The organism is Tenacibaculum sp. IB213877 (assembly GCF_034043975.1).
GTDB lineage: Bacteria > Bacteroidota > Bacteroidia > Flavobacteriales > Flavobacteriaceae > Polaribacter.
Genome location: NZ_JAXCHH010000004.1, coordinates 115,343 through 173,013, shown reverse-complemented (window position 1 = coordinate 173,013; position 57,671 = coordinate 115,343). Strand labels below are relative to the sequence as shown.

At 30.9% G+C, this 57,671-nt stretch carries 49 protein-coding genes and 1 tRNA gene (1 of these 50 cut by a window edge); 27 read left to right on the top strand and 23 right to left on the bottom strand.

All coding sequences use genetic code 11. The features are described from left to right. Positions 1–104 precede the first annotated feature (104 nt). Positions 105–2,912 carry a M16 family metallopeptidase gene (locus tag SLH33_RS04100; protein WP_320417803.1) on the bottom strand — a complete coding sequence of 936 codons (2,808 nt, stop codon included), beginning with the start codon at positions 2,910–2,912 and terminating at the stop codon, positions 105–107. A gap of 289 nt (positions 2,913–3,201) precedes the next feature. On the opposite strand from SLH33_RS04100, the gene SLH33_RS04095 reads away from it, so the two are divergent. The 7 genes from SLH33_RS04095 to SLH33_RS04065 all read left to right on the top strand — a co-directional run bounded on the left by SLH33_RS04095 (position 3,202) and on the right by SLH33_RS04065 (position 14,685). Next, positions 3,202–3,750 (top strand): RNA polymerase sigma-70 factor, encoded by a 549-nt coding sequence (locus SLH33_RS04095; protein ID WP_320417802.1) that lies wholly within the window; start codon positions 3,202–3,204, stop codon positions 3,748–3,750. A 149-nt stretch (positions 3,751–3,899) separates the two neighbouring features. After that, positions 3,900–5,000, top strand: a complete 1,101-nt coding sequence (locus SLH33_RS04090; protein ID WP_320417801.1) for a FecR family protein — start codon at positions 3,900–3,902, stop codon at positions 4,998–5,000. Between the two features lie 156 nt (positions 5,001–5,156). Beyond that, positions 5,157–8,774, top strand: a complete 3,618-nt coding sequence (locus tag SLH33_RS04085) for a SusC/RagA family TonB-linked outer membrane protein (protein ID WP_320417800.1) — start codon at positions 5,157–5,159, stop codon at positions 8,772–8,774. 10 nt (positions 8,775–8,784) lie between these two features. Next, on the top strand, positions 8,785–10,206 hold the full coding sequence (locus SLH33_RS04080; RefSeq protein ID WP_320417799.1) for a RagB/SusD family nutrient uptake outer membrane protein: 1,422 nt from the start codon (positions 8,785–8,787) through the stop codon (positions 10,204–10,206). Between the two features lie 90 nt (positions 10,207–10,296). Beyond that, positions 10,297–11,328 carry a thioredoxin family protein gene (locus SLH33_RS04075; protein ID WP_320417798.1) on the top strand — a complete coding sequence of 344 codons (1,032 nt, stop codon included), beginning with the start codon at positions 10,297–10,299 and terminating at the stop codon, positions 11,326–11,328. A gap of 37 nt (positions 11,329–11,365) precedes the next feature. Beyond that, positions 11,366–12,514 carry a TlpA disulfide reductase family protein gene (locus SLH33_RS04070; RefSeq protein ID WP_320417797.1) on the top strand — a complete coding sequence of 383 codons (1,149 nt, stop codon included), beginning with the start codon at positions 11,366–11,368 and terminating at the stop codon, positions 12,512–12,514. A gap of 143 nt (positions 12,515–12,657) precedes the next feature. Further along, on the top strand, positions 12,658–14,685 hold the full coding sequence (locus SLH33_RS04065) for a protein-disulfide reductase DsbD family protein (RefSeq protein WP_320417796.1): 2,028 nt from the start codon (positions 12,658–12,660) through the stop codon (positions 14,683–14,685). A 261-nt stretch (positions 14,686–14,946) separates the two neighbouring features. Here SLH33_RS04065 and SLH33_RS04060 read toward each other — a convergent pair whose 3' ends face one another. Next, on the bottom strand, positions 14,947–15,135 hold the full coding sequence (locus tag SLH33_RS04060; RefSeq protein WP_320417795.1) for a hypothetical protein: 189 nt from the start codon (positions 15,133–15,135) through the stop codon (positions 14,947–14,949). 209 nt (positions 15,136–15,344) lie between these two features. On the opposite strand from SLH33_RS04060, the gene SLH33_RS04055 reads away from it, so the two are divergent. After that, entirely contained in the window at positions 15,345–16,094 is a 750-nt protein-coding gene (locus tag SLH33_RS04055) for a hypothetical protein (protein ID WP_320417794.1), read from the top strand. A gap of 278 nt (positions 16,095–16,372) precedes the next feature. Here the strand turns inward: SLH33_RS04055 and SLH33_RS04050 are convergent, their stop codons facing one another. The 9 genes from SLH33_RS04050 to SLH33_RS04010 all read right to left on the bottom strand — a co-directional run bounded on the left by SLH33_RS04050 (position 16,373) and on the right by SLH33_RS04010 (position 30,039). Further along, complete coding sequence (locus SLH33_RS04050; RefSeq protein WP_320417793.1) at positions 16,373–16,660, bottom strand: helix-turn-helix domain-containing protein; 288 nt, start codon at positions 16,658–16,660, stop codon at positions 16,373–16,375. A 312-nt stretch (positions 16,661–16,972) separates the two neighbouring features. Continuing rightward, on the bottom strand, positions 16,973–17,581 hold the full coding sequence (locus SLH33_RS04045; protein ID WP_320417792.1) for a hypothetical protein: 609 nt from the start codon (positions 17,579–17,581) through the stop codon (positions 16,973–16,975). 182 nt (positions 17,582–17,763) lie between these two features. Continuing rightward, positions 17,764–19,833 (bottom strand): AAA family ATPase, encoded by a 2,070-nt coding sequence (locus tag SLH33_RS04040; RefSeq protein WP_320417791.1) that lies wholly within the window; start codon positions 19,831–19,833, stop codon positions 17,764–17,766. After that, positions 19,833–23,432 carry an Eco57I restriction-modification methylase domain-containing protein gene (locus SLH33_RS04035; protein WP_320417790.1) on the bottom strand — a complete coding sequence of 1,200 codons (3,600 nt, stop codon included), beginning with the start codon at positions 23,430–23,432 and terminating at the stop codon, positions 19,833–19,835. Before SLH33_RS04035 ends, SLH33_RS04040 begins: the two co-directional genes overlap by 1 nt. Before the next feature lies 1 nt (position 23,433). Beyond that, a complete protein-coding gene (locus SLH33_RS04030; protein ID WP_320417789.1) occupies positions 23,434–26,772 on the bottom strand; it encodes a helicase-related protein in 3,339 nt (1,112 codons plus the stop codon). 127 nt (positions 26,773–26,899) lie between these two features. Beyond that, positions 26,900–27,973, bottom strand: a complete 1,074-nt coding sequence (locus SLH33_RS04025; protein ID WP_320417788.1) for a hypothetical protein — start codon at positions 27,971–27,973, stop codon at positions 26,900–26,902. A gap of 29 nt (positions 27,974–28,002) precedes the next feature. Next, positions 28,003–28,266 carry a helix-turn-helix domain-containing protein gene (locus SLH33_RS04020; RefSeq protein WP_042241164.1) on the bottom strand — a complete coding sequence of 88 codons (264 nt, stop codon included), beginning with the start codon at positions 28,264–28,266 and terminating at the stop codon, positions 28,003–28,005. 197 nt (positions 28,267–28,463) lie between these two features. Then, positions 28,464–29,714, bottom strand: a complete 1,251-nt coding sequence (locus tag SLH33_RS04015; protein ID WP_320417787.1) for a site-specific integrase — start codon at positions 29,712–29,714, stop codon at positions 28,464–28,466. 240 nt (positions 29,715–29,954) lie between these two features. Then, a tRNA-Ser gene (locus SLH33_RS04010) sits at positions 29,955–30,039 on the bottom strand. A 150-nt stretch (positions 30,040–30,189) separates the two neighbouring features. Between SLH33_RS04010 and SLH33_RS04005 the strand changes: the two genes are divergently transcribed. The 4 genes from SLH33_RS04005 to SLH33_RS03990 all read left to right on the top strand — a co-directional run bounded on the left by SLH33_RS04005 (position 30,190) and on the right by SLH33_RS03990 (position 34,374). Then, entirely contained in the window at positions 30,190–30,936 is a 747-nt protein-coding gene (locus SLH33_RS04005; protein WP_320417786.1) for a sulfite exporter TauE/SafE family protein, read from the top strand. Between the two features lie 65 nt (positions 30,937–31,001). After that, positions 31,002–32,069, top strand: a complete 1,068-nt coding sequence (aroC, locus tag SLH33_RS04000) for a chorismate synthase (protein WP_320417785.1) — start codon at positions 31,002–31,004, stop codon at positions 32,067–32,069. 13 nt (positions 32,070–32,082) lie between these two features. Next, a complete protein-coding gene (locus SLH33_RS03995) occupies positions 32,083–33,168 on the top strand; it encodes a hypothetical protein (RefSeq protein WP_320417784.1) in 1,086 nt (361 codons plus the stop codon). 141 nt (positions 33,169–33,309) lie between these two features. Then, positions 33,310–34,374: a PA0069 family radical SAM protein gene (locus SLH33_RS03990; RefSeq protein ID WP_320417783.1), complete on the top strand. Its 1,065-nt coding sequence runs from the start codon at positions 33,310–33,312 to the stop codon at positions 34,372–34,374. A gap of 51 nt (positions 34,375–34,425) precedes the next feature. Here SLH33_RS03990 and SLH33_RS03985 read toward each other — a convergent pair whose 3' ends face one another. From SLH33_RS03985 to SLH33_RS03950, 8 genes are all read right to left on the bottom strand, one after another. Then, positions 34,426–36,057 carry a pyruvate dehydrogenase complex dihydrolipoamide acetyltransferase gene (locus SLH33_RS03985; RefSeq protein WP_320417782.1) on the bottom strand — a complete coding sequence of 544 codons (1,632 nt, stop codon included), beginning with the start codon at positions 36,055–36,057 and terminating at the stop codon, positions 34,426–34,428. Positions 36,058–36,082: 25 nt separating this feature from the next. After that, a complete protein-coding gene (gene pdhA, locus SLH33_RS03980; RefSeq protein WP_320417781.1) occupies positions 36,083–37,072 on the bottom strand; it encodes a pyruvate dehydrogenase (acetyl-transferring) E1 component subunit alpha in 990 nt (329 codons plus the stop codon). 145 nt (positions 37,073–37,217) lie between these two features. Continuing rightward, entirely contained in the window at positions 37,218–37,829 is a 612-nt protein-coding gene (locus SLH33_RS03975) for a hypothetical protein (RefSeq protein WP_320417780.1), read from the bottom strand. Between the two features lie 125 nt (positions 37,830–37,954). Further along, complete coding sequence (locus SLH33_RS03970; RefSeq protein WP_320417779.1) at positions 37,955–38,623, bottom strand: M15 family metallopeptidase; 669 nt, start codon at positions 38,621–38,623, stop codon at positions 37,955–37,957. A 237-nt stretch (positions 38,624–38,860) separates the two neighbouring features. Next, a complete protein-coding gene (locus tag SLH33_RS03965; protein WP_320417778.1) occupies positions 38,861–39,364 on the bottom strand; it encodes a nuclear transport factor 2 family protein in 504 nt (167 codons plus the stop codon). 26 nt (positions 39,365–39,390) lie between these two features. Then, positions 39,391–41,367 (bottom strand): PspC domain-containing protein, encoded by a 1,977-nt coding sequence (locus tag SLH33_RS03960; protein WP_320417777.1) that lies wholly within the window; start codon positions 41,365–41,367, stop codon positions 39,391–39,393. After that, positions 41,360–41,704 carry a PadR family transcriptional regulator gene (locus tag SLH33_RS03955; protein WP_320417776.1) on the bottom strand — a complete coding sequence of 115 codons (345 nt, stop codon included), beginning with the start codon at positions 41,702–41,704 and terminating at the stop codon, positions 41,360–41,362. Before SLH33_RS03955 ends, SLH33_RS03960 begins: the two co-directional genes overlap by 8 nt. A gap of 10 nt (positions 41,705–41,714) precedes the next feature. Continuing rightward, a complete protein-coding gene (locus tag SLH33_RS03950; RefSeq protein WP_320417775.1) occupies positions 41,715–42,146 on the bottom strand; it encodes a DUF4870 domain-containing protein in 432 nt (143 codons plus the stop codon). A 153-nt stretch (positions 42,147–42,299) separates the two neighbouring features. Here SLH33_RS03950 and SLH33_RS03945 point away from each other — a divergent pair, with 153 nt between their 5' ends. Together SLH33_RS03945 and SLH33_RS03940 are read left to right on the top strand one after the other, a co-directional pair. Beyond that, positions 42,300–42,755: a DUF4442 domain-containing protein gene (locus tag SLH33_RS03945; protein WP_320417774.1), complete on the top strand. Its 456-nt coding sequence runs from the start codon at positions 42,300–42,302 to the stop codon at positions 42,753–42,755. Between the two features lie 43 nt (positions 42,756–42,798). Continuing rightward, positions 42,799–43,599 (top strand): TIGR00266 family protein, encoded by an 801-nt coding sequence (locus SLH33_RS03940; RefSeq protein ID WP_320417773.1) that lies wholly within the window; start codon positions 42,799–42,801, stop codon positions 43,597–43,599. A gap of 71 nt (positions 43,600–43,670) precedes the next feature. On the opposite strand, the gene SLH33_RS03935 is transcribed toward SLH33_RS03940, so the two are convergent. Continuing rightward, a complete protein-coding gene (locus tag SLH33_RS03935; protein ID WP_320417772.1) occupies positions 43,671–45,059 on the bottom strand; it encodes a TlpA disulfide reductase family protein in 1,389 nt (462 codons plus the stop codon). 140 nt (positions 45,060–45,199) lie between these two features. Between SLH33_RS03935 and hutH the strand changes: the two genes are divergently transcribed. The 5 genes from hutH (at position 45,200) to SLH33_RS03910 (ending at position 50,458) form a co-directional block, all read left to right on the top strand. Then, positions 45,200–46,702 carry a histidine ammonia-lyase gene (hutH, locus tag SLH33_RS03930; protein ID WP_320417771.1) on the top strand — a complete coding sequence of 501 codons (1,503 nt, stop codon included), beginning with the start codon at positions 45,200–45,202 and terminating at the stop codon, positions 46,700–46,702. A gap of 1 nt (position 46,703) precedes the next feature. Next, positions 46,704–47,507 carry an SDR family oxidoreductase gene (locus tag SLH33_RS03925; protein WP_320417770.1) on the top strand — a complete coding sequence of 268 codons (804 nt, stop codon included), beginning with the start codon at positions 46,704–46,706 and terminating at the stop codon, positions 47,505–47,507. Between the two features lie 125 nt (positions 47,508–47,632). Beyond that, complete coding sequence (gene fsa, locus SLH33_RS03920; RefSeq protein ID WP_320417769.1) at positions 47,633–48,286, top strand: fructose-6-phosphate aldolase; 654 nt, start codon at positions 47,633–47,635, stop codon at positions 48,284–48,286. Between the two features lie 67 nt (positions 48,287–48,353). Further along, a complete protein-coding gene (gene menD, locus SLH33_RS03915) occupies positions 48,354–50,045 on the top strand; it encodes a 2-succinyl-5-enolpyruvyl-6-hydroxy-3-cyclohexene-1-carboxylic-acid synthase (protein ID WP_320417768.1) in 1,692 nt (563 codons plus the stop codon). Beyond that, entirely contained in the window at positions 50,045–50,458 is a 414-nt protein-coding gene (locus SLH33_RS03910) for a DNA-binding protein (RefSeq protein WP_320417767.1), read from the top strand. Before menD ends, SLH33_RS03910 begins: the two co-directional genes overlap by 1 nt. A 1-nt stretch (position 50,459) precedes the next feature. Here SLH33_RS03910 and SLH33_RS03905 read toward each other — a convergent pair whose 3' ends face one another. Next, positions 50,460–51,701, bottom strand: coding sequence for an alpha/beta hydrolase (locus SLH33_RS03905; RefSeq protein ID WP_320417766.1), 1,242 nt, complete (start codon positions 51,699–51,701; stop codon positions 50,460–50,462). 91 nt (positions 51,702–51,792) lie between these two features. On the opposite strand from SLH33_RS03905, the gene SLH33_RS03900 reads away from it, so the two are divergent. The 7 genes from SLH33_RS03900 (at position 51,793) to ftsY (ending at position 56,597) form a co-directional block, all read left to right on the top strand. Next, positions 51,793–52,632 (top strand): 1,4-dihydroxy-2-naphthoyl-CoA synthase, encoded by an 840-nt coding sequence (locus SLH33_RS03900; protein WP_320417765.1) that lies wholly within the window; start codon positions 51,793–51,795, stop codon positions 52,630–52,632. Positions 52,633–52,710: 78 nt separating this feature from the next. Continuing rightward, positions 52,711–53,319 carry a fumarylacetoacetate hydrolase family protein gene (locus SLH33_RS03895; protein WP_320417764.1) on the top strand — a complete coding sequence of 203 codons (609 nt, stop codon included), beginning with the start codon at positions 52,711–52,713 and terminating at the stop codon, positions 53,317–53,319. Positions 53,320–53,406: 87 nt separating this feature from the next. Further along, on the top strand, positions 53,407–54,651 hold the full coding sequence (locus SLH33_RS03890) for a competence/damage-inducible protein A (RefSeq protein WP_320417763.1): 1,245 nt from the start codon (positions 53,407–53,409) through the stop codon (positions 54,649–54,651). Between the two features lie 81 nt (positions 54,652–54,732). Next, entirely contained in the window at positions 54,733–54,972 is a 240-nt protein-coding gene (rpmB, locus tag SLH33_RS03885; RefSeq protein WP_320417762.1) for a 50S ribosomal protein L28, read from the top strand. A 27-nt stretch (positions 54,973–54,999) separates the two neighbouring features. Further along, on the top strand, positions 55,000–55,182 hold the full coding sequence (gene rpmG, locus SLH33_RS03880; protein WP_154194477.1) for a 50S ribosomal protein L33: 183 nt from the start codon (positions 55,000–55,002) through the stop codon (positions 55,180–55,182). A gap of 39 nt (positions 55,183–55,221) precedes the next feature. Further along, complete coding sequence (locus SLH33_RS03875) at positions 55,222–55,374, top strand: DUF4295 domain-containing protein (RefSeq protein WP_320417761.1); 153 nt, start codon at positions 55,222–55,224, stop codon at positions 55,372–55,374. A gap of 269 nt (positions 55,375–55,643) precedes the next feature. Next, positions 55,644–56,597, top strand: coding sequence for a signal recognition particle-docking protein FtsY (gene ftsY, locus SLH33_RS03870; protein ID WP_320417760.1), 954 nt, complete (start codon positions 55,644–55,646; stop codon positions 56,595–56,597). Positions 56,598–56,674: 77 nt separating this feature from the next. Here the strand turns inward: ftsY and SLH33_RS03865 are convergent, their stop codons facing one another. Next, positions 56,675–57,067 (bottom strand): hypothetical protein, encoded by a 393-nt coding sequence (locus tag SLH33_RS03865; RefSeq protein WP_320417759.1) that lies wholly within the window; start codon positions 57,065–57,067, stop codon positions 56,675–56,677. A gap of 43 nt (positions 57,068–57,110) precedes the next feature. Then, positions 57,111–57,551 carry a hypothetical protein gene (locus SLH33_RS03860; RefSeq protein WP_320417758.1) on the bottom strand — a complete coding sequence of 147 codons (441 nt, stop codon included), beginning with the start codon at positions 57,549–57,551 and terminating at the stop codon, positions 57,111–57,113. Between the two features lie 79 nt (positions 57,552–57,630). On the opposite strand from SLH33_RS03860, the gene rimO reads away from it, so the two are divergent. Further along, positions 57,631–57,671: the 5' end (the start) of a 30S ribosomal protein S12 methylthiotransferase RimO gene (gene rimO / locus SLH33_RS03855; protein ID WP_320417757.1), read on the top strand. 1,321 nt of this gene lie beyond the right edge of the window; 41 of the gene's 1,362 nt are visible here — the first part of the coding sequence; its start codon is at positions 57,631–57,633; the stop codon falls past the right edge of the window.

The window sequence follows — 57,671 nt, the reverse complement described above, 5'->3', positions numbered from 1 at the left end:
ATAATCACGTAATAACGATTATTTATTGCGTATTCTTAAAAATAGTATTGAAAGAAAAAAATCCGAATTTTATAATTCGGATTTAATCTTTACTATGCCAAACATTACTCTGGTTTAAAAACTACCTTATAAGTTTTTGCGCCATTTAAAATTTGTTGGGTTAGTTCTTGAATATCTTGAAGTGAAATATTTTTAACAATAGATTCAAAATTTTTAGGATCATCTATATTATAGCCATATCTATAAAAGTTAGTTAACAAATACATTTGATAACTATTTCTGTCTTTAGATTGCTCCCTTTCCTTTAAAAAATTTGTTTTTATTTTTTTTAAATCATCATTACTTATTTTACCATCGGCTATTTTTTGTAACTCATTTCTTACGGCATTTGTTAACTTATCAACCAAATCAGGGTTACAATCAAAATTAAAGTTAATTCGGGCTATTGATTTAGGTTCTCTTGAAAATGTAGCGTATGCTTTAGGGCTATATGCTCCTCCAGCCTTTTCACGCACAGATTCTGTTACTCTAAGTTGTAAAATACTACCTAATGCATTGGTAAGAATAGTGTTTTTAATAGAGTAGGGCATTTCTTTTTGATACACAATATTTACAGAAGCTTTAGGATCTTCCATTTTTAAATAAATATCTTTATCAATATTGTCTGCTATCCAGTTAACGCTATTATCTTTATATTTTTCTGTAATTTGTTTGGTAGGAAGACTAGCTATGTATTTTTCTAATAAAGGTTTTAGCTCTTTTTTTTGTATATCTCCAACAATAAAAAATTCAAAATCAGAAGCGTCAGAAAATCTATCTTTATAAATAGCTTTTATTTTATCAAATGAAATATCATTTACATACTCTTGATTGAAAAGTCGTTTTGTAGGATGATTTTTTCCATATAAAGTAACAGTTAAACTGTCATTCATTTTTTCTCTTATATTTTGACTTCTTCTAGTTAAATAATTAGTTAAATTATTATTAAGTACCTCAAAAGCATTTTGGTCAAAGCGAGGTTTTGTAAAGTATAAATGAATTATTTGTAACATAGTTTCAACATCTTTTGTGTTAGATTCACCTATAAAACTTTCATAAATATCATTTAATTTAACTTCAACATTAGCTGTTTTTCCTGCCAGTACTTTTCTTAAATCGGTTGCAGAGTAGTTTGCTAAACCAGACATTTGAACTAAACCTGTAACCAGATTTGCAGAAGGAAGATCATCATTTTTTAAAAGTGATTTTCCTCCATAACTCAATGCATTTAAATCTACTTTATTTTTGTTTTTATTTGCATATTTGTAATGTACTTTTACTCCATTGCTAAGAGTAAAGGTTGTAGCATTAACATTTTTATTTTCTACTTCTTCTTGAATCTTACCTGCTTTGATTTGTACTCCAGATAGTAAAGTTTTTCCTTTTACAGTTTCTGAATATGCGCTTAATTTAGTGTTGTTTTCTACTTCTTTTATAATTTGTTCAGCTTGTTTTTTTGATATGTTTTTTTCTCCTTTTACACCAGTTATATTCAAAAATCTATTTTGTTTTGAGTATAATTTGTTAATGGTTAACTTTAATTCTTCTTGAGTTATAGTGCTTAATAATTGTTTAACTATTTCATATACCTTTTTAACATCTGTAATAGGCTTATTTTCTAAATAGTTTTTAAGTATTAATTGTTCAATTTTACCATGGCTTCTATCGTTTAATCTAGCTATTTGATTTTCATATGAATTTTGAATGTTAATAATCATTCTGTCAATTTCTGATTGATTATAACCAAATTTTACAGCTCTTACAATTTCAGTAAGAGTTTCTTTAAATGCTTCTTTTTGCTTATTTTTTTTAGGGTTTATTGAGAGTCCAAAAACATTATGTGTTCTTGAAAGATCTCCATAATAAACACGAGCACCTAAAAATGAAGATTCTGGATTTTGCGATAATTCAGAAATTCTTGAAGACAACATATTTAAGGCCATTGCTTCTAGTAACCTATCTTTCAAATATGCCACATTTTTTAATTCTGATGGTTTTTTATGTCTAATGCCAAAGCTTATAGATGAGGTTGAAACTTCAGGATCGGTAGCTAAACTGTACATTAAACCTTTATGGTTAGGAATAGATATAACTTCTCTTTTTCTAGGTTTTTTAACAGCAGGAATCTTAGAAAAATTTTCTATAATTTTAGCTTCAATTTCTTCAACATTAATATCTCCTATTATTGCAATGGCTTGTAAATCTGTTCTATACCAATCATGATAAAAATCTCTAAGTGTTTTATAATCAAAATTTTCTACAACAGACATTAATCCGATAGGCATTCTTTTTGCGTATTTTGAGTTATTGAAGGTAACAGGTGAAGATGCTTTGTATAAACGGGCTTGTCCGTTTTGACGAGTTCTCCATTCTTCTTTAATAACACCTCTTTCAGCATCAATTTCGTTATCAGTTAATAATAAATAATTAGACCAATCTTTTAAAATAGTTAAACAGGTGTCTACTAGTCCATCTTTCGTAGGTATGTTGTTAAGATTATATACAGTTTCATCAAAACTAGTGTAGGCATTGATATCTTTTCCAAACACAGCGCCATGTTTTTCAAGAGTATTCAAAATGCCTTTTCCAGGAAAACTTTGGGTTCCATTAAAAGCCATGTGTTCTAAAAAATGTGCTAATCCTTGTTGATCTTTATTTTCTAAAATTGATCCTACATTTTGAATAATGTAATAGCTAGCAGCTCCTTTTACTACATCAGTATTTTTAATATAATATGTTAGTCCGTTAGCTAACACACCTTTTTTAATAGTAGTATCTATAGGAAGTTTGCTGTTTAAATCTAAAGTTTGTGATTTTATAGTATTTATAAATACAGATACTACAGAAAGGGTAACGATTAAAATTTGTTTCATATTGAGTTGTACAATTACTATTCTAATTTTTATAGAATAAATTAATAATATGTTTGCTTATTTCTATGACGATTTTAATTCTTACCTAAGCCATTAAACTTTTGTTAAAATTTTTATTTAATGCTAAATCTGTTCGCTAAGTATTCAGGTAAAATACATTCTTGATTGTTGAGTTGGGAAGATTATTTTAAACAAAAGAAGTTTAATAGTGAAAAATTGAAATTAAATTGGTTTATTGTGGGATATTGATATATTTACGGTCTCTTAACCCATGAAATAAATAATATATTTGAATAATCCTGCATTTACATTAAAGGAGTTTAAACAAATTTTTGAAGCTTTATACCCGTCATTATGTCTTTTTGCAAATACGTATGTGAAAGATATAGCGGTAGCTAAAGATTTGGTTCAAGATGTGTTTATAAAAATTTGGGAAAGCAATATAAATCTTAAAGAAAAAAACTTAACTAAGGCATATTTATATACTTCTGTAAAAAATAAATGTATTGATTATTTAAAATCAAAAAGAGTAAGAGTGATTAATAAACAAGTTGAAGTAGAAGGATTAGATATTTTAGAGTCTGAAACACATTTCAACAGAGAGATAATTCTTATAGAAGCAAGTCAAATAATTCATGATGCTATTAATAGTTTGCCTCAAAAATATTCTCAAGTAGTACTGTTAAGCATGAAAAACTTAACAAATAAAGAGATAGCAGAAGTACTGTCTTTAAATATAAATACGGTTAAGGCACATAAAAAAATTGCATACCAAAAGCTACGACCATTATTAAAAGGCTATTATTATCTATTTATATTAATCTTTACAGAAATGTAATTTCATTACTTCCTTTTTTTTGCTGTTTTTGTATTAAAATTAGTAAAAAATTTAATTTTATTTTTACCCACCTTCAATATTTTATCGTTATAACAATAATAGGTTGATTTATGATGCATTTTAATAAAATTTTGGAACTAGCCAAAAAGATGTCAAGAGCAATATTGTATTCTGAGAATATAGATTACATTGAGTTCCTTCAAGAGAAAGAAAAAGAAGAAATTAAAAATAAGTTAGAACCAAATTCTTCTTATTGGCAAGAACGTGCTACTGTTTTGAGTAAAATAGATGTAGCAGAAGATTGGAAGAAAGTAGAACAGAAAATTAAGGTTCCTAAATCAAAAATTAAATATTTATTTAGGTACAGTGCAGCAGCAATAGTAATAGTAGGTCTAAGTTCTTTGTTTTTTATTTATCAAAGCCAGTTAATAAAGCCACCTGTTAAAATTACAGCTGGTACAGATAAAGCTATACTTATTTTGGAAAACGGTGAAAAAGTAGAATTAACCCATTCTACCAATTATATAGGAGCAAATGCAAGTATGATTAATAATCAATTAGAATATAAAAATAAAGTTCAAACCAATCAAGTAAACACAAGCATTAATACTTTAAATATTCCAAGAGGAGGTCAATTTGTAGTTCAATTATCTGACGGGACCAAAGTTTGGCTTAATTCAGAAAGTCAATTAAAATATCCAGTAAAATTTAACTCTGGAGAACCAAGAATGGTGGAGTTGTTGTATGGAGAAGCGTATTTTGATGTTACTCCTAGCTCTCAACATAGCGGAGACAGTTTTAAGGTAATTACCAAAAATCAAGAAATAGAAGTGCTGGGTACAGAGTTTAATGTTAGAGCTTATTCCGAAGAAAAAAACATATATACTTCTTTAATAGAAGGAAGTGTAAAAGTTAAGAAAGATAGGTTAGTAAAAGTGCTATCACCAGGTTTTCAGTCGGTGGTTGATTCAGAAACTTCAAGTATAGAAGTGAAAAAAGTAGACGTTACTAATGAAGCAGCATGGAAAAAAGGACTTTTTATATTTGAAAGAAAACCTTTAAAAGAAATGATGGACGAATTATCTAGGTGGTATGATGTAAAAATTGTTTTTGTAAATAAAGAAAAAGAAAAATTTATTTTTTCAGGCTCTCTAAACAGAGAAGGGAACATAAAAGATTTACTTGAAAATTTAGAAAAAACAAAAGAAGTTGAATTTGATATAAAAGATAAAAATATATATATAAAATAAAAAAAAGGAATTTCAGTATACACCTTCCACAGTATTCAACTAAAAATTCCTTTAAACTTTAATTAAACTAATGTCTAACTAATTCTATGCAAATTTATGAAAAATAATCGGAATTGTACTTGGGTTGTAATGAACCCTAAAATATACAATATACTTATGAGAACGTTCCTATTTCTGTTTTGTTCAACTGTTTTTAGCTTATCCCCAAATAATAGCTTTTCTCAGGATTTCCCTATTAAAATTGATAAAAATCAATACCTCTCATTAGAGGAAGTTTTTAACCTGATTAAATCTCAAACAGACTATCAGTTTGTTTATAAGTATGATGGTCTTAAACAAGCATCTAAAGTACATGTTAAAAAAGGGATAATAAAAACCTCAAAATTATTGTCAAAAACTCTTTATCCTTCTGGGTATACTTATAAGTTTAATAAAGACAATACAATTATTGTCTCTAAAATGACTAAGCTAAAGTCTAATAAAAAATCTACACAAGAAAATGTAACTGTTAAAGGTTTTGTTACAGATTCTCTTGGTACGGCTTTGTCAGGAGCAACTGTATTAATTAAAAATAGCTTAAAAGGTGTTTCAACTGATTTTGATGGGTCATTTACAATAAATAATGTAAAAATAGGCTCTAAAATTGTAGTTTCTTATATAGGTTTTTATGATGCAGAAGCCACGGTAACTGCAGAAAACTTTAATAATCTAGAAGTAATTTTAAAAGAAGATATTAGTACACTTGAAGAGGTTGTTTTAGTATCAACTGGTTATGAAACTATTTTAAAAGGTAGGGCAACAGGATCTTTTTCTAAACCAGATATGAATGTAGTTCAAACCAGAACAAGTAGTATGGATGTTACACAACGGTTAGAAGGTTTAGTACCCGGTTTAGTCATAAATCGTAGCCCAGGAGCTCAATTAGATCCTGTTTTAATTAGAGGAATGTCTAGTGTTAGCTTAACATCTACACCACTTTTTGTAGTTGATGGTTTACCCATTGAAAATATAGGGGTAAATGATATTGGTCTTCCTCAATCAGGTATTGTTAACATTAATCCTCAAGATATAGAAGATATTACAGTTCTAAGAGATGCAACAGCAGCTTCTATTTGGGGTGCAAGAGCTGCAAACGGAGTTATTGTAATAAACACTAAAAAGGGGTCTAAATCAGGAGACGTTCAAATTCAATATGATACCTTCACAACTATTGAGGGTAGACCAGATATGGGGTATGCTAATACACTTAATAGTAAAGATCTTGTACAAGCAGCCGAAGATATTTTTGACCCTGTACTTAACCCGTATGAAGAAGTTACTTCTTTTACTACAACAGGAAAAGGAATACCACCTCATGAACAAATTTTATATGATGAATACAGAGGAGTTATTAGTAGTGCTACAGCTAGAAGAAAACTAGATAGTTTAGGAAACATAAACAATAAATCTCAAATTGAAAATTTATGGTATCGTCCTTCTATTTTAACAACTCATACACTTTCTGTTTCAGCAGGAAAAAAAGGATATTCGGTGTATGGTTCAGGAAACTATACAGAAACACAAAGTAATCGTCCTGGAACCAAAGACAATAGGTATAAACTAAATTTAAGACAAAACTTTGATTTAGGTAAAAGAGTGAATGTTGACTTAATTACCGATCTTACCTATCAAAAAAAATATACGCCTAACAATATTTCAATAAACGGAAGCTATTTACCTTATCAGTTATTTAGAGATAAGAATGGAAAAAACATTGAAGTCTCTCATATGACAGAGTTAAATGATTCTATTCGTAACGTTTATGAAAATGCTAGTAGAATTGATTTGAGTTATACTCCGCTTGATGAAGTGGATGATAAGTATTCGGAAGATAGAAGAAAAAATATTAGAAATATTTTAGGAATTAACGTAGATCTAATAGAAGGATTAAAGTTTCAAGGAAAATACGGTTATACTTTTGGTTCATTAGATCGTGAAGATTATGAAGATCATTCAACAATTCGCTCTAGATTAGAAGCATTAGAATATACTGTTGTACCCTCACCAGGAGCAGATCCAACATATATAGTACCCGTAACCGGAGGTATTTATCAAACTTCAAATACTAATAGTGAAGCTTGGACCGTAAGAAATCAATTATCCTATTCCCTAAACTGGAATAATGATATGCATCATTTAAATGTAATTGCAGGTCAAGAAGCTCAAGAGCAATTTAGTTACACAAAAACAAGTAGAGTTAGAGGATATGATGAAAGATTACAAACTTTTGATGATAGAGAATATTCATCATTTGCAGATACAGGTACACTTATTTTTAACGTAGTAAAAGCTAATGCTTTACAACATCCTGCACTGGGTAATATAAGTAGCCTTGGAAGTCTTATTCAAGAACGTCAATTTGGAAGAAGTGAAACAACTACAAGATTTATGTCTTATTACGGAAATGCTTCATATACTCTTAATCAAAAATATTCTATTAGCGGAAGTATAAGAAATGATCAAAGTAACTTATTTGGGTTAGATAAATCTGCCCAAAACAAACCAGCATGGAGTACAGGTTTAAAATGGAATATTGGTAGAGAGAATTTTATGCTAAGAAATTGGTTAAATACCTTATCATTAAGAGCTACATATGGTATATCAGGAAATGCACCAAATCCTGGAACAGCAGCCTCTTTTGATATTTTACAAGCCACAGGGAGTTCTTTCTTTCAAGGTAACACGGGCTTGTTAATTGCTACACCTGGAAATAGTAAGTTGAGTTGGGAAAGTACAGCAACCGCAAACTTTGGAGTTGATTTCTCATTATTCGGGCGTATTTCTGGAGCTATTGATTACTATAATAGAAAAACAACAGATCTTTTAGGTAGAATACCAACAAACGGATTTACAGGATATAGTAGCGTTATTGGAAATCTTGGAGATTTAGAAAATAATGGTATTGAATTAAGTTTAACTACCAATAATTTAAATATAGGAGATTTCTCTTGGGTTTCTTCTTTAAATGCAGCCTACAATAAAAATACAATTACAAACCTAAATATATTAAATGAGGCAACAACGGGCGATGGAAGAGTTAATGATATGTATGTAGAAGGATATGCAGCTTATGCCGTATTTGCTTATGATTTTGCAGGACTTGATGAAAACGGAGACCCACAAATACGTTTGGCAGATGGTACGGTTACAAGTGAAGTAGATGTAGCAGAAATTGATGATATAAAGTTCATGGGTACTTCTCAACCTAAATGGACAGGAGGTTTAAGTAATACATTTAAGTATAAGGGGTTATCATTAAACTTTAACACTATATTCAATCTAGGGCATGTTATGCGTAGAGATGTGAACACTTTTTATTCAGAAGCAAGAATTCAAAGTTATGGTTTTAATTCGGGTAACATACATTCAGAGTTTTTAAACAGATGGCAGCAACCAGGAGATGAGCTTATTACCGATGTACCAAGACATATTAGTGTGCCTGATGGTACAAGAAATGTAAATTATTACATAATGGGAGATAACAACGTAATAAGTGGTTCTTATGTTAAAATAAGAGATATAAATCTTATTTACCAATTACCTTCTACTATATTAAGAAGTTATGGAATTAATCAAATAACCTTAAGAGGTCAACTATCTAACATTTTACTATGGGCAGCTAATGATTATGGTATTGATCCTGAATATCATTCTGGAAACGGAGTTAGCACAGGCGGAGTGAGAACAATACCTCAAGGAAAAGGAATAACATTTGGCTTAAACGTAAAATTTTAAAAATATACTTATGAAATTTACATATAAAATAATAGTTTTTTGTTTGAGCATAGTTATGTTAAATGCTTGCTCAGAAGATTTTATTGAAGTAATCCCAAAAGGTAAACTCATTGCTGAGTATACAGAAGATTATGATAAAATGTTTTTTAACTTAACCCTTATAAATTTGGGTAATACAGAGGGGCAAGTTCCTCTGGGAGATGAAGTAGTAGCTATAAACCCATATTTTGAAGGATCTGGTTTACTTACCCAAAGATTGTTTCGTTGGGAAGGAGATTTGTATGAAGAAGATCAAAATGCCGCAGAGCTTGAAGTTTTAATGGAACAAATTTATATATATAATAAAATTATAAATGAAGTTCCTACTTCTAAAGGCGGTAGCGAATCGCAAAAAATGGCTCTAAAAGCAGAAGCATTAGCTGGTAGAGCATGGAGTTATTTTCTTTTAATCAATTATTACGGCTTACCTTATAACGCATCCACATCTTCAACAGATTTAGGTTTTCCTATTATTGAGGAAGCAGATTTGGTAAGAACAGACTTTAAAAGAGCAACTGTAAAAGAAGTGTATGATTTTATAGTAAATGACTTAATAACAGCTATTCCTAATTTATCTAAAAATACATATCACAGAATGAGAATATCTCAGGATGGAGCTAAAGCTCTTTTGGGTAAGGTATATGTTTTTATGCATAAATTTAATGAGGCAAGCCCCTTATTACAAGAAGCATTAACACAAGTAAAAACAGGTAGTTTAGGAGGTATAGAAGTTGGTTTGTATAATTATAATGATGAATATACAGCCCCCTTATCTGTTGATGATATTGAAAATATGTATGCAAAGCAAATTGCTAATAATTGGGCAGATAGTTCTAGTGAATTAGTATTAAGCGAAGAAGCAGTTGCTTTATACAGCTCTACAGATTTAAGAGTAGATGAACTTTATACTACCACCCCTAGAGGTAATAGCGTTTCTTACCCTAATGGTTTTTTAAGAAGGTCTATTGGAAGTTCACAAAGTCAAATTGGTATTAGAGTTCCTGAACTTTATCTGCTAAATGCAGAAGTAAAATGCCGTCTTAATGATTTACCAGGAGCGGTTCAAGATTTGGAAGAATTAAGAGCGCATAGAATGTCCGATAATTCAGAGGTGTCAACCAGCATTGCAACCAATCAAGAAGCATTACTAGAGTTTATTTTTGAAGAACGTATTAGAGAGTTTGCTCTAATGGGATATCGATGGTTTGATATGAGAAGATTAACTGTAGATCCGTTAATACAAAAAGATATAAATAGCTTTAACAATCACAAAGTATATGACTTTGAAGATGGTTCAGAATTAGAGGCATTTACCTTAACTCAAAATCGTTTAGTATTTAAGTTTCCTCAAACGATTATGGAGCAGAATCCAAATTTAGAAAATAATCCCTAATCAATTTTAATCCAAAGCAGAGTAGTTTAATTAATAAATTTTACTGCTCTGTTTTTAAACAAAAACAAAGTGCAAAAAACAATATTATTAATGTTTTTTCTTCTTAATGCATGTATAGTATTAAGTCAAGGAATAGAGTTTAAAGAAGTAAGTGTAGACAAAGCAATTGAGTTGGCAAAAAAAGAAAATAAGTATGTTTTTGTTGATGTATATACAAATTGGTGCAGACCTTGTAAATTAATGGATAAGCAGGTTTTTACACAAAAAAAAGTTGGTGATTATTTCAATTCAAAATTCATAAACATAAAAATAAATGCTGAATATGGTGAAGAGGGACCAAAGTTTGCAAACAACTATAAAATAAATTCATACCCAACCTTTGTAATATTAGATTCTAATGGAAGTTTAGTACACCTTTTTGCAGGAGGAATTTTAGATGGAGAAGAATTTATAGGTAAAGTTAAAGAGTCCTATAATCCACAAAAAGCATTTGGTGTTTTACAGAAAAAATATAATTCAGGGATAAGAGATAGAGAAACAGTATCAGCATACTTACAAGCATTAATTAAAACCAATACTATTAGAGTTGATAAGTTAGTTGATGAATTTTATACAAGCTTAAATAAAGAGGAAAGAATAAGTGATGAAACCTTGTTTGTTTTTGAAAAATTCGCACCCTTAGGATCCGATAAATCAACATTCTTTGAAGCTAATATTGCTAATTTCAGACGTAAAGTAGGGAATGAAAAAGTAGATGCCATTTTGGTGAGTAACTATGAGTTGTATTTTGGGTTACTAGTAAAAAGTCCTAAAATAACTACCTCTATTGAAGAGATAAATAAAAAAGCAAATCAAGTTGAGTCATTAGGTATCAAAAATTTAAAAGCAATTCCAGCTTTCAAAGCTGCTGCATTATTAAAATTAGAGAATATTAAAAAGGAAGAGTTCTTTAAAGAACTTGATAGAACAAATAAAAATTTAACCAACAGAGAAAAAGATTTAATGCTTTTTATCATCATTCCAGGATTAAAAAATATTTTAACGGAAACAGAAAAACAAAAGTTGTTAAAATTGGTTACAGATGAGGGGGTAAAAGGGTATATAATAAGAGCTTCTAATTAAAATGTTTTGCCAAAAAACATTTCAACAATCATAAAAAATGGATAAACAAACAACATACTTTCTAGCATTTTGCAGCCTATTTTTCATTTTAATATCTTGTAAAAATAAAGAAGCTAACACCACTTTTTCTGAAGGTTTTGTTATTGAAGGAGAAATAGATTCTTTACCAGTTGGTAGTATTGCTATTCTTACATACCAACAACAAGAAAAGAATATAATAGATACCTGTGCAATTAAAAATGGAAAATTTATTTTCAAAGAAAAAACAGTACATCCATCAGATGCAACTATAACACTACGTCATGGAGAAAGTTTTCCGGAAGAAAATTGGAAAATAGATCGATTCAATTTTTTTCTTGATAACAGTGCTATAAAAATTTCATCTACAGATTTTATTAAAAATGCAACTATACAGGGGTCAATACTAACAAATCAATCTTTATCTATACAAGGAGAAATAAAACCTTTAACAGACAGAATAATTTCTTTACAAAACAAAATGTCAAACAAAAGTATAGATGAAAAAATTATAATTTATGATACAATAAAAGTTTATGTAGATAGCATTAAAAAAGTAGCTCATAAATTTATATTAGAACACCCTAATTCATATGTGGCATTAAAAAGATTTTTACGTCATGAGTTGCCTAAAAATTTTGATCCTGAAGTGGCAGAAAAAGATTTCAATAAATTTAATGAAATGCTAAAAAACACACCTACAGGAAAAATTATAGCGAATAAAATAGCTATAGGCAAAAAAACTTCAGTAGGTAAAAAAGCACTAGACTTTAATCAAATAGATATTAATGGAAATCCATTTACACTCAGTAATTTAAAAGGAAAATATGTGCTGTTAGATTTTTGGGCCAGTTGGTGTAAACCTTGTCGAGCCGAAAATCCATATGTAATAGAAGCATATCATAAATTTAAACAAAAGAACTTTGAAATAGTAGCAGTTTCTTTAGATGCTTCTCATGAGGCATGGGAATTAGCTGTAAAAGAAGATGGTTTGCCATGGATACATGTGAGTGATTTAAAAGGTTGGAAAAATGAAGTAGCTGTTAAATATGATGTTCAATCAGTACCAACAAATTATCTCATAGATCCAGAAGGAATTATTATAGCAAAAAACCTTAGAGGCAATAACTTAACGAAGCAATTAGATGAAGTTTTAAGAGATAATTAAAACTCTAAATATTCATATACACACAATTTTTTTAAGTTTTAAATTTTGTCTTCATATACTATCTTTTTTGAATTAATCAGTCAAAATTAATAAACTAAATAAAGGGCTATTAGCTAATAATAGCCCTTTTAAAATATTCTATTATGAAAAAAATAATATCATTATTTTTATTTTTAATAGGTACGATTATGTATTCTCAAATTTTCGAACCTGTTAATTGGTCCACTTCAACAAAAAAAATAGCAAAAAATCAATATGAGTTAATAGCTCAAGCTACCATTTCATCAGGGTGGCATTTATATTCTCAACAAGTACCTAAAGGAGGGCCACGTCCTACGGTCTTTTCTTATATTTTTCCTGAAGAAGAATTTAAGCTAATAGGCAAAACTGAAGAAGGAGAAGGACACACAATTGATGATCCCGTTTTTGAAATGGAAATTAAATTTTTTGATAACACAGCAACTTTTAAACAAAAAGTTGAGGTACAAGAAGGAGTAAAAGTTATAAAAGCCAATGTTGAATTTATGGTGTGTAACGAAATTAGATGTTTACCGCCAAAAGAAGTGGAGCTTGTGTTTAATTTAACAAACAATGTACAAAACTTAGCTAACAATTCCACAAAAAACTCAACAGTTGATAACAATCAAGCAAACAGTATGCTGTATGGAATATCAAAAAATGAGATGCTTACATTAAATAATTCTTGTAATGAAGAAGCTTCAAACACAGTTTCAATTGCTAACAAGAAAGGAAAATCTTTATGGAAAATTTTTGGATTAGGTTTTTTAGGAGGATTGCTAGCACTATTAACACCATGTGTTTTTCCCATGATACCTCTTACAGTAAGTTTTTTTACAAAAAAAGCAGGACAAACTAAATCCTCAGGTATATCAAAGGCTTTACTATATGGATTTTTTATTTTTGCGGTATATATTTGTTTGAGTATTCCATTTCATTTATTAGACTCAATAAATCCTGATATTTTAAATGAAATATCAACCAATGTTTGGCTGAACATAGTGTTTTTTATCATATTTCTTTTCTTTTCATTTTCATTTTTTGGATATTATGAATTAACACTTCCTGCAAGTTGGACAAACAAAACAACAAAAGCAGAAGGTACTAGTGGCTTAATAGGTGTTTTTTTTATGGCACTAACCTTAGCAATTGTTTCATTTTCATGTACTGGTCCAATATTAGGCTCTCTTTTAGCTAGTTCTTTAACTACAGATGGTGGTGCGTGGCAACTTACACTAGGTATGGCGGGCTTTGGAGTGTCATTAGGGTTGCCATTTGCATTATTTGCTATGTTCCCAAATATATTAAATGCCTTACCAAAATCTGGAGCATGGTTAAATACAACCAAAGTAATTTTAGGATTTTTAGAGCTTGCATTAGCATTTAAATTCTTGTCTAATGCCGATTTGGTTCAACATTGGGGAGTACTTAAAATTGAACCTTTTTTACTACTTTGGATTGTAATCTTTACAGGTTTAGCTTTATACTTGTTTGGAAAAATAAAATTTCCTCACGATTCTCCTTTAAAAAAAATATCGTTTTCTAGAATAATAGGAGGTGTTATAGTAAGTGCGTTTGTAATCTATTTAATTACAGGTTTTAAAGTTAATAATGAAACAAAAACATTTACATCACTTACTTTACTAAGCGGATTAGCACCTCCGGTAGGTTATAGTTTTTTATATCCTAATAATTGTCCTAACAATCTAACATGCTTTAAAGATTTAAAATCAGGTATAGAATATGCTAAAAAAGTAAACAAACCTATAATGTTAGACTTTACAGGATATGCTTGTGTAAATTGTAGGAAAATGGAAGAGCATGTTTGGTCTAAAAAAAATATAGATAATTATTTAAAAAAAGAGTATGTTTTGATATCCTTGTATGTTGATGATAAGAAAGAATTACCAGAAGAAGAGCAAATAACTATTAATAAATTAGATGGAGGCACAAGAAAGCTTAAGAATTATGGACATAAATGGGCACATTTTCAAACTCAATATTTTGCAACAAATTCGCAGCCTCATTACGTATTATTAAATTCAAATGCGACTAAAATTTTAAATGAGCCTGTAGGTTATACACCCAATGAAGACGAGTATGTAAAATTTTTAGAGTGCGGTTTACAAGTTTTTAAAAACAAAAAACAATAATTGAAATGTTATTTATAAGAAAATGTTAAATATATAGAAGATATATATTCTCAATTTAAAAACAAGAAAAGCTTACATTAATATGTAAGCTTTTCTTTTAATAATCCCCATAAAAAAACCGAAGCTTTCACTTCGGTTTTGCGGAGAAAGAGGTAAGTGAACCTCTTTCGTAGTGCCTTTATTTATTACTGTTTCAGTCCTGTACCATTATGAGGTCACCTAATAGGTCACCTTTAAAACCTTGTCTTAAAGATACGAAATTTACTTGATTAATCCTCGTACTTTACTGATTTCAAAGCCCATAAAGTCGCAAAATTCATCAATAGTAACTAATTGGTGAGCTTCTTTGTTTAGATGTTCTTTAATCTTGCTGATTATAGTTCTACCATAACGCTCACTTTTACCTGTTACTACTTGCACGTCTTTAGGGTAAATACAGATTCTGCTCATTGGCTCAAAATTTAAAATTAATACTCTAACTATACTTTAGCTATACCGTAGCTCTAAAGCTCTTATATACAATATACGACAATTATCGCAGTGAAAAAACTATCTATTTCGGAAGTTTTGGCAAGTTGTAAACAGTACGGAAGTGCTTATAAACATTGATGCTTTATAGCACGTATATTTGATTATTCATCATTAAAAAACGTATTGTTATGGCAAAGTTAAAAGGTATTATTAAACTCGAAGGAACGTTAGATAATTTGACGTTTTACAAGGGTAAAGAAGGCTATTTAGTAAAGACTAAAAGCGGTGTTTCAAAAGAGCGTATTCAAAACGATCCTGCTTTTGAGCGTACTCGTGAAAATGGTTCTGAATTTGGAAGTTCTGCATCATCTGGTAAGTTGTTGAGAACTTCTGCAAGAAACTTAATGATTAAAGCAAAAGATAATCGAGTTTCAAGTCGTGTTACGCAAGTAATGACAAAAATTAAGAACTTTGATACAAGCTCTATAAGAGGCGAAAGAAATGTAGCTACAGGATTAACAACACCAGAGGGTAAAGCAGCTTTAAAAGGCTTTGATTTCAACAATAGAGCTATTTTAAGTGCTGTTTTATTTGCTCCTTTTAGTGTTGATGGTTCTACAGGTGAAATTTCAATCCCAAATTTAACACCAACAAACGATATTGCTTATCCAAGTGGTGCGACTCACGTTAGTTTTACATCGGCTTATCTAAAAGTTGACTTCGATACTACAGATAATGCGATTGAGTACAGTCCGACTGTAAATATTGCAATTGATTCGACTTCTGCATCGCAAACACTAACTCCAGCAGGTGTGCCAACAGGTACAGGAAACGATATTTACTTGCTTTTGGTTGAGTTCTTTCAAGAGATTAACGGTGTTCAATATCCGCTTAAAAATGGCGCATATAACGTTTTAAACATCGTAGAAGTGGCATAAGTTTCATTCTGACCTTTGAAGCTGAAAGAGTCCTATGGTTTTGCATCATAGGGCTTTTTCTTTTCTATTAATTTTTTAAAAGAAAACAAAAAAAGAAAGCTGATGTTTTGGTAGCGTGGGTGATGCTGTCAAGGTTTTTGGATAAAAGTTTTTTATGCTAAAACCTTGATGTGTGTTTACCAATTTTGATTAAAAAGTTTTATTCAAAACCCAGAGGGCTTGACCTTTATAGCATTTAGCGTTGGCATAAGGTAGCTACCTATATTTGCTATCTTTTTTTATTTTATTTCTTTCTTCTCCAAAATATCCAATATATGTTGCTTTTTGAAATAAACCCTATTACCTAAATATATTGGTTTAATGATTTTATGATTTGACCAATGATGAATAGTTGTTAAGCTAACTCTTAAATAATCTGCTGTTTCTTGTCTTGTTAAAAGTGTATCGTTATCCTTTTTATTAAGTTGATTTAAGTAAACCTCTATTTTGGCTAAAAGTTTCTCTGCTACTTTATCAGCTAATTCATCAATGGTTACTTCTGTGATTTGTAATGTTTTTGTTATCATAATTTTCAATATTAACGTAAGTTGAGCGCAAAAGCAAAAGCGGATATTTTACATAATGACCGTTATAACGCTTCAGTTGTTATAACTACGCATTATGTAAACATAGCTTGGGTGAGTTTAGGGTTTTATGATAGAATAATAACAGAATAGCTTATTGCAGTTTGGTTTGATTTTATGAAAAACCAAAGCTGTAATATGCTATTACCTTAAAGACAAAAAAACGCTAAACTTGTAAGGGTGAGCGGAACAACACAAAAGACAGAGGGTTTTTGCCTTTTTGCAAAAAACTGGGTTTTGGGTTGTGGGGACTTATTACTTCAAACTAAAAACAAATTCAAAAAAAGACTTTTGTTCATCCGTAAATAAATCTGAATTAGAATATATCTTTTTGATGTGGTTTCTTATGATATTGTCCTTTTGCTTACTATTAGCTTTTAATAAATCATTTTTTAAATCGGTAACTAAACCTTCATATTTATCTTTTGTCATTAAAATAGCAAAACTACCTTTTGATAGTTTCCCTGTCAACCAAAGTAAATTATCTAACTTTTCATAGTTATTAATATTAGAAAGCGTATTTAGTTGCTTCATATAATCAAAGTAATTCTCTTCACCTATTACAACTTTAGTTTTTACGTGACCATTCTTTTTAAGTAGTTTGTATGCATCTATTGCCAAACTATCATAAATAGGAAAATTACCATCATTTAAAAAATAAAGATATTTAGATATTAAAGAGATTGACTTACCAAAAGGCTTACCAGATTTATCGATACCATATTCTTTTGAAAATAATGATTTTATCACCGTTTCTTTATCAGGATTATTAAGAAACTTATGTGATTCTGTTTTTAAAATATCATCTGAATATTGAGCAAGGTTATATGCTAATTCATCTATACCATATAAGCGTTTACTCATTTGGGTAGAGTAATAGCTATCTATAATGGTTATTCTATTTTTTACAACTCTTTCAAGGTTTGACGAATTATTACTCTTAAATAAAACTGAAATAATTTCTTTGTTAAATAAATACTGTGTTTCAGAATTTAGAATGCTATGTGCAAGTTCTGCGTAAAGATTGAGACTATAATACATAGATATTACAACTTCCTATAGGATATTTTGTTTGATATAAAATCATAATAAAATTGAATGTCATAAGCATTTAATAACTCTTGTAAGGTTAGATTACTTTCATTTATAAATGTGTTTTCTAAAAAAATATTGATAGACAAACCTAAATTTAAAATGAACACGTGTCGATTAATAATCTTAATTATCTTTTCCCTTATTGGATTTGTAATATCATAGGCTACTATTTTATTACTATCTAACCCTAAATATGGAATATTGTTCATTTGCCAAGTAACAACTTTACATTGAGGCAAGACAATATGATTAGTCGTACTTAAACTATTGAGTGAAAAATCTGAATCTATTTTAAACTCAAATGTATAGTTTAAAGTAGGATGTTTAAAAGTTAAGTCAATGCCTTTTGATAAAATAATTGTTGAATCGGGAATAGGAAATAATCTTTTTATATCATCAATTAGAGTAAAAACTTTCTTTAGTTCAATTGTATAAACAGGTTCGGATAAATTATGGTGTGCCTGTCTGTTTAAAATAAATGCCTTTGATTGTTCAAAGTCTTTATTCATCGTCGGACTAACTGAATCCATATCAATGGACAAAGCCTTAAAATGCTCTCTAAATAGTTTCCAATAGTGGGCAAGGTTATGAAACTCGCCTTCAACAGTCTTTGTGTATTCTTCAGGCAATCTATCTTTTACAACTTTTTCAAATTCTTTCCTTAAGTATAAGGAAGTAGCAACGTAGTCTTTTGATTTAAAATATTTTTTAGCCTTATCGTAATTAGTGTATTCAGAATTAATAATAACTGGTTTTTCACCTATTGCTTGTGGCTCATATATTTCTTGTATAGACCAATTATTTGTTTGACTATGTTGTTGTATTTTATACAAACAGAAATCATAAAAACTTTTTTCGTGAGTAAATAAATAGACTTTAAATCTGTTCGCATATTCGTTTAGAATTATATCCATTACTTTGTCACGATTACTCATATCTAAACTAATAAGTAAATCATCTAATGCTAAAAATTGACCATCAAAATTAGGTCTTATATTTGTGTGTAATAGGCTAAATCTAATTGCTAAAGCTATACTCGTTAGTTTAGCTTCATTAAGATATGATTGAGGTCTGCTAATAACTGTGTAACTACCATCATTATTTAAAGATTCAATTTTTAATGATATTACTGGCTCGTTTAAATCAGTAAGATTATACCACCTTTCATAATCATTTCCACCATAGTGATAGAATTGAGGACGAACTTTTGAAAAAACTAATGGTTGCTTATAGTCTAATGAAATTCTTATACCATCATTATAAAGAGGTTCAAAATGAGTTTGATAAAAGTCATTTACATAGGTGTTAATTTCACCCAACCAATAATTAACATCTTGATTAAAATCATTAATACTATTATTATATCTGTTCTGCCAATTACTACTTTTACTTAAAGTAAATGTATTATTAGGATATAACTTAAAAGGTTTAGTGCTATTTATCTCTTTAAGGTCTTGCGATAAAGTCCTAATGCCACTTCCTGCATTATTAAATAAAAAAGGAAAAATATCTCTCACAAAAACTTGCCAAAGATTAATTTCTTTAGAGTTACGATAATTGTAAAAATTGATTAATAATCTATTAGCTATAAAATCGCTATGTCTATTTAAGTTTTCTGTAAAAGTTAAATCTCTAAAGCCGCTTGGTGATGTACCACTTAATCCTGAAACATCTATTTTCTCCATTCTGCCATCACTAAAATAGGCTTCAACATAAGCGTTTTGACCTATAGATTGCGGTTCTTCAATTTCACCATTGACATCTAAAGAGAAACTTGGATGTGACTTTAAAAAATGAAGGTTGATTAAGTTTTCAGAATTGTTTGGTGTGAAATATTTAGCGATTTCAGTAGTACTTTTTGTAGATGCTTGTAATAATGTATATAAAGCCCAATAAATAGAACTTTTTCCACTTCCATTTTCACCATACAGTAATACATTCTTTTCTTCAAAATCAATTGTTGACTCCTCATTAGGGAAACCTTTAAAATTTCTTATTTTTAATTTAGAAATTGCAGGCATTAGCTTTGAAGTATTGGTTTTAAAATATCAGGGCTTTTAGCAACAAATAGGCGCATACGCTGTTGTACTTCACTATTTTTTAGGTTTTTATATAACTCCCAAATCTTTTGATTTTTAGTTTGTTCATCTAAATCATTAAAGTATTTATTGCCAAATACTTTATCTATTTCTTGCTGTACTGATGCTATTATGTTGATGCCTTTTTCAAGCATATGCTCTTTAAAGTATAATTCAAATACACATCCATCAATAACCTCTTCAAAAAAATGTGCTATGTGGTCGTTTTTTAAAGTTTCATTTAATTGAGGTACGGAATCTAAATGAGAATGTAATGTTATGTCTATTAAAAAATCGAGTAACTTTTCGTTTGATTCTTTAGTATTACAAATAGGAAACTTATTTATTTTATATTTTTTCCATCTATTAGTACCCATTCCTGATGTAGTTGTATAAGTAGAGAAATACCACTCACTTAATTTGGAATTTAATATTGAGAGAATATATTTCAATTTCTCTCCAGTTAGCATAAAAACCGTAGCTTCAACAATATTTTGTTCAATATCGTATGTGAATTTGGCTTTATCAGATAATTCTCCCCAAATAATTTTAGGCTTGTAAAAGTCATTAAGAAATCCCGTAGGAACGTTAGACCAATGAACACCTTTGCTTGGTCGTTTTTCTATATCAGGTTTAAATTCATTTAAGTACTCTAATAAAGTAGGGTAATCTCTAACAATGTCAATCGGAGAAATATTTTCTTTTCTACTACCATTATGAGAATAAATAACCCAACAATCTCCAAAATCAATTTTATATTTTGAAATATCTCTACCTCTTATTATTGGTTTAACAACTTCCTTATTTCTATTATCTTTTGTGATTAACTCTTTATATATTTTCTTATCAATTAAAAAAGCTTTATTCAATCCTGTTTTTATCCCAGAAATTATACTTGTTTCTAAATCTTCAATTTTGGTCGACTGATTTTCTATTGTAGACTTTATAAAATATTCCTTCTTTGTTAAAATAATCCATTCATCCTTATTTAATCCATTTACTTGTATTTTATGCTCTTTAAAGAAATCACCAAGTGAAATATTTTTTGAATAATTATTTTTGAGAACTAAAACTTCAGTTTCATCTTTGAATTTTGATTTTTGAGTTATTATAATATTTGATTCTACAGTAGCTGAAGGAAAAATTTGTGTGTCTTCAAAATTTATAATTTTTAATGGGTTAGTGTTATTAATGAAGTAATCCCTTAAACTCTCACCATATTTGGTTTTTAACCACGAATTTGATGTAATATAACATAGGACACCTTTATTAGTTAAAATCTTATTTCCTTTTTCATAAAACAAAGAATAAATATCGCCAGATCGAGTAAAAGATAAATAATTCTCTAATTGAAGCTTGTCAGCCTCTTTACCCATTTTTTGCAATTGTATATAAGGCGGATTTCCTATAACAATATCAAAACCACCATCTTCAAAAACATCTTTAAAAAATAAATGCCATAAAAAATAAGGGCGTGCAGATTTCTCTTCAAACTCTACTAATTTTTTACGTGCGTTTCCTTTACTGTTTAGAGTATCTTGTATTTGCTCAATTTCTTTAAGTATTGGTTGCGTTTTCTGTTTTAATTCTGTTTTACGCTTTAACGATTGTTTTGCACCTGCAAGCTCAATAAGTTTTTGGTTTTCAAACCCTTCTAAACATTTATCTATATAGTCAATAACTTTTTTATCGATAGCTTTATGAATAGCCTGTTTTTTTCTGTAGTTTTTAGGATTAAAATAATCATCCATCAATTTTTTAATATCATCACCTATGCCATAATCTACTTCTGGCTCTTCAAAAAGTGTGATATTTCTATCTGATGGTGCATTAAATAAATTTGTATTGTTTAAAGGAATCCCTTCAAAACTTTCCAACAAACTATTTCCTTGCATTATTTTATAATCCAAGTTTGGTAATGGTTTTGGTTTTTCTTCATCTACCACCAACGATAACCAAAAACGTAAACGTGCAATATCTACAGCGTCTTCCTCTAAATCTACACCATAAATAGAATTTTGAATAATGTTCTGTTTAATGTCAGCAGGATGCCATTCGCTTTGAGGTCTATCTAAAGCAAAATGTATAAAAGCTTTTAAGCTAAAGATTTCTTGTAACAAGCCCATAGGGAATGCACCAGAACCAATTGCAGGGTCGCAAACTTTTACATTATCAATTAATTTTTCGATTCTAATTAAGTCTGCATTTTCAATGTTATCCAAAACTTGATTTTTCACCAAGCTTTCCAATTGTTCTTTACTCAAATGGTTTAGATGTGTATTTAAATGCTCAATCAAACTTTCTTGAGTCATAAAATGTACAATCTCTTTTGGGGTATAAAAAGCCCCTTTGTCTTTATTGTCTTCCAATAAATTCTCGAAAATACTCCCTAACATTTCAGGGTCTACCGCTACAGTATGGTCTTCAGGACTGTTTTCGTATATGGTAAAATTATAGCCATTGAAGAATGTAAATAGCTCTTCAAATAAAAAGCCTGGGAATTTTAATGTTTTATGAGCCTTTGGCTCTTGGTGTTCTTCAAATAAACCACCATTTAAAAAAGGGATAGCTAATTGATTATTGTTTGGTTTTAAATAGTCACTTTCTTTTAAACTTCTATTAATAAAATATTGTTCAGGTAAATCAAAACCATCATTTTTTCTGTCTGGTGTATTTAGTGCTTTAAAGAATAATTTGCTTAACCAATTGGTGTAAAACTGTTCTTTATCTGCTTCAAAAAGATTAAACAGGAAATTGGTGTCGCCATCTGTATAACTGGTATCTGATGCACCCAACCAATGTTTCTTTTGTAAAAAATATAGAAACACAATACGTCCTAACAAACGTTTTACAAAGTTACGGATGTCTTTTTCTACATCTTCGGTGTTTTCAGCTTCAAAAACTTCTCTACATTGGTCATTAGAAGATAAATGACTTACAAAGTCTAAATAGAAGTTTTTATACTCTTTAAAGAAATTATTAGATACAGGTTCTACATTAAAGGCTTCAAAGAAATCTTCTAATCTAAAACGAGATTGCTCTAAATTATACAAGCGTTCTAATGCGGTACGATGTTCTTCTGGTGTTCCAAAAATATAGGTGTATTTTTTTGGATTGGTTTCAACATCTTCCACCTCATCAAAAAACTCACTACCACCAAACTTGCTTATAAATGAAAAACGCCATTCCGTTTTATCTTGATTAGCATAATGATAAGTTGCTATAGCTCCATTACCTGCATCTTTTAGAATGTATTCTTTGATTAATTGATTTACACCTACTTTGTTGTATTCAATTTTGATGTTATCCTGTAATTCAATTTCAAAAATAGGAAGTGTAACACCATCAGTTGTTTCGAGCGTTCCTAATTCAAAAAGATGTTTAACAATATTGGTTGCTTTTTGTGTAGTTAATACAATTTCTTTAGGCTCTAAACGAGGTTTTAACAGGTTTTTATTACCTGAAAGAAATGTGAGTACATTACGCCATTCGCCACGATTGTAATTACTTTGTAATATATCTTTTAATTTATCTCTCTTCATCTTATGCAAAAGTCTCGGTTAAGACTATTTTAGGGTCTTCAAATTGTCTGGTATTTTCTTTTTCTTCTTCCCAACGTAAGGCATCCATTCTTGCTATTTGCTTAATTGGATACTTGTTCATAATGGTATTTAATTCTGCAATGGTTTTAGCTAAAGTCATTTTACGCTTTTTCTGTTTTTGTCTTCGTGCTAATGCAGATATATCATTTCTAAATTTTCTAAATACACCCATATAAATAATTTTTAGAGAGGTGTTTAGTAAATCTTCAAATTCATCAGATACTTCGTTAGGGAAAGATTTTTTTAAGTCTATAATTGCTTTCAGGAACATTACCGAATTACGTTCTTGAACCGATAGGTTTGAGGTGTCGTATTCCTCAACACTAAACATTGTATTGTAGACTGTTTTAAAGTGTTTTATGGCATTGTTAACAGCATCGAAGTGATTATCTACTAACTTTACGGATTTCTCTTTTTTAAGTGCTTCAAAGAGTTTTACAGCTTGTATAAACGTAATTTCAACACATTGTTTTTCATTACTGATATAAAAACTCTCTTTCATTTTGTTGCGTAGGTAGCATAGTGAAGCATTTTCTAAAGTTTGCCCAATAACATCTTGTGCTATTTCAGCTTTAATTTCAGCAATTCTACCAACTCTACTTTTTATAGGTAGTTCTTTTAATCGTTTATATTCTCTTGTATTATCTAAATAGAGTTCTCTTACTATTTCAAGATACTGTAGACGTTCATCTATTTCTTCTTTAGGTTGTAAATCACCTAATGTGTTATTAATGATTTCCTCTTGTTCAGAATATATTTTACTGTCTTCACCAAAAGCAGAATGGAAGCCTTGTAATTTCTTTAAGGCTTTTTCATTTAGTTTAATTAACGAGTCTGATTGTGCAGTAGGATAAAAATTGTAAATCAGTATTTCTTTGGCTTTTGTACCAATACGGTTAACACGTCCGATACGTTGCATTAAACGTGTTGCATTCCAAGGAATATCGTAATTAAGAATTACGTTACTACGATGCAAGTTGATACCTTCTGCCAATACTTCGGTAGTAATAATGATATTATATTCATTTTCTTGTTTGCCAGGGTAATTAGCATCAAAGTTTTTACGGATGGTATTAAAACGCTTTTTGACGTTTGACGCACTAATAGCCATTATATCAGTACGACCAACTTTTTCTAATTCGTCTGCTAAATATTTTACGGTTTCTTTAGATTCTGAAAATATGACTAATTTTTTTTCAAGATTATCTTTATCAAAAAACACTTTATTTAAGTCACTAATAAACTTAACGATTTTAGGGTCTTCGTGAACTGCTTCCCATTTTACGAAAAGGTCATCAATAATTTCTTGGTCTCGCTTTAAGCCTTCTAATAATTCAGGTGAAAAATCTTCAGCTTTATAAATAGCATTATTAGGTGATTGCTCGTTTAGTTCATTAATTTTATCTTCAATTTCATCTTCTTTACCTTCATCATAAAATTTATTTAGGTCTAAATCTGGTGCAACAAAAATCTTGTCATTTTCAAACATTTCAATCATACGCTGATTGGAAGCGTGAAACCTCTTTAATGATTTTTTAAAGGCAAAGAAACTGCTCTCCAAACGTTTTACCATTTGGGTTTTCATAATCATTGCTAATTGCCTTGATATGAGTGTAGCGTTATCGTATATCTCTAAATACTCTTCATTAATAAACTCAATAGCACGGTAACGATAATAACCTACACCATCAATTAGATTGAATACTGTTTCGTAAAAAAGACTATTTAGATTTTCATTAAAAGTATATTCTACTTTTTGAGGTGTTCTAATATCTGGGAAAGACATTCCTTGAGCATCGACGTCTTTTTTATATCGCTTGATATTTTGAATATCTGCTCTTGTCCTACGAATTACCAATTCTGTAAAAATCTTATCTCTAATAGGTAGATAAATGTCTTTTACTTTTTGAACTAACTCCTTATGGTCTTTTACTTTATAAAGTTGTTTGTAGGCTTCAATCTTTTTTGAAAAAAAGGTTTGAAGATTTGGTACACCTTCAATAGTAGATTTTCGAGAGTCTTGAAATAGATATACTTGATTTGCTATATCATCAGGCTTATTGTTAAGTGGTGTTGCCGATATAAGCATTACCTTTTTCTTTCTGTTTATATCGTTACCGACCGAAATACGAGGTGTTTTACAAATTAACTCTAACAACCCATACATATTTGAAGTTCCAGATCTAAACTTATGCGATTCATCGACTACTATTAAATCATATTCTTCAGGATTATGATAGTTGATATTATCACCATCTATGATTTTATGTAAACTACCATTAGTTATAAATTGAACATAATTAGTAATACCAAAATCTTTAATCGTGTTTTTCCAGTTTGCTTCTAATGCATTAGGATATACAACTAATACTTTAGTATTATAACCATTTTTTTCAATGTATCTTTTAATTATTCTTGAAGCCACAACTGTTTTTCCTAAACCAACGACATCAGCAAGAATAAAACCGTTGTGCTTCATTAACTTATTAAATCCTTCAACCACTGCATCACCTTGGTATTGTAAGTTGGTATAGCCTTCAGGTAAATCTTTTCCAGAAAGTTGGTCTCGTATAACAGCATCACCGAAATACTCGATGAGCATTTTTATATAGAGTTCGTAAGGTGTTATATCCTCATTTAAATAGGTTTTCTTTTTTAAGCCTTTTATATCAACAGGCAATAATTCTGTAGATTCCTCCCAAAGCTCTTCAAACTCATTTGTGGCAAATACAACATCTTCGTAATCTTTAAGCAATACATTAAACTCGTAGTTAGATGATGCGTTTGAACCTAATCCTGCATCCGTTAAATTGGATGAGCCTGTAATTACACTTCCGTTAGTGTGTTCATTAAAAGGCTTTGGTCTAAAAATGTAAACTTTAGCGTGTAGATTTCTTTTACCGTGCGCTTTTATGGTTACCTTTTTTGTAATAATATCATCAATAAATTGAATGATACCTTTTTCAACGTCTTCACTGTATTCAGCTTTGGATATATCCTCCGAAACAAAGTTTATATACTCTTCTTTTGTATGGGTTGTATTTTCTAAATAAAGTTGCCCTTTTTTTTGAGCTTCGTTTATTAAGTCATCTACATTGATTCCTACTAATATTCTAATTTCAGGCACATTGTCAAGTAGAGGTCTAATTTTAAAATATCCTGATGCTCTAAAATACCCTACGAGTGCATCGAAACTATGTATTGATTGATTTTCAAATACACCCTTAAATTTATTTATTAAGTTGTTATTATTCTTATTAGTAAAAAACTTTGTTGACATTCAATAGTTGATATTATAAAACCATAAAAATATAAATCTTTTTTGTGGTAGTTGGTAATATTTCCAAGTAAATGTTAAAACCCAAAAAACCGAATGGGTTAATTGGGTTACCCTGACTTATGCAGGGTTAATTTTTATCATACCCATAGTGAATATTGTAGTAATCTAAATAGTTATCTATTATTTCATACTCATCATTTTTAAAGGCAAAGAAGTATGGCAATATCTTACTTATGGATATTTGTTCTTTTAAGATTTGATCTATATAAGGTAAAAAGGCATTCGTTATTTCTAATTCAGTTTTTACTTTAAGTGCGTTTTTAACCTGTTGTTTAATTCTTTTTGTAACTACTAACTTACTTTCACTTTTTCCTCTTTTTTGAGAATCACTTTGATTATGCATTTTTATTCTTGACTTATATAGTCTTTGAAGCTCGTCAATAAAATGTTCGACATAATCATTTTCATCAACAATCTTTTGCTCGACGTATTTTAATTTGTTTAATGCTATTGAATCGAACGAGAAGAATTTACTTAAAGTAGGTCTGTTCTCTTCTTCAAAATATTTTTCAAGATAATCGCGGATAAAATCAATATCATATTCTTTTAAAGCACGGAACAAATCAACATCATTAAATTTCAGCGCCGCTGGTGAAATATTTTTTTGATATTTAAGAGAAGATAAATAATTATTAAAAAAAGAGAGAGCATCTTCACCTTCAGAGTCGCTATCTTTTTTTTCTTTTTCATTTATTTCTTCTTTATTATTCTTTATATTATTCTTTTGTTGGTAGTTGTCAACTAAAGGGATAAAGAAATCAGATAAATGTTTGCTAAAATCAGAAGGTAGTTTACCGTTATTAGACAACTGATATATTTTAGGTATTAATTCTACTATTTTAGGATAGTGAACGGTAAAATATTTTACTCTTGGCATCCCTTTAATTTCGGTTGAAATAATTCCTAAACTTTCAAATCTACTTATTATTGATTTTAGAGAATGTTTCTTAATGCCTGTTTCTTGTCTAATAGTTTCAGAGCTGTGAAAGAACTCTTTTTTCTTTTTAAAGGCCATCCCTTTAACTACTATGTATTCAAAAAAGACAACTTCCTCACAATTAAAATAATCGTAATTGTATCGCTGTAATTTCTGAATATTAATAGCTAAAGGATGTGTATCCTCCTTTTTAAATTTTTTCATCTGACCAGTGGAATTAAAAATAGATGTGCTTATGCACTTTTGTTTTGGGTTAAAATTTTAATTACGTCGTCATACTCATAGTACATAGTTTTACCCATTTTCGTAAAGGGTAGTGTACCGTTAACACGTAAGTTTTGCAACGTACCTGGTGAGATGTTAAGCATCTCTCTTACGTCTGCTGATTTTAACCACTTTTTTTGCTCCGTTTGGCTTCCTAAAATTGTCTTCAGTTCCGTGATGATTTCCTGTTTAAGAGTCTTTAAATCATCCTTTGTAATTACTTCAAATGTCATTTTCTAATAAAACGTATTAAAAGGCATAAACGCCTGATTTATATTGTGTTAATTTACTACATTTTGTGCTTTAGTTAAAACAAACTTATTAACATTTATGCACTATATTTTAACAGAAAAACCCTTGATTTTATAGGCGTTTACAAGGGTTTTGTGTTGAATTAATAGTCAATTTTGAAAGCTATTGTTTATATCTCCTAATTAGCTAATCGCTTGGATGCTTCTGTATTACTTTTATTAGCGAACTTTTGCTTTAAAATTGCCATATCATCACTCACTTTTCTATCTAATATTTTAGCATAGTGTTGTGTAGTTTTTAATGATTTATGACCTAACATTTTACTAACCGATTCCATAGGTACACCATTAGATAATGTAACTGTTGTGGCAAAGGTATGACGAGCTAAATGCGTAGTAAGGTTTTTAGTGATACCACATAAATCTGCTATCTCTTTGAGATATGCATTTGATTTTTGATTGCTTAATACAGGAAGTAAAACGCCTTTTGTTACTGCTTCTGGATGGTTCTCGTATTTCTTTATGATTTCTAAAGCTGTTGGAAGTAGTGGTATGTTACTGCGTGTATCTGTTTTAGTACGCTTTGTTTTAATCCATTTATCGCCATCAATACCAAATACCAAATTATCTTTTGAGAGCTTCTTAACGTCGCTGTAGGCTAAACCTGTAAAGCAACAGAAAATAAAAATGTCTCTTACTTGCTCCAATCTTGGGGTATGTAATTCTTTATCGAGCATATCTTGTATTTCTTCTTCTGATAGGAATTGACGTTCAACTTCTTTTAAACGCACCTTGTAATTTAAAAATGGGTCTTTTGCTATCCAACCATTAGCCAAAGCAATACGCACTATTTTTTTGAAGTTCTTTATGTATTTAATGGTGCTGTTATGCCCACAGTTTCTAACGGTTTTTAAGTAAAATTCAAAGTCAGTTATAAATTGGTGGTCTATACGCTTTATGCTTATATCACTTACTTTGTACTGATGTTGCATAAATTCTTGTAGATGTTTAGATACGGTTTTGTAACGTTCTAAAGTACCTGCCGAAAACTCTCTACCTACTAATTTTTCTACTTGTGTATTATGGTTTTCAAAAATGGTTATAAGAGTGCGTTCTTTTTCTTCTATACCTAATAACTTATTTTTTAGGGTTTCTGTAGTTACTGGCTTATCGTCTTGGATTAAGTCTCTTTGACTTTGATAAACTTTTGTAGTAAGCGAATCTAAATAGGCGTTAAGCTCTCGTATATCTTCAGTTCTTCCAATAGCTTTATTGGCTTGATTGTTCCATTTCTCAATCTCAATAGTTCGCTTTGTGCTGATTTCTGTACGTTTACCATCTATGGTAATACGTAGATAAATAGGACATTTGCCCTGTGCATCTACTTTACTTTTCTTCAAGTAGAATAATAATCCAAATGTTTTGTTCATTCTGGTGACCTTTAAAATTATACATTAATTTACGAAATAATTAGGTCTTAATACGGGTTTAAATAACTGATTTATAAGTAGTTATTAACAAACAGGTGACCTAAAAAAGGTTTTGAAAAGGTCACCTAAAAGGTCACCAACAGAATGGTTTTTAATACACTTTTTGATGTTTTGTAGAAACTAAAAAGTCCCATAAACATAGTGTTTACAGGACTTTGATTGAAATTGAATAAATTTCAGCGGAGAAAGAGGGATTCGAACCCCCGGACCTGTTACAGTCAACGGTTTTCAAGACCGCCGCATTCGACCACTCTGCCATTTCTCCAGTCGTACATCAGGTATTCCCTGAATGCGGATGCAAATATATCACCTTTTTTTAATTACAAAAAAGATTTTTCAATTTTTTTAATCATTTTTTTCTTCTGTGTTTTCTAGCTTTTGTAATACTTTTACAATCAATAATTTTCACAATTTTATGTTTGAATATTTTTTATTAATTGTAGTAGGTTTTTGCGTTGGATTTATAAATACTGTTGCTGGTGGAGGTTCATTATTAACTCTTCCGGCATTAATTTTTTTAGGATTACCACCTAGTGTAGCTAATGGTACTAATAGAGTTGCTATTGTTATCCAAACAGCAATTGCTACTGCCGGATTCAAAAGTAAAAATGTATCAACCTTTCCTTTTAATATTTATTTAGGTGTATCTGCTTTAGTAGGTTCAATCATTGGAGCACGAATAGCTGTTGATATCAAAGGAGAAACCTTTAACAAAATACTATCAATTATTATGATTGTAGTTTTGTTAATTATTGTTTTTAAACCCAAAATGAAAGTAGAAGAATTACAAGAACGTATCACGGGAAAGTATTTGTGGATAGCTATCATCGCTTTTTTCTTTTTTGGTATTTATGGTGGATTTGTAAATGCAGGTATAGGTTTTATTATTATTATGTTTTTACATAGTGTAAATCATATGAATTTAATCCGTGTAAACGCTACAAAAGTTGCAGTAGTATGTATTTATACGATTTCTGCATTGGTAGTTTTTGCTCTCAATGATAAAGTAAACTGGATGATTGGTTTGATTTTAGCTATTGGAAACGGACTAGGAGCATGGGTTTCAAGTAGAGTATCCGTAAACAAAGGAGAAGGATTTGTAAAAAAGTTTTTGATAGTAATGTTGATTGTTATTGCTATTAAATTGTGGTTTTTCTCATAAAATCATACATTCGTAACCAGTAATAATTGATCATTGTTGATTAACTAATTGATAATTGAAATAATATGTTTAATTCCTTCGGAAATATTTTAAAACTAACCACTTTTGGTGAATCTCACGGAACTGCAATTGGTGGTGTTATTGATGGTTTTCCAGCTGGTATAGAAGTCGATTTTGAAGCAATTCAAAAAGAATTGGATAGACGAAAACCAGGACAATCAAAAATAGTAACACAACGTAAAGAACCTGATACGGTTGAGTTTTTGTCAGGAATTTTTGAAGGAAAAACTACTGGAGCTTCTATCGGATTTATCATTAAAAATACCAATCAAAAAAGTAAAGATTACAATCATAATACCAATGTATATCGTCCTTCACATGCCGATTATACCTATGATAAAAAGTATGGAGTAAGAGATCATAGAGGAGGAGGAAGAACTTCTGCTCGTGAAACAGCGAATTGGGTAGTTGCTGGGGCTTTAGCCAAACAGCTAATTAATCATATTAACATCAATGCATTTACCTCTTCGGTAGGAGATATTTTTATTGACAAACCCTATCAAGAGCTTGATTTTTCAAGAACAGAAAGTAATATTGTTCGTTGTCCTGATGAGGTTTCAGCGGATAGAATGATTGATAAAATCACTCAAATAAGAAAAGCAGGAGATACTATTGGAGGTACCATTACCTGTGTAGCTCAAAATATGCCTGTTGGTTTAGGAGAACCCATTTTTCATAAACTGCATGCAGAATTAGGTAAAGCGATGTTGTCAATAAATGCTGTCAAGGGTTTTGAATTCGGGAGTGGATTTTGTGGAGCAAGAATGCAAGGTTCTGAACACAATGATATTTTCAATGAAGACGGAACCACACAATCTAATTTATCAGGAGGAATTCAAGGAGGAATTTCCAACGGAATGGATATTTATTTTAGAGTAGCCTTCAAACCGGTGGCAACGATTATGCAAAATCAACCAACTATAAATTCTGAAGGAGAAGCAACTGAAATACAAGGAAAAGGACGTCACGATCCTTGTGTTGTGCCAAGAGCAGTGCCTATTGTTGAAGCCTTAACAGCATTGGTGTTAGCTGATTTTTGGCTAATGGATAAAACAAGAAAACTTAATTATTAATTTTATATAAACTATGAAGAAAATTTTACCCCTAGTACTATTTACAATTTTAGCATTAAATGTTAATGCGCAAAAATGCTTTAAAGGAAAAATAGAAGATTTAACCGAATTAACTAAAAGAAAATTAGTTGTAGTAACATTAAAAGAGGATGTAGGTTATGTTGAGAAATTGACGAAAAAAATAGGGAAAACCCAAAAAGCTGATAAGAAAGAAAAATTAGAAAAAGAATTAAATGATTACCAAAATCAAATCAGTAGCTTTAATAATAATGTAAAGGAGTTAATCCCAACATATTGGAGCTTAAATAATGATAGTGATATTAAATATCTTACAAAAGATGAAGTAGAAAACTATATTAAAAATGAATCTGAAACTTATGCAGTTTTAGACTTAACTCCAGATGAGACTATTGTATCAGGATATAATTCAGTATTAACGGTTAACCATAATATTATTACCTATGGAGCTTCTGAAAAGAAAAGATCAAAAGCTACATATAGAAATCATATACTTAATGTAAACTATAACTTTCCTAAAACGAGGTTTAAAAATAAAAATCAACAAAAATTAGTTGAAGATCTAGAAAAAGAGAAAGAGAATAAACCAAAAGTTTTAAGTAAAGAGAATATAATTATTACGTTAGTTATTGGTCAAAACTATATTAAATCGGTTCTTGAAACAGGAGAAATCTTATCTTTTTCAGATTATGCTAAAAAAGTATCTGAAAAAAATAAAAAATTACTTCAAGGAAAAAGAATTATGATTCAATCGGCAATTGTAGGTAGTAAAGTATATAAAAACCTAGAAGAGTATTCAGATAGAATAGAGTTGGTTTCAGCTGAAAGAATTGCACAAGCCATAAATAATAATGAAGATGTTTATATTGGTCTTCCAGCAATAAAAAAATATATAAAAGCCAAATCTGGTTTTGGTGCCGGAGGAGTGAGTGTTGGTTTTACTTCTATAAATACTTTAGATCATAAATTGGTTTATAATCCTTATAAGAGGGAGATAATTTCTTTTAGAAATGCACCTTCACCGTTAAACTATAGATCTTTTAAGAAAAAAGATATTGAAGAGTTATTCGCAAGTGAATAATTTATAATCTATAAAATGTAAAAGGTAGTAAGTTCATCTTGCTACCTTTTTTGTTTATAAAATCTTTTTCTTTTAACATTTTTTGGTTGATTTATGATGTAATTTTAAAGTGAATTTCTGAACTTTTTCATCTTTTTTACTGTGGATTTCATCAAAGGACGCGGAGCGCAACATAACACCCATAATCGTTTTTTACAGCATCAACATCAAGTGGTTGATGACTTTTTAAACTATTGTGCTACAGAAAATGAGGCGTCTGATAATAATAAAACTTCTTATTTAGAAATTTACCCTAAAACTATTCTGAATAAAGTAGAGAGTCCGGATATAGGTTTGGCATATTCCATGAATCCATATCAGGGTTGTGAACACGGTTGTATTTATTGTTATGCGCGTAATACTCATGAGTATTGGGGGTATTCAGCCGGATTAGATTTTGAGCGTAAAATCCTATATAAATCCAATGCTCCTGAGCTGTTAGAAAAGAAATTGAGAAGTAGAAATTGGCAACCACAAACTATTATGTTTTCTGGAAATACGGATTGTTACCAACCCATTGAAAATAAACTCGAAATCACACGAAAAATGCTCCAAGTTTTGTTAAAGTTGAAGCATCCTGTAAGTATGATTACTAAAAATGCGTTAATTCTCCGAGATTTAGACATCCTGAAAGAAATGACCTTAATGAACTTGGTAAATGTGAGTATTTCCATCACATCGCTTTCTGAGGAAACCAGACGAGTTTTAGAACCAAGAACAGCTACAATTAAAAAACGATTAGAAACTGTTGAAATTCTTGCTGAAAATGGAATTCCGGTTAATGTAATGATGGCGCCAATTATTCCCGCAATTAATAATCATGAAATTCTTTCTTTGGTTAAAAAAGTAAGCGAGTTAGGAGCGAGTTCTGTGGGGTATACTGTCGTGCGACTGAACGGAGCTATTGGTGAGATCTTTACCCAATGGGTGAAAAAAGCATATCCTGATAGAGCTGATAAAATTTTACATCAAATAGAAGATTGTCATAATGGCTCATTGAATGATTCTCGTTACGGAACTAGAATAAAGGGAGAAGGAAAGTTTGCTGAACAAATTGCTACTCAGTTTAAACTAGCAAGAAAACTCTATTTAAGAGATAAACATTTACAATCTCTTGATTTTACAAAGTTTGATAAACATCAAAGTAATCAAACAAAACTCTTTTAACAAAAAAGCTCGCCATTGGCGAGCTTTTTTAAATATAATTTCTATTGAAAATTAAGCCAACATAGTAACCGGATTTTCAATATACGTTTTTAAAGTTTGTAAAAACTGTGCTCCAACAGCACCATCAACGGTTCTATGATCACAAGCCAAGGTTAACATCATTGTATTGCCTACCACAATTTCTCCATTTTTAACTACTGGTTTTTGCACAATTGCTCCAACCGATAAAATTGCAGAGTTAGGTTGATTGATAATTGAAGTAAAACTTTCAATACCAAACATTCCTAAGTTAGAAACGGTAAATGTACTTCCTTGCATTTCTGCAGGAGAAATTTTCTTATTTCTTGCTTTACCAGCCAAATCACGAACAGCAGCACCAATTTGAGTTAAGCTTAATGCATCTGTATGTTTCACTACAGGAACTACTAAGCCTTCATCAACAGCAACAGCAACACCAATATGAATATGACTGTAATATTTTGTTACTTCATCTGTCCATGAAGTGTTTACTTGCGGATGCTTTTTCAATGCCATTGCACACGCTTTTACTACCATATCATTGAATGATATTTTAGTATCAGGAATAGCGTTAATGGTTTTACGAGAAGCCATTGCATTATCCATATCTACTTCAATATTTAAGTAGAAGTGAGGTGCTGTAAATTTAGAGTTCCCTAAACTACGAGCAATTGCTTTACGCATTTGAGAGTTCTTAACTTCTTCAGTTCTTTCTTCACCTGCAATTGCAAAATTAGTTACTGCAGATGGAGCAGAAGTGGTTGCAGCTACAGGAGCTTCAACTTTAGCAGAAGGAGTATAATTCTCAACATCCTTTTTTATGATACGTCCGTTTTCACCAGAACCTTTAACATCAGCTAGGTTGATGCCTTTATCTTTAGCAATTTTCTTAGCTAAAGGTGACGCAAAAACTCTTCCTCCAGAAGTATTATTTGTAGTTTGTTTTTCTTCTTTAGAAGTAACTGCAGTTTCTTTTTTATTTTCAACTTTTGGTTCTTCTTTCTTTTCAGGAGTAGTTTCAGAACCTAAGCTACCATTTTTATGAGCCTCTATTATAGGGGCAACATCAGTTCCTTCTTTACCAATAATTGCTAATAAACTATCAACAGGAGCACTTTCACCTTCATTGACACCAATATGTAATAAAGTTCCAGCATAGAAAGATTCAAATTCCATAGTGGCTTTATCAGTTTCTATTTCAGCTAAAATATCTCCTTCTTCAACAGTGTCTCCTTCTTTTTTTAACCATGAAGCTACTGTACCTTCTACCATTGTATCACTTAAACGAGGCATGGTTACAACTTGAACTCCTTCTGGGATAGTAGCTGAACTTGCAGGGGCAGCTTCTTCTTTTTTCTCTTCTTTAGAGGTTTCAGTAGCTGGAGCAGCAGAGGTTTTTCCATTTAATAATGATGAAAAATCTTCACCTTCTTCTCCAATAATTGCTAACAAGCTGTCTACAGGAGCAGTTTCTCCTTCTTGCACACCAATATGTAGTAATGTTCCTTCATGAAAAGATTCAAACTCCATAGTGGCTTTATCAGTTTCAATTTCAGCTAAGATATCTCCTTCTTCAATTTTATCTCCAACTTTTTTTAACCATGAAGCTACTACTCCTTCTACCATAGTATCACTCAAGCGGGGCATTGTTATAATTGTTGCCATATTTACTTAGTTTTTGCTGGATTTTTTATTTAATGAATGGATAATCTTCTTGTTCGTATACTACATCGTATAATAAATTAGCGTCTGGATATGGTGATTCTTCTGCAAATTTTTCACATTCTTTTACCATATTTTTCACTTCATTATCAATAGCTTTGATCTCATCATCGGTTGCATAATTTTTTTCTTTGATGATATCTAAAACTTGTGTAATTGGATCAATTTTTCTGTACTCTTCAACTTCATCTTTTGTACGATAATGTTGAGCATCAGACATTGAATGACCTCTATAGCGATACGTTTTCATTTCTAAAAATGTTGGTCCGTCACCTCTACGAGCACGTTGTATAGCTTCATCTACAGCTTCAGCAACTTTAATAGGGTTCATACCATCAACTGGTCCACAAGGCATTTCATACCCTAAACCTAATTTCCAAATATCAGTATGGTTTGCTGTTCTTTCTACAGAGGTACCCATTGCGTAACCATTATTTTCTACAATAAAAATTACTGGTAGCTTCCAGTTCATTGCCATATTAAATGTTTCATGTAATGAACCTTGACGAGCAGCACCATCACCAAAATAACATAACGTTACAGCATCGCTACCTTTATATTTGTCACCAAAAGCAATACCAGCACCTAGTGGAATTTGACCACCTACAATACCATGTCCTCCATAAAAACGATGTTCTTTAGAAAAAATATGCATAGAACCTCCCATACCTTGAGATGTTCCGGTTGCTTTACCATATAATTCTGCCATTACTCTTTTAGGATCTTCACCCATACCAATAGGTTGTACGTGATTACGATATGCAGTAATCATTTTATCTTTGGTTAAATCCATAGCATGTAAAGCACCTGCTAAAACAGCTTCTTGACCGTTGTATAAGTGTAAAAAACCTCTTACTTTTTGTTGGATATATACTTGTGCAAGTTTATCTTCAAACTTACGCCAAAAAAGCATGTCTTTATACCAGTTCAGGTAGGTTTCTTTTGTGATTTTTTTCATTCTGAATTTGTTGTTTGTTGTTGCTTAAAAAAAATGCAAGTACAAAAATAATGGTTTTATTCAGAATAAAAAAAGCTTCTATTTAAGAATTAGCGTAAACGATTTCGTGGAGAGACTAAATTGTTGATTTTATGTTAAAAAATAACTATTCTTCATCTCTAATAACTATAGCAATAACTTTTGCACCTTTTGCTAAAAACCAAGTATTAGAAGTTACAACTTCTTTAAAATCATCAAAAACTGTAAAGGCTCCAGTGTTTGGGCGAAGTCTCCCTTCGTCAATTGCTTTAATTTCAATTTTATTAAAACCTATGTCTAAAGGAATTGAAACTATTTGTATAGTGTTTTTTAAGTTTAAGTTTTCAATTAAAGGATTACCGTTTTTATAAATAGAAATAATGTCACCGTCAAGAATGCCAAAATCATAACTACTAATATTTAAATTTTTAGATTTCGTATGAAAGCTACCTAAATCCATATCTATCATTGGAATTTCATAGCCAAATTTTTCTGCATCCTTGTTAAACTTTTGTTGTGCAATCATTTCTGGAGTAATTATCCCAGAATTGTTGAGCTTTTCTTCTTCTTGCTGTTGTTTAATTTTTTGATCCAGCTCTTTCTTAGCAGTTTTAAAACCATTATTATTACCAAAATCTAAAGAAGTGGGTTTGGTAATTTCTTTAACAGGTTGTTTGGTTACACCAATTATTGGTCCTTTTGAATTACCTCCTGTACTAGCATCAACTTGAGCATTCATACACAAAGAACACAAAACAAAACTTGTTAAAAAAGTAAGATGTATCAGTTTATTCATCATGCAAAATTAATAAGCAAAAATAATACCGTTAACTAATTATACTGTATATAAGAATTGTTAAAATTCTATTTTATAGGAAAATTAAAGTATTTTTTTGGAAAAGGCTCGTTACGTAAAGTAAAATGCCACCATTCATTAATATATGGTCTAAACCCGTGCTTCTTCATCATTTTTTGCAGCAAAAATCTATTGTTTTTTTGCTCTTGAGTGAGGTTTTGATAATTAAGATGTGAAATTTTACCAAAAAAATCATACGGACTTCCCATATCTAACTCTTCTCCAGTTTTATGGTTGATTATGGTTAAATCAACAGAGCTACCACGAGAATGACCTGATTTTGTAGCTATATATCCTAATTTAAATAAATAACGTTTGTTTATAGCCGGATAGAACTGTTTTTTCATAATAGTATCATTAATGTCTTTTGCCCAACGAACAAAATGATTAACCGCTTGTTGAGGACGATACGCATCAAATATTTTTAAACTGTATCCTTGCTGTAATAATTCTTGTTGTACTTTTTGTAAAGCTAATGCTGTGGGAGTAGAAGTAATAAGTACACTTTCTTCATAACCATCTACTGGAACTCCTGTAAAGTTGTTATGCGAACAATAACGTAGTTCTTGTTGAATAGTAGGTTCTAGGTCTTGTATGTATGAAAAACCTTCAGGTAAATTTTGTGCAATATTGTTGAAAGCTATACAGCTAAATAGCAAAGAAAAAATCCATTTCATCCAGTAAATGTACTAAAAATGGATTTAAAAGTATTTTGTGATTCTATAAAGATATTAATTGATTTTAATGAAGATGGTGTTTTATAAATAATTTATATACCAAATTAAAGAACGCTGCTATAGAGAAAGTAAAAAAGCCAAAGCTTTACAGCTTTGGCTAAGTAAACCAAGTATTAGTGTATTGGAGTTAGCTAACCAATTTCACTAATTTTTTTCAAGTTAAAATCAACTTATATATTAATGTAGGCTAATAACTTTGGTCATTTGCCATGAATTCTCTTCTTTTTTCCAAACTATTATAAATTTACTGGGAATAGATTTAGCATTTGGTTCTCTATTATTAAAAAATTTATGGTAACCAATTTCAACAGCTCCGTAATTGTTAATAGGATATACTTCAATACTTCCTTTTATTAAAGTACGTGTTACTTTGCCGCAAATATTTTTTTGAGTGGATTTTATAATATCTTCTTTAGAGGTTGATAAACCAGTTTGATCGTGAAGAAATTCAATATTATTATTCAAAATTGTTGCTTGGGTTTTTATATCACAATTATTGTAAGCGTTAAAAAAAATACTGTCCATTTTGCTAATTTCACTATGCAAATTTGTGTTCAATGGTTGATAGGGTGGTATTTCTTGAACTTGCCCATTCATTATCCATGATATTAATAGTGTATATAAAAAGAGTAAGAACTTGTAGAAGAAATTATCTTTAAAAAAATCAAAAAATTCTTTCATAGTTAGTTTTTTTAGTTGAATAGTTGTTACCAAATTCTGAAGTGCACAGAACCGTCATCATTGTAATTTCTAACAAAACCGTGTTCTCCACCATTTATAGTGATGAGTTTATCGCTTTTACCAGAAAATCCATCATTACAATCTACTTTTAAAGAGTAGCTTTTGATTTTTCCATTGTCAAAAAAAGTAGATTCTGAAAAATCAATATCAATATCTTTTTTGTTTTTAAACCATGAAGCTAGTTTTTCAAGCTCTTGTTTTGTAGTATTTTTATCGATGATTAGTTCCGCTTTTATATCATTAATTGTACTATTGAATAAAAAACTTACATCATCATCGTTGTTAGAATTCCAATTATTATGATTGTTTTTTTCTTCCGATTTGTTTTCCTCAATGATATTACAATCTAGACATTCAAAACCTTTTACTGTCATTTTAAAATGGTGGTTTGCCATGTCTCTGTCATAAATATCTTGTGTATTATCCACACTATATAAAAATCGTTTTGAAGAATTTTCAAAGAAAACAGTCGTACCTTCCGGAATATATACTGTAATACTTACTTCCTCGTCTTTCCACATATTTTTAAACTCACTTAAAAAGTAAGCATCAAATACCAATTTATTGTTGTTAGCTGAGTATTTGTAGTTAATTTTCTCTGCTGTTTCTACAGCTAAATGACGTTTTCCGGCTTCTGATTCTTTTTTTATTTCTATATATGGAATACCAGTTTCGCTACGTTCAACATCTAATTTAATATCGTTGGAATATTTTTGTTTTTCATCATTAACATATACTTCTACAGCATTATCTCTTCTGCGTAAATTGTGTTGATAATAAATATCATCATTATTTTGAAACCCTATTTTAAGCGGTTCTTCTTTATTAATAACCAATTCATGCTTCGTTACTTTAGTTCCGTTATATGCATTTGATACAGCAAGTTCTAATCCACTAAATAGTAATCCTAAAAATGAAATTACCCAAATACCTAATAATATTAGTGATGTGGGAGTGCTCAATCGTTTGATGTTAGGAGATAATATTCGTAATCCAAGAATGAATAGAGCTAAAAATGGAAGTCCAATAACCATAAATAAGCAAACACTTAATAACCATTTAGGAATTGTAGTTCCATAGAAGAAGGGAAAGAATTCAGACCAATCACTTTCAAAATTAAACATTTCAAATGTACCTACAGAAAATATTCCTAACAGTATTGAGATCAAAACAATACCGGATATTATCAAAAATAATACACCTAAAAACTTACCAAAAACTTTGAATAAAACAGTAAAAATTTTACCTAAAGTGTCTATAAAATCTTGAGCGCCAGATTTGGTTTGGTTGCGTAATTTTTCATAATCGGCGCTCGAAATCTTATCTGTTAAGTCATTTGCCCCTTCTTTTAGCTTTGTTGATAGGGTTTCAATCTCGTTACGAATTTTTTTTTCTATATTTTCAATATTTACAGGTTCTCCATGCATTTGCAATTTCTCTGCGGTTGTTTTAGCCTCTGGAAGCAAAATCCATAAAACTATATATGCAATTGGAGAAAATCCACTGGCAGTTAACAATATAAATGCTAAACGGATCCAGATTGCGTCAATACCAATAAAGTGCCCTAATCCAGAACAAACACCTCCTAAAAACTTATCATTACCATCTCTAAATAATTTTTTAGTTGCCGTTCTTTTACGTTGGTATGAAGAAGTGGTTTCTGTATAGCTTTCTTCTGCTTCAGCATAATCTTCCGGTTGCCCCATAATAGCAATGATTTCATCAATATCACCTTCGTTTACTACTTGACGAGCATCGGTAATTCTTTCTGATAATAATTCACTAATACGTGCTTCAATATCAGCAATAATCTCATTTTTCCCTTGTGGATCGTCACTTAACGATCTAGCAATAGCGTCTAAATATCGTTTTAGTTTTTGGTAGGCAGTTTCATCAATATGGAAGAAAAATCCGCCTAAATTTATATTGATAGTCTTATTCATTTGTAGTTGATTTTGAGTTTGTTACTTGGTTTACAGCAATTACTAAATTATTCCAGGTTTTGTCTAATTCTTTTAAAAATAAGGTTCCGTTTTCGGTTAAAACGTAATATTTTCTTGGTGGACCAGAGGTTGATTCTTCCCACCTGTAAGATAAAAGTCCCGCGTTTTTCAATCGTGTTAAAAGAGGATAAATAGTTCCTTCAACCACAATCATTTCAGCGGCTTTTAGCGTTTCTAGTATTTCAGAAGTGTAAGCATCTCCTTTTTGTAAAATAGATAAGATGCAGTACTCTAAAACACCTTTTCGCATTTGGGCTTTTGTGTTTTCTATCTTCATTGAGTGTGGTTTATTTTATAAAGTTAATAGTAAACGGATATTCATATCTTTCTCCATTATTAGCTTTCATTGCAGCAATAATGATAAGTGCAATTTTGATGAATGAAATGATAATACCTACTAAAGATCCTACGCCAAACCAACCAAATAATCCGTGATGGTTAAAATCGTGACCAAAATCAATATCAACACCGTTAAAAACATCAAAAATATTTCCGAATAAAAAAGAAAAGAAAGAAGCACTTAAAATAAAAATATATAAAGCAAAACTGATATTAAAGTTTACAGCTTCTTTACCGTGATGGTCTAAAAATTCACTTTTCTCTTTTTGTGTTTGCCAAAGTATAAGAGGTGTTATAATGCTTCCAAATGGAAATAAATATCCAGCAAAAGAGGATATGTGCATTAAAAAAGCGTTTGTATTTTCACTGTTGTTATTCATAATAAATGATTTGTATAATACTTTACAATGCAAATATATATCTAAAAAAAGGTATTATGCAATACATAGTACTAAAATTTAACATTTATTAACATTTTAAATTGATTATTTTATGGTGAAAAAAACCGTACATTGCAGGTAAATACTAATAAAATGAAGTTTACACCCTCAACAATTAATACTTTTTTATTTTTTAAATTACCCTCCGCTTTTTTGGTAGGAGCGAGAGTAAAATCTATATCAGAAGAGAAATCAATAGTAAATATTAAGCATAGATGGATTAATCAAAACCCGTTTAAAAGTATGTTTTGGGCTGTTCAAGGAATGGCAGCAGAATTATCTACAGGAATTTTAGTCATGCAATCAATTCAGAATTCAGGCAAGAAAATTTCTATGTTAGTCACTAATATGAATGCAGCGTTTACAAAAAAAGCAGTAGGAAAAATAAGATTTGAATGTAATCAAGGAATAGAAATTACAAATGCTATTCAAAGAGCTGTTGAAACTGGTGAGGGACAAACAATTGTTGTAGTTTCAGAAGGGATTAATGAAGATGGGGTTTCTGTTTCAAAATTTGAATTTGAATGGAGTTTGAAAGTAAAACAGTAACAAATTATGACAAAAACCGTCTAACAATAAAACACTAATTATTATGAATGCACACGAAATAGATTACCATATTTATGGTGAAGAAATGCAATATGTTGAAATTGAACTCGATCCTCAAGAAGGTGTAGTTGCCGAAAGCGGTAGCTTTATGATGATGGACAACGAGGTGAAAATGAATACCATTTTTGGAGATGGTTCTAATCAAGAAAGGGGAGTTTTAGGTAAATTATTCTCGGCAGGAAAACGATTGTTAACAGGAGAAAGTTTATTTATGACTGTTTTTACCAATGTAGGACAAGGCAAAAAACAAGTATCTTTTGCATCACCTTACCCAGGAAAAATTATACCTATTGATTTAACAGAATTTGGAGGTAAATTTATTTGCCAAAAAGATGCTTTTTTATGTGCAGCCAAAGGAGTTTCTATAGGAGTTGAATTTTCTAGAAAATTAGGAAGAGGTTTGTTTGGAGGTGAAGGCTTTATTATGCAAAAAATGGAAGGTGACGGAATGGGATTCATTCATGCTGGAGGAACCATGGCTAAAAAAGTATTACAACCGGGGGAAGTTTTAAAAGTTGATACAGGGTGTATTGTTGGGTTTACCAAAGAGGTGGATTATGATATTGAATTTGTAGGAGGGATTAGAAATACTGTTTTTGGTGGAGAAGGATTGTTTTTCGCAACGCTTAGAGGACCAGGTACAGTGTATATTCAATCGTTACCGTTTAGTAGGTTAGCAGGTAGAGTTTTAGCAATGGCACCACAAACAGGTAGAGGTGATAGAGGAGAAGGAAGTATTTTAGGAGGCATTGGTGATATTATTGATGGAGATAACCGTTTTTAAAATAAAAACATAAGGCATAAAAAAATCCGCTGAAACTTTCAGCGGATTTTTTTATTTATTTTCTATTTGAATTAGATACCTAATTCTTCAAAAATCTCTTCTAATTTATCACCCTCACTTGGTCTTGGTGCATTAGCCGTTACAATTTTTCCATCAGGATCAATTAAGATAAATCTTGGTAATCCTTTAATTAAGTAGTCTTGAGCAAAATCTAAATCTAAATGACTTTTACCACTAAATAATTGTACCCCAGTCATTTCTTTTTCTTCAATGGTTTCTTCCCATTTTTTCTTTTTGTCTCTCGTATCTACATTAATGCTTACAAATTCAATGTTTTTACCATGGTATTGTTGTTCCATTCTTTTAAGTAAAGGAATTTCTTTTTTACAGAAACTACACCAAGTAGCCCAAACATCAATATATATGTATTTTCCTTTGCCAGTTAAGTCATCTAAAGAAGTTTTTCCTCCATTATAGTTGTCAAAATTTTTGAATTTAGGAGATGGTTGTCCCTTAGCAGTTAACTTAAGTTTATTGTACATTTCAGTTATCTCCTTCTTATTATCTTCATTTGTAGAGTATGCCATGTACTTATCATAATACTCTTTTAACTCTGAAGTATAAGTAATACTAACTAAAGCAGCTTTATGAATTAAATCGTTTTTAATAAGAGGGTCTGTAACTTCTGTTTGAACAGTTTCTAAGTATGATAAGTTAAAGTCACTATCTTCACGACTCTTTTTATTAGTGATGTCGTCTAATCTTCTTTTAACTAGGTCTCTATAATGCTTAGAGAAAATATAATCATCAGCATTACTTAAAGCTACAGAAGTTGGAATATCAATAGGGAAACTATCAGATACTTTAAACTCATCATCTCCATATAAGATACGATGGAATTTTTCATAGTTGTATAAACCTATAGCTAACTCATAATTAATATTTCTTTTTTCTAAAGCTAAATAGTCAGCAGGAAGTTGAGATGCGTCAGCTAAATCTTCTAATTCAGATTTGTACTCATCCATTTTGCTTAAAAACTCATCTTCATTTAAAGCAAACAACTTGTTAGGATTTCCTAAAATAGCACCAAACTTCTTTTTTCTTTCTGCTAAATAATTATTAATGCTTGCATTTGGACCTTCAAAAGTAGGGTCTTCAGTACGTTTTTTAGCATCAACTATAATTTTTAAATCTTCAACTGAAGATAAATATACATCAACAGGTCTTTTACCAATTTTTAATGTATAATGACCAGGAGTAATATTTTTTAAAGTATCTGTAAACGTTTTAGTTTTTCTATCAAAACGAATTCTTTTTTCAAAATTATAACCGGTCAAAGTCATACTTCTACTTCTGAAATTCTCTACTTCTCCAGATAATACTGCATAGTCTTTAGGCTTTTCTTTATCACAAGAGAATAGCAATGTAACGGTTAAACCTAAGAGGATTATTTTTTTCATGTTTCTATATTTTTGGGGTAAATATAATTATGATTTAAGGTTCGAAAGTAGTTTTTTTTTATTTCAAGTCAAAATCTTTAACAAAAAAATTTGGAAAAAAAACTCTGTTTGCTGACTTTTGGCGCACAAAACAAGAAAAAATGGATATTCATTATATAACATCAAATACCTTAAATTTAGAAACAATTCATCATATTTTATTAAATAATTTAAAAATAGCGCTATCTGATGACGCTAAAAATAAAATTTGTAAATGTAGATTGTATTTAAATGAAAGAATGAAACAAGAGCAAAATCCTATTTATGGGATTAATACAGGATTTGGTTCTTTATGTAATGTAAAGATTGCAGGGAATGATCTTCAGCAACTACAAGAAAACTTAGTAATGAGTCATGCTTGTGGTACGGGAGAAGAAGTGCCAAGTGAAATTGTCAAGTTAATGTTGTTGCTTAAAATACAATCGTTAAGTTATGGTCATTCGGGGGTGCAATTGGAAACTGTGGAGCGTTTAGTAGCTTTATACAATAATAATATAGTACCTGTTGTGTATACGCAAGGTTCATTAGGTGCTTCTGGAGATTTATCTCCACTGGCACATCTTTCTTTACCATTAATAGGTATGGGAGAAGTTTATGTTGATGATGAAAGAATTTCTGGTGAAGAATTGCTTACAAAGTTTTCTTGGGAGAAGATTAAATTACAATCTAAAGAAGGATTAGCATTGTTAAACGGAACACAGTTTATGAGTGCATATGGAGTACATAATTTATTAAAAGCATATAAATTATCATATTTAGCTGATGTAATTGGAACGGTTTCTTTAGAAGGGTTTGATGGAAGGATAGAACCTTTTAATCAGTTAATTCATTTGGTGCGTCCTCATAACGGTCAGTTGAAAACTGCTGAAAGAATTAAAGAGTTGTTACAAGATAGCGAATTGATCCATCAACCAAAACAACATGTTCAAGATCCGTATTCTTTTAGATGTATGCCTCAAGTGCACGGAGCTACAAAGGATACATTAGATTTTGTGAAGAAGACATTTTTAACAGAAATCAATTCGGTGACGGATAATCCGAATATTTTTGTTGATGAAAATGAAATTATTTCAGGAGGAAATTTCCACGGGCAACCCTTAGCGTTAGCCTTAGATTATTTAGCCATTGCTGTTGCTGAATTAGGGAATATTTCTGAAAGAAGAACCTATCAATTAGTTTCTGGGTTGAGAGAATTGCCAGCGTTTTTAGTTTCGAACCCGGGATTAAATAGCGGATTTATGATTCCGCAATACACTGCAGCAAGTATCGTAAGTGCTAATAAACAATTATGTACACCGTCAAGTATTGATTCTATTGTTTCTTCAAACGGACAAGAAGATCATGTGAGTATGGGAGCAAACGCAGCAGTGAAAGCTAAAAAAGTGATGGATAACGTGCAGTCGGTATTAGCTATTGAATTGATGAATGCTTCGCAAGCATTGTCTTTCAGAAAACATAAAACGTCCCCGTTTTTAGATTCGTTTGTAACTATGTTCAGGCAAGATGTTCCGGTTGTAGAGGAGGACAGAGTGCTGCATAATGATATTAAAGCATCAGAAGCGTTTATCGAAAATTTAACTATAGAAACCTCAGAATTGTTGTAACATGTCAAAAGTTGTATTAATCACAGGAGCATCCTCAGGAATTGGAAAAGCCATTGCAAATTTTTTACATCAAAAAGGATTTGTAGTATATGGTACGAGTAGAAACCCTGAAAAAGTTACAAATGTTCCGTTCAAAATGATTGCTTTAGATGTTTTGGATGTTGAAACTATAAAAAAAGCAGTATCAACAATTGTTGATAAAGAAGGTAAGCTTGATGTGTTAATAAATAATGCTGGAAAAGGAATTACAGGTCCTATTGAAGACACCCCAACAGATGAAATGAAGTCGAATTTTGATACGAACGTTTTCGGACCTATTGAGGTAATGAAAGCGGTGTTACCGCAAATGCGTAAGCAAAAATCGGGTAAAATTATCAATGTAACTTCAATTGCAGGGTATATGGGTTTGCCTTTTAGAGGAGTTTATTCTGCAAGTAAAGGTGCTTTAGAATTAATCACTGAAGCCATCAGTATGGAGGTTAAAAACTTTGGAATTGATGTGGTAAACGTTGCACCTGGTGATTTTGCAACCAACATTGCTGCGGGTAGATATCATACACCTGTTTTTGAAGATTCTGCATACAAAGAAAAATATGCTGAAAACTTAGCGTTAATGGATAATCATGTAGATGCTGGAATGGATCCGGAAGTGATGGCAAAAGCAGTGTTGAATATTATCAATGCAAACAACCCAAAAATACATTATAAAGTAGGCGGCTTTATGGAGAAATTCTCCATTGTTTTAAAACGTATTTTGCCTGATAAAGTTTACGAAAAACTCTTAATGAATCATTATAAGTTGTAAATTCGCAACGCGTTAGGGATTGAGCAAATTGTTTGAGCTCTTTTATGACATAAAAAGCGAGTTGCGAAAGCCCGCTCGAACGCCCAAATACTATTTTAGAACACAACTATTAAACATATTTTTACATGAAATTTTTCATTGACACAGCAAACTTAGACCAAATTAAAGAAGCGCAAGCATTGGGTATTTTAGACGGGGTAACAACCAATCCGTCTTTAATGGCTAAAGAAGGAATTACTGGCGAGCAAAACATTTTAAACCACTACAAAGCAATTTGTGAAATTGTTGATGGCGATGTTTCTGCAGAGGTGATTGCTACTGACTTTGACGGAATGATTAAAGAAGGGGAAGCGTTAGCGGCTTTACATCCGCAAATTGTGGTAAAATTACCAATGATTGCTGATGGAGTTAAGGCTTGTAAATATTTTTCAGACAAAGGAATTAAAACCAACGTAACATTAGTGTTTTCTGCAGGACAAGCATTATTAGCAGCCAAAGCAGGAGCAACATATGTATCGCCATTTATTGGTCGTTTAGATGATATTTCTACTGATGGATTGAATTTAATTTCAGAAATCCGTCAGATTTACGATAACTATATGTTCGAAACTGAAATTTTAGCAGCATCTGTACGTCATACAATGCATGTTATTGATTGTGCTAAAATTGGAGCTGATGTTATGACTGGTCCGTTAAGCGCAATTTCTGGATTGTTAAAGCATCCGTTAACTGACATCGGATTAGAAAAATTCTTAGCAGATTATAAAAAAGGAAACTAACCAACATCGTTGGATTTAGTATATTGTCATTCCCGCGAAAGCGGGAATCTCATTTTTTAAAGGTTTTATGTTCTCAAAAAAACAACTAGCACAATTAGTCATTTCAGCGTGTCAACAATTTAAAATTGATACGGCAGTAATTTCTCCAGGTTCACGTAATGCACCGTTAACAGTAGGTTTTTCTAATGCTCAAAATATTCAAACAATAAGTGTTGTTGATGAGCGTTGCGCTGCGTTTTTTGCAATGGGTATTGCGCAGCAAACTCAAAAACCTGTGGCAGTTGTTTGTACTTCGGGGTCAGCTTTGTTGAATTATTATCCGGCAATAGCGGAAGCTTTCTACAGTAAAATACCGCTCCTAATAATTTCGGCAGATAGACCAAAACATTTAATTGATATTGGTGACGGACAGACCATTCGTCAGGAAAATGTGTTTGATAATCACATTTTATGTTCAGCTAATTTAGTTGAAGGAGAGAATGATGCGAATGCTAAAAAAATAGCAGAAGCTATTCAAACTGCTATAATACAAAAAGGGCCGGTACATATTAATGTTCCTTTTGAAGAACCTTTGTATGAAACCGTTGATGAAATTGATAATGTCATTGAGAACAAGGTGAAGCAATCTTTTAATGAGATTACTTCTTTTCCACTTCGACTTCGCTCAGTGTCCACTCGTAATGACGGTACAGATTATCAAAAACTATCATCCATTTGGAATACATCACAGCAAAAATTGGTTTTAGTAGGTGTGAACTTTCCTTCGGAAGAGCTGCAACAGACTTTAAATAAGTTAGCAGAAGATGATTCGGTATTGGTAATGACTGAGACAACGTCTAACTTAAATAATGATAAGTTTATCAACTCTATTGATAAATTAATTACTAAGTTGGATGACGAAGGTTTTAAGAAATTACAACCCGATGTGTTACTAACTTTTGGTGGAATGGTAGTTTCTAAACGCATTAAACAGTTTTTAAGAAAATACAAACCGAAACATCATTGGCATGTGGATGAGCATACTAAATTAGATACGTATTTCTGTTTATCAGAATTTATTCAAGAAAAACCATCTGAATTTTTGTCAGAATTCATTACTAAAACTGAAAAAATTGAAAGTGGTTATCAATCGTATTGGTTGTCGGAAAAAGCTTCAAGAGCAAAAAATCATCAGCAATTTATAAAAGAAATTGAATATTCTGATTTAAAGGTTTTTAATGAGGTTTTACAATCTATTCCTGATAACTCACAAGTGCAAATCAGTAACAGTTCTATTATACGTTATGCTCAGTTGTTTGATGTAAATCCGACTTTGCAAGTTTTTTGTAACAGAGGAACGAGCGGAATTGACGGAAGCACATCTACAGCAATAGGAGCTGCTTTTGCAAGTGAGAAACAAACAGTTTTTATTACTGGAGATATTAGCTTTTTTTACGATAGTAATGCGTTGTGGAATTCGCATATTTCGAAGAGTTTTCGAATTATTTTACTGAATAATAACGGAGGCGGAATTTTCAAAATTATTCCAGGACCAAAATCTACCAACGCGTTGAGTTATTTTGAAACTCCGCACGGATTAACAGCTCAACATTTGGCAAAAATGTTTGGATTTGAATATCAATCAGCAAATACAATAGAGGAAGTTAAAAAAGAACTAAATTCTTTTTATACAGAATCTGATCAACCAAAAATTTTAGAAATTTTTACTCCGTCAACTTTAAACGACGTAGTTTTGCAACAATATTTTAATAGTTTATAATGGATTTAAAAGAAGGAGATAAGGTAGAGTTGATAATTGGCTTACGAACAGCGTTGGGTTATACGGTTTTGATTAATGAAACGTATGAAGGATTGTTGTATGCTAATGAAGTGTTTTCCGATTTAGAAGAAGGAATGCGTACAACTGGTTATGTAAAGAAAATCCGTGAAGATGAAAAAATAGATGTATCATTACGTCCGCAAGGATTTAAAAACGTAATTGATACTGATATTGATAAAATTTTGAATAAACTAGAAGAAAAAGGCTTCTTGTTATTAACAGATAAAAGCTCTCCCGAATCGATTAAATTTCACTTACAAATGAGTAAAAAAGCATTCAAGAGAGCTATTGGTAGTTTGTATAAGCAACAAAAAATTGTTTTAAAAGAAGATAGAATTGAATTGAAGAAGTAAGCTATTCTTCATCTTCTTCGTCTTCTTCATCTTGCTCTAAGGGCGTTTCTTCAATAGGTGCGTCTTGTTCAAGTTTTGCTGTTTTTGCTGCATTTTCTACACGAAGAATATTTTCATAAAAAGCTTCTGTATTTGGGTTAGATAACTCCATCTTACCATAGGCTTCTTTATAGTAAAATAATGCTTGTTCGTAATTTCTTCCTAATTCATGATATTTACCAACGTAGTATTCTCCTAAGTGAGATTCTGCATGCTTTATCATAACAAAATCACCTAAAACACGTAGGTAATCTCCATCCATTTTATCAATAACAATACTTTCAATAGCATAAATATCTTCAAAACGGACATTTAAATTCGTTCCATATAAGTACTCAATATCTATATATTTATTCTCTAAATATTTGATGGCATCTAACGGATCTAACTCTTTAATATTAGCATCATATTCTTCTTTTGAAATTCTTGAATACAATTCAAATAACTTAGCAAAAGCTCTTGGAGGTGCTTTTGAAATAGCTGAAGGTTTGTTAGGTGCATCTTCAAACTTATCAAAAGTCAGGTGTAGTTTTTCAGTTTCTAAGTTGGTTAATGCTTCTGTTAGTTGCTTGTAAAGCTTTTTACTGCTCTGGCTTTCAAAAGGATTTGTACTCATGTATAAGTAAAAATCGTTGTCAATATCATCCAACCTTTTTAAGTTATAAGTACCCAGTAAGCGAGCTGTTTGCTCATTCATTTCCGGAGAAATTGCTACATATCCATTAAAAATAGGCTTTGGTTCTTCTAAAAAATGTAATAAAAAGTTAGCTCCAATTCCATCACCTACAATAGTTAAAAAAGGAGATGTTTTGTAATTGGTATCTAAATAAGGAATTACTTCTTTTTTGATATAATTGTAAAATTTAGAACTATTAGTGGTTAAAGCACCATTAGTTTCTACTGTTGATACGTCTTGATTTATACTGTAATCAGTATCTAACCCCACAACAATTTGTTTAGGAGCTAAATCAGCTTTTGCATAAATTTTTGAGTTTCCAACATATAAATCAAACAAATAATCACTATCTAAAACAATGGCTACAGGGTATTTATGTGTCGTGTCAGATTCATATCCTTTCGGTAAATGGATTTTTAAATCACGGTTTTTACCAAACTCAATAGAGTTTAATTTTTTATGTAAAGTAGTTTGTGCAATGGTTAAAGCACTAAATATTAAAGCAACAATTACAAATATCTGTTTCATGGGGTTAAATATTAACTTGTCAAATATAAAAAGATAAAATAAAGTTATTATACTATTTTTGTTGTTCTAATAACGACAATTTTTTGAAATTATGATAAAACCCGACTGGAAAACTGCAAAAGTTTATGATGATATAACCTACAAAAAGTCGCATAACGTAGCAAGAATAGCGTTTAACCGCCCAAATGTACGTAATGCATTTAGACCACATACCACTTCAGAATTATTAGATGCTTTTCATGACGCGCATGAAGATACTGACATTGGGGTGGTGTTATTATCTGCCGAAGGACCTTCAACCAAAGATGGAGTGTGGAGTTTTTGCTCGGGTGGTGATCAAAATGCACGCGGGCATCAAGGATACGTTGGGCAAGATGGTTATCATCGTTTAAATATTTTAGAAGTACAACGTTTAATACGTTTTATGCCAAAAGCGGTGATTTGTGTAGTTCCTGGTTGGGCAGTAGGTGGCGGACATAGTTTACATGTTACTTGCGATTTAACCTTAGCAAGTAAAGAACACGCTATTTTTAAACAAACGGATGCCGATGTAACTTCGTTTGATGCTGGTTATGGTTCTGCATATTTAGCTAAAATGGTAGGGCAAAAAAAGGCGCGTGAAATCTTTTTCTTAGGAAGAAATTACTCTGCACAAGAAGCTTATGAAATGGGAATGGTAAATGCGGTAATACCTCATGACGAGTTAGAGCAAACAGCGTTTGATTGGGCGCAAGAAATTTTAGCAAAATCACCAACGTCTATTAAAATGTTAAAGTTTGCAATGAACTTAACTGACGACGGAATGGTGGGTCAGCAAGTATTTGCAGGAGAGGTTACTCGTTTAGCGTATATGACAGATGAGGCTAAAGAAGGGCGTGATGCTTTCTTAGAAAAACGTAAGCCTAACTTCCCTAAAAAGTGGATTCCTTAATCAATTATTAAATTTAAAATTATGAATTACGAATTGTTTTGAAGTTTGTAATTTATAATTATTTATTCGTAATTATTTATGAAAATAATTTGTATCGGTCGCAATTATGCGAAACATATTGAAGAATTAGCTAATGAAAAACCAGAAAATCCGGTAGTGTTTTTAAAACCAGATTCAGCTATTCTTCCCAAAAAAATGCCATTTTTCATTCCGCCATTTTCCAATGACGTACATTATGAAGTAGAGGTATTGGTAAAAATCAATAAGGTTGGTAAACATATTTCATCAAAATTTGCACATAAATACTATGATACCATTGGTTTGGGAATAGATTTTACTGCACGAGATGTTCAGGCAAAATGTAAAGAAAAAGGGTTGCCTTGGGAAAAAGCAAAAGCTTTTGATGGAAGTGCTGTTGTAGGTGAGTTCTATCCGAAAGAAGAATTTAATCTAGAAAATTTATCATTTCAATTATTAAAGAACGATGAGGTGGTGCAAGATGGTAATACTTCTAATATGATGTGGAAAATTGATGAATTAATTAGTTATGTATCACAATATTTTACCTTAAAAAAAGGAGATATTATTTTTACCGGTACTCCAGCTGGAGTAGGTAAAGTTACTGAAGAAGATGTATTGACTGGAACTATTGAAGGGAAACAAGCGTTTCAAATTAAAGTTAAATAATTGATAAAGAATGTCATTCCTGCGAAGGCAGGAATCTCAAAGTAAAATAAAAAAAGATTCCTGCCTTCGCAGGAATGACAATATAAAATGAATGCAGAAATCATAACGATTGGTGATGAAATTTTAATTGGGCAAATTGTAGATACTAATTCGCAATGGATTGCTCAAGAATTGAACAAAATAGGAGTTTCCGTTCATCAAATTTCTTCTATCCAAGACAATAAAGAACACATTCTTGAAGCTTTAAAAGAAGCGGAAGGTAGAGCAGATATTGTTATAATAACAGGTGGTTTGGGACCTACCAAAGATGATATTACCAAAACTACTATTGCTGAATACTTTAACGACACTTTAGAGCTTAAGCAAGAAATAGTAGAGCATATTCAAGAATTGTTTTCTAAGTATAACATTCCTTTTGGTGAGCTCAACAGGCAACAAGGACTGTTACCTACTAAAGCAACTTGGTTACATAACCGATTAGGAACTGCCCCCGGAATGTGGTTTTATGAAAACAATACGGTTTTTGTGTCCTTACCAGGTGTTCCTTATGAAATGAAAGGTTTGATAAAAGATGAAGTTTTACCCAAAATTCAGGAGCAATTTCATTTACCCTATATTTTCCATAAAACCTTGCTAACTTATGGCATGGGAGAAAGTTCTATTGCAGAAAGAATAGAGAAGTGGGAAGATGATTTACCAGGATTTATAAAACTTGCGTATCTGCCATCTTTTGGAAGCGTTCGTTTACGTTTAACAGCAAAAGGTCAAGATAAAGAACCGTTAGAAACAGCAATCAACACCAAAACAGAAGAACTTAAGAAGCTACTTTCTGATATTTTTGTCGGGTATGATGGCAGCGAAAGTCTTGAAAAACAAATAGGAGATCTTTTAAAATTTAAAAAGAAAACCATTGGAACTGCTGAAAGCTTAACAGGTGGAAAAATAGCATCTACCATAGTTTCAGTTCCAGGAGCTTCATCTTACTTCAAAGGAAGTTTGGTAACTTATACAGCAGAGTTAAAAACTCAGTTGTTGGGAGTCTCATCAAAAACTATTGAAGAGCATACTGTGGTAAGCAAGGAAGTAGCAGAAGAAATGGTTAAAGGAGCCATTGAAAAACTTAAAACAGATTATGCTATTGCTGTCACAGGGAATGCGGGGCCAACTACAGACAATAATAATAAAGATGTAGGCGTAGTTTATATAGCTATAGCATATAAAAATGAAGTGGAAGTACATGAGTTTAACTTTGGGCAACCCAGAGAAAAAGTAATAAACAGAACCATAAACAAAGCTTTAGAGCTGGTGCAAAAAATAATTCTAAAAAATTAACTTAGAATATTTTGTTTAATTTGGTAAAATGTTTGTATATTTGCACCTCGTTTAGAAATAACACTAAAAACTGTCAACAAGATGTCTAGAGTTTGTGAATTAACAGGAAAGAAAGCGATGGTTGGGAACAACGTTTCGCACGCAATGAATAAAACTAAAAGAAAGTTTAACGCTAATTTAATGACTAAGCGTTTCTATATTCCAGAAGAAGATAAATGGGTAACGTTAAAAATATCTGCTTCTGCATTAAAAAATATTAACAAGAAAGGAATTTCTGCTGTTATTAAGGAGGCAAGAGAAAAAGGATTCTTAGCAAAATAATTCCTGACTAGATAAAATTATAGAGAGATGGCAAAAAAAGGAAACAGAGTTCAAGTAATTTTAGAATGTACTGAGCATAAAGAATCTGGACAACCAGGAACTTCTCGTTACATTACAACAAAGAATAAAAAGAACACTCCAGATAGAATGGAATTAAAGAAATTTAATCCAATCTTAAAGAGAATGACAGTTCATAAAGAAATTAAATAATTAAAGTTGTTGAGATAACAACCTATATAACCTATAGTCATGGCAAAAAAATCAGTAGCAACATTACAAACAGGTTCTAAAAGATTAACCAAAGCTATCAAAATGGTAAAATCTCCAAAATCAGGAGCTTATACATTCGTTGAAGCTATTATGGATCCAGATAGCGTGAATGACTTTTTAGCAAAAAAGTAATTCTTGTAATACAGTTTAAAGAAAAGCTACTTTCATTTTTTGAGAGTAGCTTTTTTTATATATTTACATGTTGTCACTCTGAGCGTAGTTGAAGAGTTGGGCGTTACCCTTTCCTGAAACAAGTTCAGGATAAACGGGTCGGGCTTTACGCGCTACACGGTAGCCAGCTTTAATCCCTAACGCGAAAGATGATCGTTAAATGACATTTTGACCGCATTTTAAAAGTGGTACAATTTTTAACGTATACCAAACGATTATAAAAATTATACATGAGTTTTTTAAAAAACATCTTTTCAAAAGAGAAAAAAGAAACCTTAGATAAAGGTTTAGAGAAAACAAAGACAAGTTTTTTTGATAAACTTTCTAAAGCTGTTGCAGGTAAATCTAAAGTAGATGATGATGTTTTAGATAACCTTGAAGAAGTTTTAGTGTCTTCAGATGTTGGGGTAAATACTACCTTAAAAATAATTGATAGAATTGAAGAACGTGTTGCACGCGATAAATATTTAGGCACAGAAGAGTTAAATCAAATTCTACGAGAAGAAATCGCGGGTTTATTGTCAGAAACAAACGTAGGAAACGAAACCGAATTTACCATTCCAGAAAACAAAAAACCATATGTATTAATGGTAGTTGGAGTTAACGGAGTAGGTAAAACAACTACAATAGGTAAATTAGCAAGTCAATTCAAAAAGAAAGGTTTAAAAGTTGTTTTAGGAGCAGCAGATACGTTTAGAGCCGCTGCTATTGATCAATTACAGGTTTGGGCAGATAGAACTGATGTACCAATTGTACGTCAAGAAATGGGTTCTGATCCTGCTTCTGTAGCTTATGATACAGTAAAATCGGGAGTTAATCAAAATGCTGATGTAATCATTATTGATACCGCAGGACGTTTACACAACAAGGTAAACCTAATGAATGAGTTGACCAAGATTAAGCGTGTAATGCAAAAGGTAATTCCAGATGCTCCGCATGATGTATTGTTGGTGTTAGACGGTTCTACAGGTCAAAATGCATTTGAGCAAGCAAAACAGTTTACCAAAGCAACCGAAGTAACTTCATTAGCAGTAACTAAGTTAGACGGAACCGCTAAAGGAGGTGTAGTTATTGGTATTTCTGACCAATTTCAAATTCCGGTAAAATATATTGGAGTAGGAGAAGGAATAGACGATTTACAGGTATTTAACAAATACGAGTTTGTAGATTCTTTTTTTAAGTAGAAAACTATGTCATTCCTGTGAATGCAGGAATCTTACAATAAATAAAAAACTCCCAATTTTGGGAGTTTTTATTTATTTTATTCTTTTACTATTAAAACGGATTCGGTACATATTTCACTTGACTCTCCAACACAATTAATTTCTCCTTTATTAAAATTATTACCAAATTCTATTACTAAAATATTTGAATTAGTATCTGAAACTATATTAATGTCTCCAGAAACTACTGTCCATTTTATACTAGGGTTTGGAATATTGGTTTTGTACTCGTATTCTACTGTACTATCAATACTTAATTGAGAATTTCTTTGAATACAACAAATAGTTCCATCTTCAGGATCATTAAGTCTTGGGTCATCACATATACCTGTTGTATCATCTGTTAGATTGAATTTTTGAGAATCGTTGTTTTCTGAACAAGAAAGCAACAGGATTAAAAAAAACGCTAGTATTAAATTAATTTTTTTCATAGATAATTTTTACTTAGTTATTTAACAATAATACAAAAAAAAATTAATTTATAAAACCATCAATCTCACCCCACAATTCATTATCAAAATTAGACAGCGCAAAATTATCTCTGGTAATGTTTAGTAAACTTTCATCTTGGGCAATTCCTGTTAAAGTAGAAGTTAATGTTTTACCTGCACTTGCCCAGTACCAAGAATCTGATGAGGTGTGACCGTTCATATACACTTCAACAACAATTTTTCCGTTGTGAAGTATCATAAAACTTTTGGTGTTCTTTTCTTCTAAATAATCTAACAAAGGTTGAAGTTGGCTCTGGTTCCAACCAAGTTCAGCAAAGGTTTTTGTTTCCCAAGTGTCTGAATTGATAGGAGGAAAGTACATTTCTTCATTTTGAGGTTCTTCAACAGGAGGATCGTTTGGGTCCGACGAGCAGTTTAAAAATAATAGTAAACAGCTAAATAAAATTAAAGTATATGGTTTCATTAGTTAGTTTTAATTTTTAAGACTCCAAAATATAAGAAAGGTTTAATTAAAACGTATCTTTGCAGTCCAAATTTTTGATATGCGTACAAAATCAACAAAGCAGAACAAAATCAACGTAGT

Bases quoted from the DNA above. Each gene is read 5' to 3' on its own strand.
- SLH33_RS03935 (WP_320417772.1), bottom strand. From the start codon at position 45,059: ATGAAAAAAATAATCCTCTTAGGTTTAACCGTTACATTGCTATTCTCT.
- SLH33_RS04100 (WP_320417803.1), bottom strand. From the start codon at position 2,912: ATGAAACAAATTTTAATCGTTACCCTTTCTGTAGTATCTGTATTTATA.
- aroC (WP_320417785.1), top strand. From the start codon at position 31,002: ATGTTTAATTCCTTCGGAAATATTTTAAAACTAACCACTTTTGGTGAA.
- SLH33_RS04045 (WP_320417792.1), bottom strand. From the start codon at position 17,581: ATGAGTAAACGCTTATATGGTATAGATGAATTAGCATATAACCTTGCT.
- SLH33_RS04065 (WP_320417796.1), top strand. From the start codon at position 12,658: ATGAAAAAAATAATATCATTATTTTTATTTTTAATAGGTACGATTATG.
- SLH33_RS04075 (WP_320417798.1), top strand. From the start codon at position 10,297: ATGTTTTTTCTTCTTAATGCATGTATAGTATTAAGTCAAGGAATAGAG.
- SLH33_RS03895 (WP_320417764.1), top strand. From the start codon at position 52,711: ATGAAAATAATTTGTATCGGTCGCAATTATGCGAAACATATTGAAGAA.
- SLH33_RS03975 (WP_320417780.1), bottom strand. From the start codon at position 37,829: ATGAATGCTCAAGTTGATGCTAGTACAGGAGGTAATTCAAAAGGACCA.
- SLH33_RS03875 (WP_320417761.1), top strand. From the start codon at position 55,222: ATGGCAAAAAAATCAGTAGCAACATTACAAACAGGTTCTAAAAGATTA.
- rpmB (WP_320417762.1), top strand. From the start codon at position 54,733: ATGTCTAGAGTTTGTGAATTAACAGGAAAGAAAGCGATGGTTGGGAAC.
- SLH33_RS03865 (WP_320417759.1), bottom strand. From the start codon at position 57,067: ATGAAAAAAATTAATTTAATACTAGCGTTTTTTTTAATCCTGTTGCTT.
- SLH33_RS03890 (WP_320417763.1), top strand. From the start codon at position 53,407: ATGAATGCAGAAATCATAACGATTGGTGATGAAATTTTAATTGGGCAA.
- SLH33_RS03905 (WP_320417766.1), bottom strand. From the start codon at position 51,701: ATGAAACAGATATTTGTAATTGTTGCTTTAATATTTAGTGCTTTAACC.
- SLH33_RS03940 (WP_320417773.1), top strand. From the start codon at position 42,799: ATGAATGCACACGAAATAGATTACCATATTTATGGTGAAGAAATGCAA.
- SLH33_RS04080 (WP_320417799.1), top strand. From the start codon at position 8,785: ATGAAATTTACATATAAAATAATAGTTTTTTGTTTGAGCATAGTTATG.
- pdhA (WP_320417781.1), bottom strand. From the start codon at position 37,072: ATGAAAAAAATCACAAAAGAAACCTACCTGAACTGGTATAAAGACATG.
- SLH33_RS04025 (WP_320417788.1), bottom strand. From the start codon at position 27,973: ATGAAAAAATTTAAAAAGGAGGATACACATCCTTTAGCTATTAATATT.
- SLH33_RS04060 (WP_320417795.1), bottom strand. From the start codon at position 15,135: ATGAGCAGAATCTGTATTTACCCTAAAGACGTGCAAGTAGTAACAGGT.
- fsa (WP_320417769.1), top strand. From the start codon at position 47,633: ATGAAATTTTTCATTGACACAGCAAACTTAGACCAAATTAAAGAAGCG.
- SLH33_RS03945 (WP_320417774.1), top strand. From the start codon at position 42,300: ATGAAGTTTACACCCTCAACAATTAATACTTTTTTATTTTTTAAATTA.
- SLH33_RS04090 (WP_320417801.1), top strand. From the start codon at position 3,900: ATGTCAAGAGCAATATTGTATTCTGAGAATATAGATTACATTGAGTTC.
- SLH33_RS03985 (WP_320417782.1), bottom strand. From the start codon at position 36,057: ATGGCAACAATTATAACAATGCCCCGCTTGAGTGATACTATGGTAGAA.
- menD (WP_320417768.1), top strand. From the start codon at position 48,354: ATGTTCTCAAAAAAACAACTAGCACAATTAGTCATTTCAGCGTGTCAA.
- SLH33_RS04040 (WP_320417791.1), bottom strand. From the start codon at position 19,833: ATGCCTGCAATTTCTAAATTAAAAATAAGAAATTTTAAAGGTTTCCCT.
- rpmG (WP_154194477.1), top strand. From the start codon at position 55,000: ATGGCAAAAAAAGGAAACAGAGTTCAAGTAATTTTAGAATGTACTGAG.
- SLH33_RS03960 (WP_320417777.1), bottom strand. From the start codon at position 41,367: ATGAATAAGACTATCAATATAAATTTAGGCGGATTTTTCTTCCATATT.
- SLH33_RS03900 (WP_320417765.1), top strand. From the start codon at position 51,793: ATGATAAAACCCGACTGGAAAACTGCAAAAGTTTATGATGATATAACC.
- SLH33_RS03860 (WP_320417758.1), bottom strand. From the start codon at position 57,551: ATGAAACCATATACTTTAATTTTATTTAGCTGTTTACTATTATTTTTA.
- SLH33_RS04055 (WP_320417794.1), top strand. From the start codon at position 15,345: ATGGCAAAGTTAAAAGGTATTATTAAACTCGAAGGAACGTTAGATAAT.
- SLH33_RS03995 (WP_320417784.1), top strand. From the start codon at position 32,083: ATGAAGAAAATTTTACCCCTAGTACTATTTACAATTTTAGCATTAAAT.
- SLH33_RS03950 (WP_320417775.1), bottom strand. From the start codon at position 42,146: ATGAATAACAACAGTGAAAATACAAACGCTTTTTTAATGCACATATCC.
- SLH33_RS04070 (WP_320417797.1), top strand. From the start codon at position 11,366: ATGGATAAACAAACAACATACTTTCTAGCATTTTGCAGCCTATTTTTC.
- SLH33_RS03970 (WP_320417779.1), bottom strand. From the start codon at position 38,623: ATGAAATGGATTTTTTCTTTGCTATTTAGCTGTATAGCTTTCAACAAT.
- SLH33_RS03910 (WP_320417767.1), top strand. From the start codon at position 50,045: ATGGATTTAAAAGAAGGAGATAAGGTAGAGTTGATAATTGGCTTACGA.
- SLH33_RS04005 (WP_320417786.1), top strand. From the start codon at position 30,190: ATGTTTGAATATTTTTTATTAATTGTAGTAGGTTTTTGCGTTGGATTT.
- SLH33_RS03965 (WP_320417778.1), bottom strand. From the start codon at position 39,364: ATGAAAGAATTTTTTGATTTTTTTAAAGATAATTTCTTCTACAAGTTC.
- SLH33_RS04020 (WP_042241164.1), bottom strand. From the start codon at position 28,266: ATGACATTTGAAGTAATTACAAAGGATGATTTAAAGACTCTTAAACAG.
- hutH (WP_320417771.1), top strand. From the start codon at position 45,200: ATGGATATTCATTATATAACATCAAATACCTTAAATTTAGAAACAATT.
- SLH33_RS04030 (WP_320417789.1), bottom strand. From the start codon at position 26,772: ATGTCAACAAAGTTTTTTACTAATAAGAATAATAACAACTTAATAAAT.
- SLH33_RS04085 (WP_320417800.1), top strand. From the start codon at position 5,157: ATGAGAACGTTCCTATTTCTGTTTTGTTCAACTGTTTTTAGCTTATCC.
- ftsY (WP_320417760.1), top strand. From the start codon at position 55,644: ATGAGTTTTTTAAAAAACATCTTTTCAAAAGAGAAAAAAGAAACCTTA.
- SLH33_RS03925 (WP_320417770.1), top strand. From the start codon at position 46,704: ATGTCAAAAGTTGTATTAATCACAGGAGCATCCTCAGGAATTGGAAAA.
- SLH33_RS04035 (WP_320417790.1), bottom strand. From the start codon at position 23,432: ATGAAGAGAGATAAATTAAAAGATATATTACAAAGTAATTACAATCGT.
- SLH33_RS03955 (WP_320417776.1), bottom strand. From the start codon at position 41,704: ATGAAGATAGAAAACACAAAAGCCCAAATGCGAAAAGGTGTTTTAGAG.
- SLH33_RS04050 (WP_320417793.1), bottom strand. From the start codon at position 16,660: ATGATAACAAAAACATTACAAATCACAGAAGTAACCATTGATGAATTA.
- SLH33_RS04015 (WP_320417787.1), bottom strand. From the start codon at position 29,714: ATGAACAAAACATTTGGATTATTATTCTACTTGAAGAAAAGTAAAGTA.